53 protein-coding genes, 3 pseudogenes and 4 riboswitches (2 of these 60 cut by a window edge) are annotated in these 57,671 nt (G+C 43.3%); of the genes and pseudogenes, 10 read left to right on the forward strand and 46 right to left on the reverse strand.

Going from position 1 to position 57,671, the window contains the following annotated elements; all coding sequences use genetic code 11:
- From sufB to J9317_RS16955, 14 genes are all read right to left on the reverse strand, one after another.
- On the reverse strand, positions 1 to 1,195 hold the 5' portion of the coding sequence (gene sufB / locus J9317_RS16890; RefSeq protein ID WP_211560673.1) for a Fe-S cluster assembly protein SufB. It extends 203 nt beyond the left edge of the window; only the first 1,195 of its 1,398 coding nucleotides appear in the window; its start codon is at positions 1,193 to 1,195; its stop codon lies beyond the left edge, outside the window.
- 37 nt (positions 1,196 to 1,232) lie between these two features.
- On the reverse strand, positions 1,233 to 1,670 hold the full coding sequence (gene sufU, locus J9317_RS16895) for a Fe-S cluster assembly sulfur transfer protein SufU (RefSeq protein WP_035410259.1): 438 nt from the start codon (positions 1,668 to 1,670) through the stop codon (positions 1,233 to 1,235).
- A complete protein-coding gene (locus tag J9317_RS16900) occupies positions 1,660 to 2,880 on the reverse strand; it encodes a cysteine desulfurase (protein WP_211560676.1) in 1,221 nt (406 codons plus the stop codon). The genes sufU and J9317_RS16900 overlap by 11 nt, the downstream gene beginning before the upstream one ends.
- Positions 2,880 to 4,178, reverse strand: a complete 1,299-nt coding sequence (gene sufD / locus J9317_RS16905) for a Fe-S cluster assembly protein SufD (RefSeq protein WP_211560679.1) — start codon at positions 4,176 to 4,178, stop codon at positions 2,880 to 2,882. Before sufD ends, J9317_RS16900 begins: the two co-directional genes overlap by 1 nt.
- Before the next feature lie 18 nt (positions 4,179 to 4,196).
- Positions 4,197 to 4,982 carry a Fe-S cluster assembly ATPase SufC gene (sufC, locus tag J9317_RS16910; RefSeq protein ID WP_211560682.1) on the reverse strand — a complete coding sequence of 262 codons (786 nt, stop codon included), beginning with the start codon at positions 4,980 to 4,982 and terminating at the stop codon, positions 4,197 to 4,199.
- Between the two features lie 493 nt (positions 4,983 to 5,475).
- Positions 5,476 to 5,628 carry a YuzK family famiily protein gene (locus tag J9317_RS16915; protein WP_211560694.1) on the reverse strand — a complete coding sequence of 51 codons (153 nt, stop codon included), beginning with the start codon at positions 5,626 to 5,628 and terminating at the stop codon, positions 5,476 to 5,478.
- Between the two features lie 251 nt (positions 5,629 to 5,879).
- On the reverse strand, positions 5,880 to 6,248 hold the full coding sequence (locus tag J9317_RS16920) for a carboxymuconolactone decarboxylase family protein (RefSeq protein WP_035413804.1): 369 nt from the start codon (positions 6,246 to 6,248) through the stop codon (positions 5,880 to 5,882).
- A 64-nt stretch (positions 6,249 to 6,312) separates the two neighbouring features.
- Positions 6,313 to 7,572: a dicarboxylate/amino acid:cation symporter gene (locus J9317_RS16925; protein ID WP_211560697.1), complete on the reverse strand. Its 1,260-nt coding sequence runs from the start codon at positions 7,570 to 7,572 to the stop codon at positions 6,313 to 6,315.
- 162 nt (positions 7,573 to 7,734) lie between these two features.
- On the reverse strand, positions 7,735 to 8,565 hold the full coding sequence (locus J9317_RS16930; protein ID WP_211560700.1) for a MetQ/NlpA family ABC transporter substrate-binding protein: 831 nt from the start codon (positions 8,563 to 8,565) through the stop codon (positions 7,735 to 7,737).
- Between the two features lie 11 nt (positions 8,566 to 8,576).
- Positions 8,577 to 9,245, reverse strand: a complete 669-nt coding sequence (locus tag J9317_RS16935; RefSeq protein WP_211560703.1) for a methionine ABC transporter permease — start codon at positions 9,243 to 9,245, stop codon at positions 8,577 to 8,579.
- Positions 9,238 to 10,263 (reverse strand): methionine ABC transporter ATP-binding protein, encoded by a 1,026-nt coding sequence (locus tag J9317_RS16940; RefSeq protein ID WP_211560706.1) that lies wholly within the window; start codon positions 10,261 to 10,263, stop codon positions 9,238 to 9,240. Before J9317_RS16940 ends, J9317_RS16935 begins: the two co-directional genes overlap by 8 nt.
- A 93-nt stretch (positions 10,264 to 10,356) precedes the next feature.
- Positions 10,357 to 10,469, reverse strand: a riboswitch (SAM riboswitch).
- Positions 10,470 to 10,575: 106 nt separating this feature from the next.
- The gene (locus J9317_RS16945) at positions 10,576 to 11,889 is read right to left on the reverse strand and encodes an O-acetylhomoserine aminocarboxypropyltransferase/cysteine synthase family protein (RefSeq protein WP_211560709.1); all 1,314 of its coding nucleotides are present in this window, start codon (positions 11,887 to 11,889) and stop codon (positions 10,576 to 10,578) included.
- A gap of 60 nt (positions 11,890 to 11,949) precedes the next feature.
- A riboswitch (SAM riboswitch) is annotated at positions 11,950 to 12,056 on the reverse strand.
- Between the two features lie 334 nt (positions 12,057 to 12,390).
- Positions 12,391 to 12,699, reverse strand: coding sequence for a thioredoxin family protein (locus J9317_RS16950; RefSeq protein WP_211560712.1), 309 nt, complete (start codon positions 12,697 to 12,699; stop codon positions 12,391 to 12,393).
- A gap of 20 nt (positions 12,700 to 12,719) precedes the next feature.
- Positions 12,720 to 13,061 (reverse strand): toprim domain-containing protein, encoded by a 342-nt coding sequence (locus tag J9317_RS16955; RefSeq protein WP_249292215.1) that lies wholly within the window; start codon positions 13,059 to 13,061, stop codon positions 12,720 to 12,722.
- Between J9317_RS16955 and J9317_RS16960 the strand changes: the two genes are divergently transcribed.
- A complete protein-coding gene (locus J9317_RS16960) occupies positions 13,060 to 13,197 on the forward strand; it encodes a hypothetical protein (protein WP_211560716.1) in 138 nt (45 codons plus the stop codon). The two genes, J9317_RS16955 and J9317_RS16960, sit on opposite strands and share 2 nt — an antisense overlap.
- Here the strand turns inward: J9317_RS16960 and J9317_RS16965 are convergent.
- The 6 genes from J9317_RS16965 to J9317_RS16990 form a co-directional block, all read right to left on the reverse strand.
- Positions 13,194 to 13,442: a YusG family protein gene (locus tag J9317_RS16965; protein ID WP_211560719.1), complete on the reverse strand. Its 249-nt coding sequence runs from the start codon at positions 13,440 to 13,442 to the stop codon at positions 13,194 to 13,196. The genes J9317_RS16960 and J9317_RS16965 overlap by 4 nt on opposite strands.
- A 58-nt stretch (positions 13,443 to 13,500) precedes the next feature.
- A complete protein-coding gene (gcvH, locus tag J9317_RS16970; protein WP_035413819.1) occupies positions 13,501 to 13,884 on the reverse strand; it encodes a glycine cleavage system protein GcvH in 384 nt (127 codons plus the stop codon).
- 49 nt (positions 13,885 to 13,933) lie between these two features.
- Entirely contained in the window at positions 13,934 to 14,290 is a 357-nt protein-coding gene (locus tag J9317_RS16975; protein WP_211562460.1) for an arsenate reductase family protein, read from the reverse strand.
- Between the two features lie 352 nt (positions 14,291 to 14,642).
- The gene (locus J9317_RS16980; RefSeq protein WP_211560722.1) at positions 14,643 to 16,427 is read right to left on the reverse strand and encodes an acyl-CoA dehydrogenase FadE; all 1,785 of its coding nucleotides are present in this window, start codon (positions 16,425 to 16,427) and stop codon (positions 14,643 to 14,645) included.
- A gap of 27 nt (positions 16,428 to 16,454) precedes the next feature.
- Positions 16,455 to 17,630, reverse strand: coding sequence for an acetyl-CoA C-acetyltransferase (locus tag J9317_RS16985; RefSeq protein ID WP_211560725.1), 1,176 nt, complete (start codon positions 17,628 to 17,630; stop codon positions 16,455 to 16,457).
- A 13-nt stretch (positions 17,631 to 17,643) separates the two neighbouring features.
- Positions 17,644 to 20,025, reverse strand: a complete 2,382-nt coding sequence (locus tag J9317_RS16990; RefSeq protein WP_211560727.1) for a 3-hydroxyacyl-CoA dehydrogenase/enoyl-CoA hydratase family protein — start codon at positions 20,023 to 20,025, stop codon at positions 17,644 to 17,646.
- A gap of 179 nt (positions 20,026 to 20,204) precedes the next feature.
- Between J9317_RS16990 and J9317_RS16995 the strand changes: the two genes are divergently transcribed.
- Positions 20,205 to 20,354 carry a YuzL family protein gene (locus J9317_RS16995; protein ID WP_211560730.1) on the forward strand — a complete coding sequence of 50 codons (150 nt, stop codon included), beginning with the start codon at positions 20,205 to 20,207 and terminating at the stop codon, positions 20,352 to 20,354.
- Between the two features lie 42 nt (positions 20,355 to 20,396).
- On the opposite strand, the gene J9317_RS17000 is transcribed toward J9317_RS16995, so the two are convergent.
- Positions 20,397 to 21,314: a proline dehydrogenase family protein gene (locus J9317_RS17000; protein ID WP_211560733.1), complete on the reverse strand. Its 918-nt coding sequence runs from the start codon at positions 21,312 to 21,314 to the stop codon at positions 20,397 to 20,399.
- Positions 21,315 to 21,544: 230 nt separating this feature from the next.
- On the opposite strand from J9317_RS17000, the gene J9317_RS17005 reads away from it, so the two are divergent.
- Both J9317_RS17005 and J9317_RS17010 read left to right on the forward strand, forming a co-directional pair.
- Entirely contained in the window at positions 21,545 to 21,811 is a 267-nt protein-coding gene (locus J9317_RS17005; RefSeq protein ID WP_211560735.1) for a hypothetical protein, read from the forward strand.
- A 25-nt stretch (positions 21,812 to 21,836) separates the two neighbouring features.
- A complete protein-coding gene (locus J9317_RS17010) occupies positions 21,837 to 22,190 on the forward strand; it encodes a spore coat protein (RefSeq protein ID WP_211560738.1) in 354 nt (117 codons plus the stop codon).
- A 928-nt stretch (positions 22,191 to 23,118) separates the two neighbouring features.
- On the opposite strand, the gene J9317_RS17015 is transcribed toward J9317_RS17010, so the two are convergent.
- From J9317_RS17015 to J9317_RS17035, 5 genes and pseudogenes are all read right to left on the reverse strand, one after another.
- A complete protein-coding gene (locus tag J9317_RS17015; RefSeq protein WP_211560741.1) occupies positions 23,119 to 23,382 on the reverse strand; it encodes a DUF2573 family protein in 264 nt (87 codons plus the stop codon).
- 2 nt (positions 23,383 to 23,384) lie between these two features.
- Complete coding sequence (locus tag J9317_RS17020) at positions 23,385 to 24,167, reverse strand: IucA/IucC family C-terminal-domain containing protein (protein WP_211560743.1); 783 nt, start codon at positions 24,165 to 24,167, stop codon at positions 23,385 to 23,387.
- Positions 24,160 to 24,978 carry an ABC transporter ATP-binding protein gene (locus tag J9317_RS17025; RefSeq protein ID WP_211560746.1) on the reverse strand — a complete coding sequence of 273 codons (819 nt, stop codon included), beginning with the start codon at positions 24,976 to 24,978 and terminating at the stop codon, positions 24,160 to 24,162. The genes J9317_RS17020 and J9317_RS17025 overlap by 8 nt, the downstream gene beginning before the upstream one ends.
- Positions 24,979 to 25,019: 41 nt before the next feature.
- Positions 25,020 to 26,071 (reverse strand): annotated as a pseudogene (locus tag J9317_RS17030) (FecCD family ABC transporter permease).
- Positions 26,068 to 27,072: a FecCD family ABC transporter permease gene (locus J9317_RS17035; protein ID WP_211560749.1), complete on the reverse strand. Its 1,005-nt coding sequence runs from the start codon at positions 27,070 to 27,072 to the stop codon at positions 26,068 to 26,070. The pseudogene J9317_RS17030 and the gene J9317_RS17035 overlap by 4 nt, the downstream one beginning before the upstream one ends.
- A gap of 171 nt (positions 27,073 to 27,243) precedes the next feature.
- Between J9317_RS17035 and J9317_RS17040 the strand changes: the two genes are divergently transcribed.
- Both J9317_RS17040 and J9317_RS17045 read left to right on the forward strand, forming a co-directional pair.
- On the forward strand, positions 27,244 to 28,230 hold the full coding sequence (locus tag J9317_RS17040) for an ABC transporter substrate-binding protein (protein ID WP_211560752.1): 987 nt from the start codon (positions 27,244 to 27,246) through the stop codon (positions 28,228 to 28,230).
- A gap of 114 nt (positions 28,231 to 28,344) precedes the next feature.
- Positions 28,345 to 29,070, forward strand: a complete 726-nt coding sequence (locus tag J9317_RS17045) for a ZIP family metal transporter (protein WP_211560755.1) — start codon at positions 28,345 to 28,347, stop codon at positions 29,068 to 29,070.
- A 69-nt stretch (positions 29,071 to 29,139) separates the two neighbouring features.
- Here the strand turns inward: J9317_RS17045 and J9317_RS17050 are convergent, their stop codons facing one another.
- From J9317_RS17050 to tatA, 4 genes and pseudogenes are all read right to left on the reverse strand, one after another.
- A complete protein-coding gene (locus J9317_RS17050; protein WP_431190693.1) occupies positions 29,140 to 30,474 on the reverse strand; it encodes a TrkH family potassium uptake protein in 1,335 nt (444 codons plus the stop codon).
- Between the two features lie 595 nt (positions 30,475 to 31,069).
- Positions 31,070 to 31,666 carry an undecaprenyl phosphate transporter UptA gene (uptA, locus tag J9317_RS17055; protein WP_211560758.1) on the reverse strand — a complete coding sequence of 199 codons (597 nt, stop codon included), beginning with the start codon at positions 31,664 to 31,666 and terminating at the stop codon, positions 31,070 to 31,072.
- Between the two features lie 133 nt (positions 31,667 to 31,799).
- A pseudogene (locus J9317_RS17060) lies at positions 31,800 to 33,046 on the reverse strand (dicarboxylate/amino acid:cation symporter).
- A gap of 153 nt (positions 33,047 to 33,199) precedes the next feature.
- A riboswitch (cyclic di-AMP (ydaO/yuaA leader) is annotated at positions 33,200 to 33,341 on the reverse strand.
- Between the two features lie 28 nt (positions 33,342 to 33,369).
- Complete coding sequence (gene tatA, locus J9317_RS17065; protein WP_035413458.1) at positions 33,370 to 33,567, reverse strand: twin-arginine translocase TatA/TatE family subunit; 198 nt, start codon at positions 33,565 to 33,567, stop codon at positions 33,370 to 33,372.
- Between the two features lie 213 nt (positions 33,568 to 33,780).
- Positions 33,781 to 33,957: riboswitch (Lysine riboswitch) on the forward strand.
- 121 nt (positions 33,958 to 34,078) lie between these two features.
- Here tatA and J9317_RS17070 point away from each other — a divergent pair.
- Entirely contained in the window at positions 34,079 to 35,512 is a 1,434-nt protein-coding gene (locus J9317_RS17070) for an amino acid permease (protein ID WP_211560761.1), read from the forward strand.
- 118 nt (positions 35,513 to 35,630) lie between these two features.
- On the opposite strand, the gene J9317_RS17075 is transcribed toward J9317_RS17070, so the two are convergent.
- The 6 genes from J9317_RS17075 to J9317_RS17100 all read right to left on the reverse strand — a co-directional run bounded on the left by J9317_RS17075 (position 35,631) and on the right by J9317_RS17100 (position 42,351).
- A complete protein-coding gene (locus J9317_RS17075) occupies positions 35,631 to 36,884 on the reverse strand; it encodes a cation:dicarboxylate symporter family transporter (protein ID WP_211560773.1) in 1,254 nt (417 codons plus the stop codon).
- Positions 36,885 to 37,139: 255 nt separating this feature from the next.
- Complete coding sequence (locus tag J9317_RS17080) at positions 37,140 to 38,315, reverse strand: D-alanyl-D-alanine carboxypeptidase family protein (RefSeq protein WP_211560776.1); 1,176 nt, start codon at positions 38,313 to 38,315, stop codon at positions 37,140 to 37,142.
- A gap of 206 nt (positions 38,316 to 38,521) precedes the next feature.
- Complete coding sequence (locus J9317_RS17085; protein ID WP_211560780.1) at positions 38,522 to 40,009, reverse strand: UDP-N-acetylmuramoyl-L-alanyl-D-glutamate--2,6-diaminopimelate ligase; 1,488 nt, start codon at positions 40,007 to 40,009, stop codon at positions 38,522 to 38,524.
- A 187-nt stretch (positions 40,010 to 40,196) separates the two neighbouring features.
- Entirely contained in the window at positions 40,197 to 41,576 is a 1,380-nt protein-coding gene (gene fumC / locus J9317_RS17090) for a class II fumarate hydratase (protein ID WP_211560790.1), read from the reverse strand.
- A 47-nt stretch (positions 41,577 to 41,623) separates the two neighbouring features.
- Entirely contained in the window at positions 41,624 to 42,163 is a 540-nt protein-coding gene (locus tag J9317_RS17095) for a GNAT family N-acetyltransferase (protein ID WP_211560793.1), read from the reverse strand.
- 2 nt (positions 42,164 to 42,165) lie between these two features.
- A complete protein-coding gene (locus J9317_RS17100; RefSeq protein WP_211560796.1) occupies positions 42,166 to 42,351 on the reverse strand; it encodes a YvzF family protein in 186 nt (61 codons plus the stop codon).
- 169 nt (positions 42,352 to 42,520) lie between these two features.
- Between J9317_RS17100 and J9317_RS17105 the strand changes: the two are divergent.
- The 3 genes and pseudogenes from J9317_RS17105 to J9317_RS17115 all read left to right on the forward strand — a co-directional run.
- Positions 42,521 to 43,327 (forward strand): annotated as a pseudogene (locus J9317_RS17105) (EcsC family protein); the annotation flags it as partial.
- A 188-nt stretch (positions 43,328 to 43,515) separates the two neighbouring features.
- Complete coding sequence (locus J9317_RS17110) at positions 43,516 to 43,845, forward strand: DUF3243 domain-containing protein (RefSeq protein ID WP_211560803.1); 330 nt, start codon at positions 43,516 to 43,518, stop codon at positions 43,843 to 43,845.
- A 24-nt stretch (positions 43,846 to 43,869) separates the two neighbouring features.
- Positions 43,870 to 44,619 (forward strand): SDR family NAD(P)-dependent oxidoreductase, encoded by a 750-nt coding sequence (locus J9317_RS17115; RefSeq protein ID WP_211560806.1) that lies wholly within the window; start codon positions 43,870 to 43,872, stop codon positions 44,617 to 44,619.
- Positions 44,620 to 44,718: 99 nt separating this feature from the next.
- On the opposite strand, the gene brnQ is transcribed toward J9317_RS17115, so the two are convergent.
- The 10 genes from brnQ to J9317_RS17165 all read right to left on the reverse strand — a co-directional run.
- Positions 44,719 to 46,044 carry a branched-chain amino acid transport system II carrier protein gene (gene brnQ / locus J9317_RS17120; RefSeq protein ID WP_249292220.1) on the reverse strand — a complete coding sequence of 442 codons (1,326 nt, stop codon included), beginning with the start codon at positions 46,042 to 46,044 and terminating at the stop codon, positions 44,719 to 44,721.
- Positions 46,045 to 46,775: 731 nt separating this feature from the next.
- A complete protein-coding gene (locus J9317_RS17125) occupies positions 46,776 to 49,082 on the reverse strand; it encodes an immune inhibitor A domain-containing protein (protein ID WP_211562472.1) in 2,307 nt (768 codons plus the stop codon).
- A 394-nt stretch (positions 49,083 to 49,476) separates the two neighbouring features.
- A complete protein-coding gene (locus tag J9317_RS17130; protein WP_211560809.1) occupies positions 49,477 to 49,710 on the reverse strand; it encodes a hypothetical protein in 234 nt (77 codons plus the stop codon).
- 18 nt (positions 49,711 to 49,728) lie between these two features.
- Positions 49,729 to 51,321, reverse strand: coding sequence for a gamma-glutamyltransferase family protein (locus J9317_RS17135; protein WP_211560812.1), 1,593 nt, complete (start codon positions 51,319 to 51,321; stop codon positions 49,729 to 49,731).
- A gap of 16 nt (positions 51,322 to 51,337) precedes the next feature.
- A complete protein-coding gene (locus J9317_RS17140; RefSeq protein ID WP_211560815.1) occupies positions 51,338 to 52,495 on the reverse strand; it encodes a CapA family protein in 1,158 nt (385 codons plus the stop codon).
- Positions 52,496 to 52,510: 15 nt separating this feature from the next.
- Positions 52,511 to 52,960 (reverse strand): poly-gamma-glutamate biosynthesis protein PgsC, encoded by a 450-nt coding sequence (pgsC, locus tag J9317_RS17145; RefSeq protein ID WP_211560818.1) that lies wholly within the window; start codon positions 52,958 to 52,960, stop codon positions 52,511 to 52,513.
- Positions 52,961 to 52,972: 12 nt separating this feature from the next.
- Complete coding sequence (gene pgsB, locus J9317_RS17150; protein WP_211560821.1) at positions 52,973 to 54,154, reverse strand: poly-gamma-glutamate synthase PgsB; 1,182 nt, start codon at positions 54,152 to 54,154, stop codon at positions 52,973 to 52,975.
- A gap of 844 nt (positions 54,155 to 54,998) precedes the next feature.
- A complete protein-coding gene (locus J9317_RS17155) occupies positions 54,999 to 55,526 on the reverse strand; it encodes a GNAT family N-acetyltransferase (RefSeq protein WP_211560824.1) in 528 nt (175 codons plus the stop codon).
- A 32-nt stretch (positions 55,527 to 55,558) separates the two neighbouring features.
- Positions 55,559 to 56,554, reverse strand: coding sequence for a class I SAM-dependent methyltransferase (locus J9317_RS17160; RefSeq protein ID WP_211560826.1), 996 nt, complete (start codon positions 56,552 to 56,554; stop codon positions 55,559 to 55,561).
- On the reverse strand, positions 56,544 to 57,671 hold the 3' portion of the coding sequence (locus J9317_RS17165) for an FAD-dependent oxidoreductase (protein ID WP_211560828.1). Its footprint extends 201 nt past the window's final position; the window shows 1,128 of its 1,329 coding nt (coding positions 202-1,329); the start codon falls outside the window, past its right edge; its stop codon occupies positions 56,544 to 56,546. The genes J9317_RS17160 and J9317_RS17165 overlap by 11 nt, the downstream gene beginning before the upstream one ends.

Genomic DNA, 57,671 nt, shown 5'->3' on the forward strand with positions numbered 1-57,671 from the left:
TGTTGTCGTTTAAGATCTCATTGTATGGAATCGTATCGGAAGTGGATTTGTTATCCATGATGAGTGTATCACACTCGATGTTGGAACGTGCGCCTTCAGCTTTACGGCCGAAGTGAACGATTCCGCGGTACGTTACTTTACCGCCTTGCTTGGAAATAGACTTCGACACGATTGTGGAAGACGTATTCGGTGCAAGGTGGATCATTTTCGCACCTGCATCCTGGTGCTGGCCTTTTCCTGCAAGTGCAATGGAAAGAGTCATTCCGCGAGCGCCTTCGCCTTTTAGAACAACTGCCGGGTATTTCATCGTCAGCTTGGAGCCGATATTCCCGTCAATCCACTCCATTGTAGCCTGTGCTTCACATACCGCACGCTTCGTTACAAGGTTGAATACGTTGTTCGCCCAGTTTTGAATCGTTGTATAACGGCAGTAGCCGCCTTTTTTAATGATGATTTCAACAACGGCACTGTGAAGAGAGTTCGTTGTATAAACCGGTGCTGTACATCCTTCTACGTAATGTACATGTGCGCCTTCATCCACGATAATCAATGTACGCTCGAATTGACCCATGTTTTCAGAGTTAATCCGGAAGTACGCTTGAAGCGGAGTATCCACTTTCACACCTTTTGGTACATAGATGAAGGATCCGCCGGACCAAACCGCAGAGTTCAGCGCTGCAAATTTGTTGTCCGTTGGAGGAATCACTTTACCCCAGTGCTCGCGGAAAATGTCTTCATTTTCGCGAAGTGCGCTGTCCGTGTCCTTAAACACGATTCCCATGTCTTCAAGGTCTTCCTTCATGTTGTGGTAAACCACTTCGGATTCGTATTGTGCAGAAACACCGGCAAGGTATTTTTGCTCCGCTTCCGGAATTCCAAGTTTGTCAAACGTGCGTTTGATTTCTTCAGGAACCTCATCCCATGAACGCTCGGATTTCTCAGATGGTTTTACGTAGTACGTAATTTCATCAAAGTTAAGAGCATTCAGATCTCCGCCCCATTGAGGCATTGGCATATTGTAAAAGTGCTCAAGTGATTTCAAACGGAAGTCGAGCATCCACTGAGGCTCATTTTTCATGCGCGAAATTTCTTCAACGATTTCTTTTGTTAATCCGCGCTTTGAACGGAATATGGAGACGTCTTTATCAGAAAAGCCATACTTGTAATCCCCAATATCAGGCATTTTTTTAGCCATCCGTCTTCACTCCTTCTTTCAGATTTTATATTGATTGTCACTGCCCTTGGCTGTGCACACCTTTTTCCATCGCTTTCCAGGATAACGTGGCACATTTAATCCGTGCCGGAAACTTTGATACTCCTTGAAGGGCTTCGATATCCCCTAAGTCTATCGTATCATCGTATTCTTTTCCTTGCATCATATCTGAAAAGATTTCTGATAATTTAAGGGCCGTTTCTACGTCGTGCCCTTTAATTGCCTGAGTCATCATAGAGGCGGACGCCATGGAAATGGAACATCCCTCTCCATCAAACTTGGCATCAGCTACTTTTCCGTCTTCGATCTTCAATGTCAGATGGATCCGGTCCCCGCAAGTAGGATTGTTCATATCAACCGTCAGGCTGTCTTCCAAAGACCCTTTATTGCGGGGATTTTTATAATGATCCATGATGACCTGCCGATAAAGTGTGTCAAGATTATTATTAAAAGACATTTGAGAAGTACTCCTTCGTTTTGACTAGCCCGGATACGAGCTGATCAATGTCTTCCTCAGTATTATAGAGATAGAAGCTCGCACGTGCTGTCGCTGATACATTCAGCCATTTCATTAAAGGCTGTGCACAGTGATGGCCTGCACGGACTGCAATTCCCTCTGCATCAAGAACGGTTGCTACATCATGAGGATGAACATCCTCAATATTAAAGGTAACTAGACCCGCTCTTTCTTTAGGCCCGTAAATGGTTAACCCATCAATTTCGGACATTTTATCCATCGCGTAAGCAGCAAGCTTATGCTCGTGCTCAAGGATGTTATCAAGCCCGACTTCCTCAAGAAAATCAATGGCCGCTCCAAGTCCGATGGCACCTGCAATGATTGGAGTGCCAGCTTCAAATTTCCACGGAAGCTCTTTCCATGTAGATTCGTATAAGCCGACAAAATCGATCATTTCGCCGCCGAACTCCGCAGGCTCCATGTTTTCCAGAAGAGCTTTCTTCCCATAAAGTACGCCCGTACCTGTAGGACCGCACATTTTATGGGCTGAAAAGGCAAAGAAATCACAGTCAAGATCCTGAACGTCTACTCTCATATGAGGAGTGCTTTGTGCACCATCCACGACCATAACCGCTCCATGTCTATGGGCAATTGAAGCAATTTCCTTAACAGGGTTTATCGTGCCAAGCACATTTGACACCTGCATAACCGCAACAATTTTAGTCTGGTCTGTAATGGTATCCTCTGCATCCTGCAGTGAAATCGTTCCATCCTCTTGAAGAGGAATGTATTTAAGCTGGGCTCCGGTGGCTTTAGCAGCCTGCTGCCATGGAATAATATTTGCATGATGCTCCATGTGAGTGATGACGATTTCATCACCCGGCTGAAGATTAGCCCGCGCATAGCTTAACGCTACCACATTCAAGGCGGTTGTAGCTCCTCTTGTAAAAATGACTTCTTCCGTTGAGGAAGCATTGATAAACCTGCGAACCTTCTCGCGCGCTCCTTCATAACCGTCTGTTGCCATCGTTCCAAGAGTATGAACACCGCGGTGAACATTGGAATTGTATTCGCGGTAGTATTTAGACAATGCTTCAATCACAGCCAAAGGCTTTTGAGAGGTTGCAGCGCTGTCCAGATAAACAAGATCCTTTCCGTTGACTTTCTGGTCAAGAATCGGAAACTGCTTTTGGATATATTTCATATCCATTATCTAACTTTCCTCTCGATAACTTCCACAAGCTGTTTCTTAACGCCTTCTATTGGCATTTTCTTTACCACCGGGTTAAGGAAGCCGTAAATAACAAGTCTTTCAGCCTCAGCCTGTGAAATCCCTCTGCTCATAAGATAAAACAGCTGAAGCGGATCTACACGTCCAACTGATGCAGCATGGCCTGCTGTTACATCATCTTCGTCAATCAGGAGAATCGGATTTGCATCTCCGCGTGCTTTTTCGCTCAGCATGAGCACTCTGGATTCCTGCTCAGCGTTGGATTTTGAAGCACCCAGCTCAATTTTTCCGATTCCGTTGAAGATGGAAGTAGCGCTGTCCTTCATTACACCATGCTTCAGGATGTATCCTTCAGAGTGTTTACCAAAATGAACAACTTTCGTCGTAAAGTTCTGGGTTTGCTCTCCGCGTCCTACAACCACTGTTTTGGTGTCTCCATAAGACCCGTCGCCGACAAGGTTCGTTACATTTTCAGAAACCGTATTTCCGTCATTCATCATTCCAAGCGCCCACTCAATGCGCGCATCACGCCCTGCAACACCGCGGCGGTTCACGTATGAAGTCACTTCTTTAGAAAGAGTGTCTACCGCTCCGTAGGTTACTCGTGCGTTCGTGTTCGCAAACACTTCTGTCACGATGTTGAAGATTGCTTCTTCGCTGTTAACAGAAATATAGTTCTCTACATAAGTAACGGAACTATTGTCTTCTGCAACAACCAATACGTGATTAAAGACCGCTTTTGCTTTTTCATGAACGAAAACAGCTTGAAGCGGTGCTTCCAATTCAACATTCTTCGGAACATAAACAAATGTTCCTCCGTTCATAAGCGCTGCGTGAAGAGCTGTAAGCTTATGTTCATCTGTTTTAACGCCATCCTGCATGAAGTACTTTTGAACAAGATCTCCGTGCTCTTTAACAGCAGTGAAAATATCTGTCATAATCACACCTTTAGACTTCGCCTCTTCTGATAAAGAAACGTATGCCGGTGTATGATCACGCTGAATGTATAGGGTCTGATCTTGATTTTCAGCATCCACTAAAATCTTAACGGAATCATCAAGGTCATGAAGAGATGTATATCCTTGGCTCTCAACGGTATGCTGGTCAAAATCCGTTAAGTTCCAATTCTTTATGTTTGTTTTATCCGGTCTTGGCATAGGAAGCTCTTCGGATTTCTCCAACGCCTGCAAGCGAAGGTCCTTTAGCCAATCCGGTTCGCCGTGCTTACTAGAGAAGCCGGCTACATAATCTTTATCAAATTTGATTTGCGTTTCCAAATTGAGCCCTCCTAACGCTTACGCTTCTTGTCCGACAGTTTCGTCTTCAATCCCTAGCTCTTGCTTAATCCAATCATAGCCTTCAGCTTCAAGACGCTGAGCAAGCTCAGGTCCGCCGGATTTTACAATACGTCCCTGCATCATGACATGAATGTGATCAGGTGTGATGTAGTTAAGAAGACGCTGATAGTGAGTGATGATCAGGCAGCCGAAATCGTCGCTGCGCATTTGATTGATTCCTTTAGAAACGACTTTAAGTGCATCAATATCAAGACCGGAGTCAATCTCATCAAGAATCGCAATCTTCGGCTTAATCATCATAAGCTGAAGAATTTCATTGCGTTTTTTCTCCCCGCCTGAGAAACCTTCGTTTAGATAGCGCTGTGCCATATCAGGATCCATTTCAAGGAACTCCATGTTTTCATCCATTTGGCGGATGAATTTCATCAGCGAGATTTCTTGTCCTTCTTCACGGCGTGCATTGATAGAAGAGCGAAGGAAGTCTGCGTTTGTTACCCCGCTGATTTCACTCGGATACTGCATAGCAAGGAAAAGCCCTGCACGACCGCGCTCATCTACTTCCATTTCCAGAACATCTTCACCGTCGAATGTGATGCTGCCCTTTGTTACTTCATATTTAGGATGCCCCATAATTGCTGAAGAAAGAGTAGATTTACCCGTTCCGTTCGGTCCCATAATCGCATGGAACTCACCGCTTTTTATTTCAAGGTTAACACCTTTTAAAATCTCTTTCCCGTCGATCTCAACGTGTAAATCCTTAATAGTTAAAGTTGAACCTGACATGTTACTACCTCCATCAATAACGGATTTTATGCGTAAAGAATAGCTTGAAGCCTCATATTGTGCCTGTTCTGCAAAAAAACAAAAAGACAGAGCCGGCTATGGCAGCACAAGAGGTCTTAGCTCTTCTTTCCTGCGATTTAAAAACAAATGATTCTCATTTTATTCTCATTCTAATCTTATAACAAATGAAATCTGAATACAACCGTTACACAGCTTCATCGTTCTGCATGGTATTTAAATTGCCTGAACCCTTATAATACCACTAATTTCTCTATCCTTAAAATACGCATTCTTTCTTAATTTAATAGCTCTGTTACATTCAGCTGCAGCTGATCCTTGTGTTTCCTCCTGGCATAGCCGCTGCGGGGCCCCACCTGCCACGCTAAGTCTCCTATCCACCGGTACTAAAAATCAGTACCACGCTTTAACAAAGACAATTAAATAGGAAGACAAAAAAAAAGACCGCGTTACACGGCCCTTTTTCACGTACTATTTACTGATGTGCTTTTCGCTGGTGAGCAGCTGCCATTCTCATGCTCTCACGATAGCTTTTTTCACGTTTTTCTTCTACTTCAAGACGATTATCAAGTTTACGGCCATACTCTGCATAGCTCATTCCATGAGATTTCTGCATGGCTTTTTCCATTTCTGCCGTATGCTCCAGTACCAGCTTTTGCTGCGTAAGAATAATGAATCATCCTTTCAGTTTTTTCAACAGCTTAATCGTATCAAACTGTTGACTTTTTTTAAAACAGGCTAAGGGACGGTAATTTCTCTTCAGTTATGAGTTAGCCTGATTTCGCTAATCGTAAACCTTCATTGGCAGTTTTACTCCAAAAAGCTTGTGTTTCTTTCCATATTGAAAAGAGAACCTGGGAAAACAGGCTCTCTTTCCTATTATTGCTTAAGCTGATTTAATTCAGTCATGCATTCCTGGACAAGGGTAACGGCCTGGCTCATGGCTGCTCCGCCTCCAAAGGCTGCGGTCACACCAACAGCTTCTAAAATTTCCTGTTCTGTCGCCCCTTGGTCAAGGCACCCTTTTGTATGGTAGATAATGCAATACTCATCCTGTGAATAAAGACTAATTCCGAGGGCGATCAGCTGTTTGTCTTTTTGAGACAGCTCGCCTGCCTGAAAACATGCTTCCGTAAACGCATTGAACTGATGAGCGAATTCCGGCATTTTTTGAGTAAAGGCTCCAAGACCCATCTTATACTGATGCAAGGCAGCTTCTGTTGAATTACGAGGCTCCATATGATCCATTATTCCCACTCCCATTTGTAAAAGTCGGAATTAGTATGCCACCATAAAAACCCAGTCATGCACTTTAAGCATCGAAATTAGCCTTTCTGTCTGATGAAACAGATGGAGGATGAAACTCATTTTCATTTTTGGAAATAACAACGGTTGCTACTCCATTTCCGATCAGGTTGGTAATCGCCCTCGCTTCCGACATAAAACGGTCTACCCCGATCAAAAGAGCGATCCCTTCAACGGGAATAATAGGAAAAGCAGCAACAGTTGCAGCCAGTGTTATAAATCCTGACCCCGTGACTCCTGCAGCTCCTTTAGAGGTCAGCATCAAAATCCCCAATAGCGTAAGCTCCTGCCATATCGTCAGATCGATTCCATATGCCTGGGCAATAAAGATGGCTGCCATCGATAAATAGATCGATGTGCCATCAAGGTTGAAGGAATATCCGGTTGGGATTACCAAGCCGACTACAGATTTAGAACAGCCATACCTCTCCAGTTTCTCCATCATTTTAGGCAGAGCTGATTCTGAGGATGAAGTTCCAAGAACGAGCAGGATTTCCTCTTTAATATAGGCAATGAATTTGAAGATGCTGAATCCAAAGTATTTGGCTATGCTCCCCAGAACTAAAATAATAAATAAGAACATCGTCAGATAGACAGAAGCCATCAGCTTGCCAAGGTTCGCAAGCGATTCAACCCCGAATTCACCAATCGTAAAAGCCATTGCACCAAAGGCGGCGATTGGCGAGACCTTCATGATCATGTTAACAATCCCGAAGAAAATATCAGTAAACCGTTCAAAAAGCTGGATTACTGGCTTGGACTTTTCCCCAAGACTAGCAGCGGCCACGCCGAATAGAACAGCAAAAAACAGAATAGGAAGCAATTCGCCTTCCGCCATGGCCCCGATCGCATTTTCAGGGACAATATCTGTTATGAACCCAACTATTCCGTGATCTGTATCTTTCGCCTGTTCTTCGTATGTACTTACTGCATCACTGCTTGCTCCTTCTTTGTTTACGCCGGCACCAGGCTGAACAAGATTCACAACAAGAATCCCTATAGCAAGCGCAAAGGTTGTCACAATTTCAAAATAAATTAATGCTTTGCCCCCGATCCGTCCTACCTTCTTAAGGTCTCCCATTCCGCCAATTCCAATGACGATAGTCAAGAAAATAATCGGTGCAATCACCATCTTAATCATCTTTATAAAGATGTCAGCGAGTATTTTTAATTTTACGGCGAACTCTGGGAAAAGAGACCCTACAATGATCCCAAGGATAATCCCTATCACCACTTGTACTGTTAAATTGCGAAAATTAATTCTCATCCAATTCACCCCAGCCCCTCTGTTTGTGATCGCTTACAATACAATTGTAACGAAATATTCTGATAAAATTAATCCGTTATTTGACACAAATCAACGGGCTTAGTGTTTTTCAACAAGAAAAAAAGCCCCAAAAGGCAGCCTTTCGGGACTTTTTCTTCATGCTTATTTGTCTACAGGTACAACCGCACCCTCGTATTTTTCATCAATGAATTTTTTGATTTCATCAGAGTGAAGCACTTCAACAAGTGCTTTTACTTCTTTTTTATTTTCATCGCCTTTGCGGACAGCAATGATGTTTACATACGGAGAATCAGAACCTTCTAACGCAATCGCATCTTTTTGTGGATTAAGTCCTGCATCAATCGCGTAATTTGTGTTGATTAGCACTGCATCGCCCTCATCATTGTTGTAGATTTGCGGAAGAAGACTTGCTTCTACATCAGCTTTGAATTTAATATCCTTTTTATTCTCCTCAATATCTTCAACCGTAGCTTTCGTTTTGTCTACACCTTCTTTAAGCTTAATCAGGCCTTCACTCTCAAGCATAGTCAGAATTCGTCCGTGGTCTGCAACCGAGTTGCTCATGATGATTTCAGCTCCCTTAGGAAGCTTATCAAGTGATTTGTATTTCTTTGAATACACTCCAATTGGCTCGATATGAATTCCACCGGCATTCACAAAATCATAATTTTTATTTTCAGCCATCTGAGACTCAAGGTACGGAATGTGCTGGAAGTAGTTAGCATCAATTTCTTTGTCAGCAAGTGTTTTATTCGGAAGAATATAGTCCTGGAACGTTTTAATTTCCAGTTCTACTCCTTTTTTCTCTAAAAGAGGCTTAGCTTCTTCAAGAATTTCGGCGTGAGGAACGTTGGATGCACCTACAACCAATTTCCCTTTTTCTTCACTGCCTGAGCCTGAATCGGATGTCCCGCACGCCGATAATGCCAGCGCGGATACCGCAAATACTGTACTTAATAATAATTTCTTCATTTCTTTTCCCCCTAGCGTTTGTCTAGTTTTCTTGTAATGAGATCTCCAATGATTTGGAGAATAAACACAATAATTAAGATAAGAATGGTAGCTACTAACGTCACTTCATTGTTGCTGCGCTGGAAGCCTTCCAAATAAGCAAGATTCCCAAGTCCGCCGGCACCGATGACACCTGCCATAGCCGAGTATCCGACTAGAGCAATAGCGGTAACGGTAATACCTGATGCAAGGGCTGGCATCGATTCCGGCAAGAGGACCTTCCAGATGATCGTAAAGGTGGAAGCACCCATTGATCTTGCTGCTTCAATAACCCCTTTATCAATTTCCCTTAAACCGATTTCAACCATTCTTGCGTAAAAAGGCGCTGCGCCGATGATTAAAGCGGGAAGTGCAGCTTCTGCACCGAGCATAGACCCAACGAGCGCTTTTGTGAATGGAATCAAAAGGATGATTAAAATAATGAAAGGTATGGAACGAAAAACGTTCACGAAAGCTGAAATAATAATGTTTACAATCCGATTTTCCCAGACGTTTCCTTTTGATGTAAGGAATAATAGCAATCCAAGGAGAATTCCAAGAATAAAAGTTGCCAGCACCGAAACGCCGGTCATATAAATCGTTTCAGCTGCAGCCGTCCAAACCTTATCCCAATTCACTTCTGGAAATAATTGCTCAAGCATGGGCAACCACCTCCACTTCTACCTGATGATCTGATAAGAATTGTAAAGCCCGGTCCATTTCTGTTTCTTCCCCGTCAATATAAAGGAACAGTGCACCATAAGCCCCGCTTTGGGTCTGAGATATTTTACCCTGCAGGATATTCACCTTTACATCGTAGTTTTTAATTAAGCTGGTCACAACCGGCTGCTCGGTAGAATCGCCTACGAAGGTCAGCTGGACGATTCGTCCTGATGGATAAGAATCAATCAGATGGGCAATGGTTTCCTTTGTCTCTTCAGGCTCAGTAACCTGCTGGACAAATCGTTTCGTAATAGGAGCTTTAGGTTTTCTGAATACATTCAGCACCTCTCCTTCCTCAACAATTTTCCCATCTTCCATGACCGCTACCTTGTGGCAGATTTTGCGGATGACGTGCATCTCATGGGTAATGAGAACAATTGTCAGGCCCAGACGCTGGTTAATATCTACAAGCAGTTCCAGAATAGAATCCGTTGTCTGAGGGTCAAGCGCTGAGGTTGCTTCGTCACACAGCAGCACTTTCGGGTTATTAGCAAGGGCTCTTGCAATACCGACCCGCTGCTTTTGACCTCCGCTCAGCTGTGATGGATAAGCACTCTCTCTGCCTTCCAATCCGACAAGACGGACTAATTCCTTCACCCGCTCCTTTCTTTCAGAAGCAGGGATTCCTGCAATTTCAAGCGGGAATGCAATGTTGTCAGCGACTGTGCGGGACCACAGGAGATTAAAATGCTGGAAGATCATACTGATTTCCTGTCTGGCCTTCCGAAGCTTGCTTCCTTTTATCTCACCTATGCGGTTGCCTGCGACCTCAATTGTTCCCGATGTCGGAGTCTCGAGACCATTCAAAAGCCTGATCAAAGAACTCTTGCCTGCTCCGCTGTAGCCGATGATCCCAAAGATTTCCCCTTTTTGAACTTCAAGGTTTACATCATCCACGGCTGTGATACTCCCTGATTTTACAGAGTATACTTTTGAAACATTATTTAGTGTAATCACTGCACTCACCTTCTTTCTGATACGATCTGAAAAGAATAAAAAATGCCCTTCTGCATAAGTGAGCAGAAAGGCATTAAAATATAGGATACCTTTCTCTCATCTTTCAAAATGCCTCGGCATTTTGAGTGAATTGGCACCATTTCAGTCACATGACTGATGGTTGCCGGGCTTCATAGGGCACGTCCCTCCACCTCTCTTAATAAGAGAACAATTTATTATTCAGTTGGGATAGTTTGAAATTTTAAAAATATTTCAGATCTGAAAGTGAGTTTATCATGCAAAAATAAAGTTGTCAACACATAATGTATGCAACTAATTGCTTATGACAGTTAACGATCGTTTTCCCGTAGCTGCGAAAATAGCTGACTCCAGATCTTCAATGAGATCGTCTGAATGTTCAATTCCTACAGACAATCTGATCAGATCCTCGGAAACCCCGGCCTCTGACAGCTCTTCCTTGCCAAGCTGCTGATGTGTCGTGCTTGCCGGATGAATAATCAAGCTTTTGGCATCCCCGACATTCGCTACATGAGACCATAATTTCGTATGATTGATCACGGCTTTCCCTTCCTCCAAGCCCCTATCTATTCCAAAGACAATAACAGCACCCGCTCCTTTAGGCAAATATCGATCAGCAAGGCTTTTTGATGGATGGCCTTCAAGCTCCGGATACAGAACCCACTTTATGGCAGGATGGTTTTGAAGGTAGGAAACGATTTTCCTCGTATTCGCAATATGTTCCTTCATCCTGACATGCAGCGTCTCTAAACCGAGCGTGAATTGAAAGGCATTGTACGGACTTAGTGCCGGACCTAAATCCCTCAGAAGCTGAACCCTTGCCTTTACGATATAAGCGAGTTCACCGAGGGCTTCGGCAAAAACGATATTGTGGTAGCTTGGATCAGGAGTAACGAAGGCTGGAAATTTGCCTGTAGACCAGTCAAACTTGCCGCCATCTACAATAATTCCTCCAAGCGTTGTTCCATTCCCAAGCAGCCATTTTGTTGCCGAATGAACCACAATGTCCGCTCCATGGTCAATGGGTCTGAAAAGGTATGGTGTAGCAAAGGTATTATCAATGATTAAAGGGATCCCCGCTTCATGAGCAATTTCAGATACCGATGCAACATCAAGAACCTGAAGACTGGGATTTCCGATTATTTCTCCGAAAATTGCCTTCGTTTTTTGAGTGATTGCCTTCTTAAAATTCTCAGGATCTGATGCATCGGCAAAAACTGTTTTGATTCCGTATCTCGGCAATGTGTTAGCAAATAAATTATAGGTTCCGCCGTAAAGATTGGAAGCTGCGACAATTTCATCTCCAGCTTCTGCAATATTTAGTATCGCGAGGGTAATGGCTGCCATTCCGCTCGAAACAGCAAGAGCACCTGCCCCGCCCTCAAGCTGCGCCACCCTCTCTTCTAGCACTGAAACGGTAGGATTATGTATCCTGGTATAGATGTACCCTGGCTCTTTTAAAGCAAAAAGATCGGCTGCATGATCCGTGTCCTTAAACAAATAGGCATTGGACTGATAAATAGGTACGGCTCTTGCTCCTGTAATCGGGTCCTCCTTAAGTCCTCCATGTACGGCCAGTGTTTCCTGTCTGAATCCATTCTCACTCATTTGATCTCCCCCTGATTTCAAAATAAAAACCCCTTCCGAAGAAGAGGTTTCTGTCCGCTCTTCTCATCTGCCAGAAGGTAACCTTCTGCTGGATTTAGCACCGTATCTTAATAGACCGGTTGCTGCGTTATTATCGGGCCAGTACCCTCCAACGCTCTTGATAAGATATTTGTTTGAATTTTCTTTATATTAACTCCTTTTTTATTAAATGGCAACTATTTACTATGAAAATTTGGCTATTGTCATAAAATTTGTTGTTTTAATAAATAGCCAGACGAGGTTGCTGGAGTCTTCAGGCAGCTGGCTTATCCTTAAACGGACCTTAAGCCACCCTCATACAACTGCGTCTTGTGGGTTTTACCAGTTCCGCTGCTCGCACATTCCCGGAAAAAATAAATAGAGTTTTAAAACTGATTTTATTTCCCGAGAAATATGAGGAATGAAGGAGAAACAAATAGAACTGACAAACAATATGTCATAACGAAAAATAAAAACGCCGCATTAAGCGCCGTCTTTTCGAAGAAGTGTATATAAAAATTCCACAGATTGAAATGCATATTGTTTCGTTTTTAGATGCCCATTTTCAAAAACCAGCAGGCATGGAACACTCTCGACTTCCCATTTTTCTGCATAACCCGGTAAATAATTAAGATTCGCCATATAAATGTCCGTTTCCGGCAATGCCTCATCCACTACTGTAAGCATACGCTTTGCAAGCTGGCAGGTTCCGCAAAAGGGCGTATAGAGATACAAAGTAAACCGTCCCTTATTCATCATCCCGGATATCTGCTTTTCATTTACTTCAATCATAATGAAACCAGAACTCCTTGCTATAAAAATTTCGCCTGGACATCAATATTCGCACCAAGCAATACAGAGGCGATATGATGTTCTGGAGCTGCAGCTACTTCCTTATACATTTTATCAATGTACAGATGCGAAGCTTCGGGGAACTCTCTGATGAACTGCTTTCGCAGCTTCTCTCCCGCTTCGTCTGTATCCACTAGCACATAGACATCATTTTCAAAGTACTCATCAATAAGTTCGTCCATTCTTGTAAGACTAATCGTACCATTCGTGCAAATAATCTTGACCGGCTCATTAATGACTTCCTGAATTTTAATCTTATCTGATCTGCCTTCAACAATAATGATTTTAGGAGCCTCTGACATGACCATCACATCACCTGTTCATTTTGTCTTTCTAAAGTTTATTCTCTTTTCAATCCAATGTTTCCTGCAGAACCAGCCTGGAACAAGTCTTGAAAAGCAGATAAGGCAGTGGACGGCTCCACTGCCTTATCATTAACACCAGCCGTTTTCGTCGTCACAATCAACATACTTTTCATCTGGTTTAACCGGCACGTCAGCCATCTGATAAAAACGGTCTTCATTGGCTTCAAATCCGTTTTTTAATTCAAATTTGCTGCCGCCTTCTACTCCATAAATCATTGTCCCGATTGGCTGGTTGTCCAAATAAAGATTCATTTGCCCATCAGCAAACTTGCCCGTTACTTTATCAGTAACATCGATGCGTTGTTTTTTTAGCGTCAAGTCAAGCCCTCCCTTTTCCTTAGGATGGCCCAACTTAATTTATGAAATGCTGGTTAAATTAGTCTTCGTTGGTCATTTCTGTGTATTGTTCTGCCGTCATCAAGTTTTCAATTTCACTTGAATCAGAAGGCTCGATTACGATCATCCATGCTTTTTCATATGGAGATTCGTTAACATATTCAGGATTATCATCCAAGTCTTCATTCACTTCTACTACCTTACCGCTGATTGGTGCATAAAGCTCAGAAACGGTTTTAACAGATTCAACAGAACCAAAGGGCTCGTCTGCTTTAATTTCCGTACCTGCTTCAGGAAGCTCAACGAAAACAATATCTCCAAGCTCTGATTGTGCAAAATGTGTAATCCCTACTCGTACTTTATCGCCTTCTACTTTTACCCACTCATGTTCTTCAGAATAACGAAGTTCGTTTGGTGTATTCATTTTATTCCCTCCAAAGTTCTATTGTTTATGGAAAAGACAAAGTCTCTTCTTATGTCCACATTTGCTCAAATTCATCTTCTTTAAAACCGACAGTGACCTTGCTTCCGTTCGCTGTAATCGGTCTTTTAATGAGCATTCCATCTGAAGATAAAACGGTTAGCATTTCGTCTTCAGACATGCTGCTCAATCGGTCTTTCAAACCCAACTCACGGTATTTCTGTCCGCTCGTATTAAAAAACTTCTTCAGCTCCAAGCCGCTCCTGGAGTAAAGATCTTTTAGTGTCTCTTTACTCGGCGGATTTTCCGCAATATGTATAGTATTTAGTTCGTGGCCATGCTCTTCCAGCCATTTCTTAGCTTTCCGGCATGTACCGCACTTAGGATACCAGTAAAAGTCCAACATAATCCTCCTTATTGTACCATGCAGCCTGCCAAATATGTTGAAATAAACGCTCATCACAAATTAGGCGGACTAAAAAGTTATAGCCCTATTTTACTCACCTTTAAGGTCTATTTGCAAGAAGGAGCATTTTTGACAGAGAAAGCTCTTTTAAACATGCCTGTTCATTTTTCTGTATGCATTTATCTTTCAAGAATGGTTCGAGAGCCTTTCCGGCGCTTTGCGTCTGCGGAGCTCCCTTTAGCTGGCATTTCCCGCAGCCGTCCAGTTCCTCCTGCTTCTGCATTCAGATTCATCAGAGCCTGAAAAAAAGCATGCAAGCCGGCCCGGCTGCATGCTCTTCTCACTTAATGAACAATTAGTTTACATAGCGGTTTGCATCAATAATCGCAGCCGCGATTTCACGTTTCTTCGCAATAACGTTAATCGGAGTATGACGAGTGAATTTGCGCAAGGCAGAGACCATCATGCGGAGTGAATCACCCGTTTCAATAGCCACCAGGGATTCTTTAGCATGTGCTTCGATTTCGTTAAATGCCTCTTGGCAATATACTTGAGTATAAAGAAGCTTTTGGCTGTTTTTTGTTTCTCCAGAAGAAGCGATTGCTTTCTCTGTACGGAGGATTGCAGACTCCATTGCATAAATATTGCTTACAATATCAGCAATATTCACAAGAATCTCCTGCTCTTTTTGCAGTTCCTGCCCGTACTTCTGTGCAGCCAAACCAGCAATCATAATACCAATTTTTTTCGCATTTTTAAGCAAATGCTTCTCTTGCTCAAGCGTGCCTTCGCCCACTTCTTCCGGCATGAGCATCATTAACTCTTCTTGAAGAGCCTTCGCTTTCTGAAGCAGAGGAAGCTCACCTTTCATGGCTTTGCGCAGGAATGTTCCAGGCACAAGGAGGCGGTTAATTTCGTTTGTTCCTTCAAAAATCCGGTTAATACGGGAATCACGGTACGCTCTTTCCACTTCATACTCTTGCATGAACCCGTATCCGCCGTGAATTTGCACACCTTCATCTGCTACATAATCAAGTGTTTCAGATCCTAGAACCTTTCCTAGTGAGCACTCAATGGCATATTCAGCAATCGAGGCAGCGACGGCACGGCCATCCTTTGTCTCTTCTTCAGAAAGCAAGCCCATTCTTTCCTCAAAAAGGCCTACTGTACGGTATACAGAGCTTTCCATAGCATATGTTTTGGAAGCCATGTTCGCAAGCTTCTCTTGAATGAGCGAGAATTTTGAAATGGGTGTCTTAAACTGCTGGCGCTGGTTCGCATACTGTACGGAAACGTCGATGACCCGTTTGGAACCTCCAATTGTACCAACAGCAAGCTTGTAGCGGCCAATATTTAGAATGTTAAAGGCGATTACGTGGCCCTTTCCAAGTTCTCCAAGAAGGTTTTCCTTAGGCACCATGGCATCTTCAAGAATCAGTGTACGTGTAGAAGAACCTTTGATCCCCATTTTCTTCTCTTCAGGTCCAGTTGAAACTCCCGGAAATTCTTTTTCAACGATAAACGCCGAGAAGTGTTCGCCGTCAACTTTTGCATACACAACAAACACATCAGCAAAAGCGGAATTCGTAATCCATTGTTTCTCACCGTTCAATACATAATGAGTACCTTCTGCATTTAGCCTTGCAGTTGTTCTTGCTCCAAGTGCATCTGAACCTGAACCAGGCTCTGTCAAAGCATATGCAGCAAGTCTCTCACCAACTGCTAAATCGGGAAGATACTGCTTTTTCTGTTCTTCATTACCGAAAAGAACGATTGGCAGAGATCCGATTCCTACGTGAGCTCCGAAAGAAAGCGAGAAGCTTCCTGCACGGGAGAATTTCTCAGTAATAAGGGCTGAGCTGATCTTATCCAGACCAAGTCCGCCGTATTCTTCAGGAACGTCTGCACCAAGAAGTCCAAGCTCTCCCGCTTGCTTTAAAAGCTTAACGGATTTGTCGAATTCATGTTTTTCGATGGCTTCAAGCTGCGGAAGAACATCATTTACGACAAAGTCTTCCGTCGTTTTAGCAATCATTTTATGTTCTTCTGTAAAATCCTCGGGTGTAAATACGCGGTCAAAGGATGCATCCTCAATTAAAAAGCTTCCGCCTTTTGTTACAGTTTCTAATGATTTAGCCATTTTAAACCCTCCGTTTTTTTTATTCTATTAAACTAGTTCAAATACTCCTGCAGCACCCATACCGCCGCCGATGCACATTGTTACGACCCCAAACTGCTCATTTCTGCGTTTCATTTCGTGAATAAGCGATAGCGTAAGCTTTGCTCCCGTACATCCAAGCGGATGACCAATTGCAATTGCTCCACCATTCACATTGACTTTTTCTTCATCTAGTCCAAGCTCGCGGATAACCTGAAGTGACTGGGAAGCAAAGGCTTCATTTAATTCAAATAATCCCACATCTCCAACAGTCAAACCGGCAAGCTTCAGTGCTTTCGGAATAGCTGCAACCGGACCGATTCCCATTACTTCCGGAGGTACACCCGCAACAGCAAAGGATCTGAATTTCACCATAGGCGCTAAACCAAGCGCCTCCGCCTTTTCACGATCCATGACCATAACAGCAGCAGCACCATCACTCGTTTGAGAGGAATTCCCCGCGGTTACGGAACCTTTTACATTAAATACAGGACGGAGTTTAGCAAGGACATCCTGTGTTGTACCAGCGCGTACTCCTTCATCTCTGGAAAATAAAATGGACTTTTCTTTCAGCTTGTTGTCAGCTCCGACAGAACGAAGCGTAACCTCGACCGGTACAATTTCATCATCAAATCTCCCTGCTTCTATAGCAGCTGCAGCTCTCTGATGGCTTCTTACTGCAAATGCATCCTGATCCTCACGGCTGACTCCGTATTTCTGGGCCACTTGTTCGGCTGTATGTCCCATTCCCATGTAATATTCAGGCGCTTCTTCTGCAAGCCTTGCATTTGGACGAAGTGTATGTCCCATCATTGGCACGAGGCTCATAGATTCCGCTCCGCCTGCTATAATCGTATCGGAATGTCCAAGCATAATTTTTTCTGCAGCATAGGCAATCGTCTGAAGACCGGAAGAACAGTAACGATTGATCGTAACCGCAGGAACAGTATGCGGCAAACCTGCCAATGCTCCAATATTTCTTGCCATATTCAATCCCTGTTCAGCTTCTGGCATTGCACAGCCGATGATCAGATCATCAATATTGCCTTCATAATTACCCGCACGCTTCAACGTTTCTTTTACAGCAAGTGCTCCCAAATCATCAGGGCGAACGGTTGCCAAAGTTCCTTTTTTCGCTCTTCCTATAGGTGTTCTTGCACCTGCAACAATGACCGCTTCTCTCATCTGGTACCCCTCCTTAGTTACGTAACGGTTTTCCTTTAACAAGCATGTGCTGCATTCGCTGCTGTGATTTACCCTCTGAGACGAGACTCAAGAATGCTTCTCTTTCAAGATCAAGCAAATATTGTTCATCGACTTTTGTGCCAAATGGAACTTTTCCGCCGGCAATTACAAAAGCGAGTTTCTTGGCGATTTTTAAATCATGCTCCGAGATGAAGCCGGACAGCTGCATCGTTTGAGCTGCAAGAAGCAGAGTAGCATAGCCTGTTTCCCCTACAACCGGAATCTTTTCTTTCACAGGAGGACGGTAGCCGTTCTCATGAAGCTGAAGCACGACCCGCTTCGCATCATACAGCAGGTGGTCAGCGTTAATGCTGATTCCATCCAGGGCATCCAGGAATTGAGAATCTCTTGCTTCAGCTGCAGAAGTGGAAACCTTCGCCATCGCGACTGATTCAAAAACCTTGTTTGCTACATTTTGAAGGTCGAAGTCCAAACCTTTAGGAATGCTGTTTAAATGTTTGATATAAAGCTCCTTATTGCCTCCGCCGCCAGGAATCAGTCCGACACCTGCTTCTACAAGTCCCATGTACGTTTCGCTGGATGCCTGGATTCTCGCAGCAGGCAGGCAGATTTCCGCTCCGCCGCCGAGCGTCATGCCAAATGGCGCAGCCACAACCGGCTTTGGACTGTATTTAATTTTTTGCATCGCTTGCTGGAAGTGGCGGATGACCATGTCAATTTCATAGAAGTTATCATCCTGAGCTTCCATCAAAATCATCGCCAGGTTGGCGCCGACACAGAAGTTTTTCCCCTGGTTTCCTATTACGAGCCCTTTAAAGTTAAGTGCTACATCATCAATGGCGTAATTAATCATCTGGATAATATCCATGCCGATTGCATTGCTTTGTGAATGGAACTCAAGAAGAGCTACTCCATCTCCAAGATCAATCAGGCTTGCGCCGCTGTTTTTCTTAATAACACCTTTTGTTTCTTTTAAAGACTTAAGATTGATGGCTTTCTCGCTTGTTTGCAGACGGCGGTACTCCCCATTGCTGTAAAAGAATCGAACTCCATTTTCTTCTATATAGAAGGATGTATGGCCTTTATCCAGCATTTGAGAAACCCAGACAGGAATGTCGTATCCCTCTTCTTTCAGTCTTTCAGCTGATTTTTCAAGGCCAATCGCATCCCAAAGCTCAAACGGTCCTTTGTCCCAGCCGAATCCCCATTTCATTGCCTGATCAATAGATACAATGTCATCGGCAATTTCACCAAGAAGTTTTGCAGAATAGAGAAGTGTTGGAGCTGTTATTCCCCAAAGCAGCTCTCCAGCGCGGTCATTTGCATAGATAAGCGCTTTCAATTTAGATGAGCCTTTTGCCTGTTTTGCCATTTCTATGGATGGAGCGCTTAATTTCTGTCTGCTTCGATATTCCATTGCGGACGGATCAAGTTCAAGAATTTCCTTGCCGTCTTTCTTGAAAAATCCCTGTCCTGCCTTCGCGCCAAGCCATCCGTTTTCAAGCATCTGTTTCATAAATGAAGGAACGTTAAAGACTTCTTTTTCCTGTTCTTCAACATTTTCATATACGTTGTTGGCCACGTGGACAAATGTATCCAAACCAACAACATCCAGTGTACGAAATGTTGCACTTTTCGGCCGTCCGATTAATGGGCCGGTAACTGAGTCGACTTCTCCTACGCTGTAGCCCTTCTCGAGCATCTCTCTTAAGGTTACAAGAAGACCATATGTTCCAATCCGATTTCCAATAAAGTTAGGAGTGTCCTTGGCAGTAACGACTCCCTTGCCAAGCACGTCTTCACCGAATGTTTTCATAAAGTGAAGAACCTTTTCATCTGTATCTTTCGTCGGAATAATCTCCAATAGTTTTAAATAGCGCGGCGGATTAAAAAAGTGAGTTCCTAGGAAATGCTTTCTGAATTCCTCTGAACACTCGGATACCATGGCTTCAACAGAGATACCGGATGTATTGGAACTTACAATGCTCCCCTTCTTCCGGTACTTTTCAACTTGCGCAAACACCTTTTTCTTTACATCCAGATTTTCTACTACGACCTCTATAATCCAATCAGCCCCGGATAAACGCTCCATATCATCTTCAAAATTCCCTGCTTCAATGAGAGCAAGATTCTTTTTGGATGTTAGCGGAGCCGGTTTTTGTTTTAGCAGTTTTTGAATGGAAGTTGATGATAACCGATTTCTTACGGCCGGATCTTCCAGGGTCAGCCCTTTTTTCTGCTCATCCCCTGTGAGCTCTTTAGGCACGATATCCAATAGCAAAACAGGGATCCCGATGTTTGCTAAATGTGCCGCAATTCCCGAACCCATAACGCCGGATCCTAGCACCGCAGCTTTATTAATTTGCTGGACCATAAGTTTTCCCCCTTGTTTGAATGAATGCTCATTCATTTTTTGCTCAAAAAAAATGTCTTCCCATTTCCTTCTCATTACTAATATAAAAGATTTTGAAAATTTCTTCAATACATTTGATGGAATTAATATGATTTTTCTTTTAATTGAGAGGAACGCTACAACAGTGGAGGTGAAGAAAGATGGCAAAATTGAAAAAAAATCCATCAAAAGCAGGCGTCAGTGCTGCGAGTGTTAAAGGAAACGCAGGTCCTGTCAACGAGCAGGATGGCGGAGGCAAACGTACAAGCACCAATCAGCAATACAAGAAGCATAATATGGACGAATCATAATAATTGGATCCTCCTGCTTATTGGCACGAGGATCCTCTTTGCTTATTTCTTCATGACTCCCTTAAGGACGAACGCTACATTCGCAGGCCGCTCAGCAAGTCTTCTCATGAAGTAGCCATACCAGTCGTTTCCATAAGGTACATATACACGCATTTTATATCCTTCATTTACAAGCTCCAGCTGCCTCTCCGGACGGATGCCGAAAAGCATCTGAAATTCGAATTGGTCAAGCGGAATATTATGCTCCTCTACAAGCTGCTTTGTATATTCAATAATGGCGTCATCATGAGTGGCAACAGCTGTATAGTTTCCATTCAGCAGATGCATCTTGATGATCTTTTTGAAATTTTCATCTACATCTTTTTTCTCAGGGAAGGCTACTTGAGGGGATTCTTTGTAAGCGCCCTTAACTAATCTTAAATTCGGACTGTATTTGTTCAAATCCTCGATGTCTTCTTCAGTCCGGTATAAGTATGCCTGAATAACAGTTCCGATATTGTCATACTCTTCTCTGAGTTTCTTGAAAATCTCTATGGTTTTGCCGCACCGGCTGTAATCCTCCATATCGATCGTAACGAAAACATCATTTTTCTTCGCTGCTTCAAGAATTCTGCGCATATTGTTCATCACCAGCGCATCAGAAATATCGAGACCCATGGAAGTCATTTTTAAAGAGAGCTGAGACTGGAGCCTTTCTCTGCCGATTGCTTCTATTGCCTTAATGGAATTGTCCGCCATCTCATTCGCTTCGGCCGCATTATCTACAAATTCCCCAAGATAGTCAATGGTGACATCAAGACCCTTATTGTTAAGCTGCCGAATGGCTTCTGAAGCCAGTTCAATTGTTTCGCCAGCAACAAATCGGGCAGCACCGAATTTAAGTCCATACCTTTTGGCGACTTTTGTAAGCCCTCTATTTTTGGACAAAAACAAGAAAAAATTGCGCATTACTGTTTCCATATTCATTCCTCCTGTAACCGCATACATTATATCTGAAAACTAAATTTCGGAATATCTCCTAACAATATCCTCTATATATAAAGAGCCTTCAATTATAAATATTTTATCATCTTTCTGACTATTTGAATATCATTTTTTATCCAAAGGTGTCGTTTCATGTCAAATGAATAGAAACATTCATACTGGAGGAAGGATAGGAATGATACGTTTTAATTTAAGGAGGAATTAACATGCAGCAGCAGCCAATGCAAAATCAATCTAACGTAATGCCGCAGCCGCCAAATATCATTTCAACGAAAGACCATCTTTATCTTCAAGATATGCTCTCATGGAACCTTTTGGCCATGAAAAAAGCTCACTTTTTTGCAGAGCAATGCCAAAACCAGGAACTGAAAATGGAATTGGAAAAAGCGGGGCAAATGCACAACCGTCACTACCAAACAGTACTAAGCCATCTTCAGCCCCAGCAGGCCCAATCACAGCAGCCGCTTCAATAAATTATATCGAAAGGAGATTCACACTATGAACCAAAACCAAAATCAGCAATCCGGAAAAATAGGCAACCAGGAAACACAGGTACCCAAAACACCGCAAATGAACGAACGTGACTTTGTAAATGATCTGCTCGCCACTGAAAAATACATGACAGACGCCTATTGTACAGCAATGAATGAAATGAGCCACGAAAGTTTATACAAAGATATACAGTCCATCTTCAACGAAACCCAGGACTGCCAGAGACACCTCTATAATTTAATGTTCAAAAACGGCTGGTACAAAGTCGAAGCCGAGCAAGCCCAAAAAATGCAGCAAACCCATCAGCAATTCTCCGGCTACGCCCAGCAGCAATCACCGTATGGGGGTTTGATGCAATAACGAAAAGCGGAGGGCGCTTGCTCAGCGCTGAGAGACGGTGGAGCTGGAACTGACAAAGTCGCTTTTTGACTTTGACAGGGCCAGCGAAGCGGCCGAAGCGCTAGCGCCCGCAGCTGGACACCACGAAAAGCGGAGGGCGCTTGCTCAGCGCTGAGAGACGGTGGAGCTGGAACTGACAAAGTCGCTTTTTGACTTTGACAGGGCCAGCGAAGCGGCCGAAGCGCTAGCGCCCGCAGCTGGACACCACGAAAAGCGGAGGGCGCTTGCTCAGCGCTGAGAGACGGTGGAGCTGGAACTGACAAAGTCGCTTTTTGACTTTGACAGGGCCAGCGAAGCGGCCGAAGCGCTAGCGCCCGGAGCTGGACGCTACGAAAAGCGGAGGGGATTTGCTCAGCGCTGAGAGACGGTGGAGCTGGACTGACAAAGTCGCTTTTTGACTTTGACAGGGCCAGCGAAGCGGCCGAAGCGCTAGCCACAAAAACTAGGTACGATACGGAGCTTGATCATGTATCACCAGGCGCTCATTCCTTACAACTTGTAATGATAAATCTGCCGGCTCATCCTGGTTAAGCCTCGTGAGCCGGTTTCAGCATAAAATTCAAAATTTCATCATATATTTAAAAAATTCATCATAACCAAGGTAGAATTCATCATAAACTGAAAAATTTCATCATAAACTATAAAAAATTCATCATAAAACGGCAGATCACTCTTTTTCGTCCTAGTTCATCAGCTAACTGAATGTTATTCATCGGATTTTGCTGAAATCTTGAATAGTTGAGGCGCTAATCATCTTTACCGCCTTCTTATCCTGTTACGATCCTTCAGGAATCCCCCCTACTATCTACACTCCAACAGTAACTCCACCAGTAATCATTTCTAGAGTATATACGAACAAAAAAGCACCGGGCTTAAATTCGGCCGGTGCTTAGTCGTCTTTTTTCTTTTGGTTGTTTTCACGGTGCTTTTCATTCATTTCTTTGACATCGGTGCTCACTTGTTTCATAGCAAGTTTAAATTCGGGGTATTCTGCGTTCCAGTGCCGCACCAGATTCGGCATGGTTTTGGCCATGTGGGTATAGAGTGCCCACATCTCCACTTTCTCCTGCTCGTCATTAGCCGAAGCGCCGATTAGGAGCTCGCAGTATTTTTCAAACAGGCCGTCGAATTGGTCTTTAAACGTTTTGTCCATCGTTATCCCCCGTATCCTTTAGGTGGTTTTACACATTTAACTGGACAAGTTTTGCAGCGGGCTCCGCGGTCTGAAGTTAAATAAAACAGACAGCATGTGCGTCTCATTCTGATTTCCTGGCCTGTTTCAGGCTGGATAGTTATCTGCCCGTCATATCGTTTCAACGGATTCTGGTGGAAATCTCCAAAGAGGGAGCCTTCTGCTTGTGCTACTGTAAAATTAAAGTCGCTTTCTACCTTCTCGCGGCTGATCCCCTCAGGAACAGAAGCCATAAGCGTTTCGAACATCCACCTTACATAGATGGAGACATTTTCCCAAAGGATCCATTTGGAAATACTCGTATTTCTGCTTGCTGTTTTTATCAGAGGATGAATGTTTTCTGCAAAAAGCTGCCGAATAACCGAGCTTCTCCATTCTTCCCTGCTTTCATTATTTCCCGGAACGATTGCTTCCATGTTATGAAAATGGAAGGACGGAAGCCATAGCGGATCCTGATCATCCGTTTCCAAGGATAAATTTTCCGGTCTTAGGATTGGAGCTTTATTAAAGACAGTCATGGAATACAGTGTTAGAGCCGCTAAAAATCCATAACGCTTCAAAAGCATGGATACCGCAGTTTTTCGGTCAGGGGCTTCAATCTTCGGTTTTACTTTGTCCAAATACGTTTTTAAAGATTCAGGGTCAAGGAGATCTTTTACTTCAACAGAAAGGCTGGAAGACCACCGCTTCCTTCCCAAACGGAATTTTTCCAGTTCCGCAAGCTCCGTTTCTATAAATTCAGCCATTTTGCATACTCACTTCTTTCAAAATACAGCGGCCCCGTCCGTGCGGAATACATAACGGTGTTCCGAAAAGGGGATCCACAGTAACCTCGCAGTTCATTTGAAATACATCTTGAACAAGGCTGCAGCTTATGACATCTTCCGGTTTACCCTGATCATGGATCTTCCTGTCTTTAATAGCTACAAGATGATGCGCATACCGGCAAGCTAAGTTTAAGTCATGCAGCACCATGACGATTGTGCGGTTTTCACGTTCGTTCAGCTCAAACAGCAAATCTAGAACTTCAATTTGATGGGTCATATCAAGATAGGTCGTCGGTTCATCCAGGAGAATAATATCTGTGTCCTGTGCGAGCGTCATTGCAATCCAGGCGCGCTGGCGCTGTCCTCCTGATAGTGAGTCGACAGCACGGTCGGCAAAATCAAGCATTCTTGTAGATTCAAGTGCTTTATAAACGGCATCCTCATCCTCTTTTGACCACTGGCTCAGCCAGTTTTGGTAGGGATAACGCCCTTGTTTAACAAGCTGAAGAACGGTAAGTCCTTCCGGAGCTGCCGGTCCTTGAGGAAGAATAGCCAGCTTTTTGGCAACATCCTTTGTCGGAAGCTTTGCGATGGACCCTCCTTCTAAAAGGACGGAACCGTGGCTCGGCTTTAAAAGTCTTGCCAGGGAACGGAGCAATGTTGATTTTCCGCAGCCATTGCTTCCGATAAAAACCGTAATTTCGCCTTTCGGAAGTGTCAGATCCAGTTCATCTATAATAATGGAATCCCCGTAAGATAAGGTAAGGGATTTCGTTTCAATTGCACTCATGTTATCTCGCCCCTTTACAAATTCGAGCCCATAGCTAAGTATTACGTATTTCTTGTTTTATATAGCAGGTAAATAAAATAAGGAGCTCCTATAGCTGCGGTGAACACTCCTGCCGGTACTTCGAGCGGTGAAAATACAGTCCTCCCAATCAGGTCGGCAATCATGACCAGAAAGGCTCCTGCTATTGCCGATACAGGGAGCATGGCTCCGTAGGATGACCCTACAAGTCTCCTGGCTATATGCGGCGCCATCAATCCGACGAATCCGATTCCTCCGGCGAATGCTACAGCTGTTCCAGTCAATGCTGTGCTGAGCAGCAGAAGCAGCAGTCTATTTCGCTGCACCGCACTTCCTGCGCCTGTTCCAAGTTCATCACCCAGCCCTTGAAGGTTGATGAGACGAATCACGATAATTGTAAGGAAAAGAAGCAAGAGCGTCAGCGGCAGCATGATTTTCACCTGCTGCCAAGTGGCTCCATATACGGTGCCTGTTATCCATGTATTTGCCTGTGAAGCCCTATAGATCGGGCCTTTAATCATCATAAGAGTGGTCATCGACTGAGCGAGCAGGGAAAAGCCAATCCCTACAAGCACAAGTCTAAAGGATGATGATCCGCCTTTCCAGGAAAGCGCATATACGATAAAACCAACTGTAACAGCACCGATAAAGGATGCAACAGGCATCCATTGAATGCTAACGGTCAGTGCGTTGTTTTTATCACTGAAAAGCGCCAAAAATGTTACGACTGCGAATGATGCTCCCCCGGTAATGCCGATGATATCCGGTGATGCAAGAGGATTTCGAATAATCCCCTGCAAAATCCCCCCGCTACAGCAAGGCATACACCAACTAATATCGCAATCAGTATCCTTGGCATCCTGAATGATGAAATGATGAGCATATTCATTTCAGAGCCGAAGCCGGTCAGTGTTTTAATGACTTCCAGCGGGCTCATCATGACCTCTCCCGCACCTGTGCTAACGAAAAAACCAGCCAGCAGAACGGCAGCCATAATCATGGAAACCTTAAATGCTTTTTTATCGATAAGGAAAGAAATAGATTTTCCTATCCGAACAGTCCAATGCGTATTCATGCCCGATCAAACCCCTTTCTTGCGATGTAGATAAAGAAAGGTGTTCCAATAAGCGCGGTCATAACTCCGACCGGCACTTCCTCAGGCATAACCACATAACGGGCTGCAATATCCGAAACAGTGAGGAGAATTCCTCCAAGCACTGCAGAATAAGGCAAAATCCAGCGGTGATCGTTTCCGACAAAATAACGGGCCAAATGCGGGATGACAATTCCCACAAAGCTAATCGGACCCGATATGGATACGGCCCCGCCTGCCAGAAAAATAACGGCAATGGCGGCAAAAATTTTCACAGTCCCTGTTTTCTGTCCAAGCCCCTTTGCTACATCTTCGCCCATTGTAAGGACATTGATTTTCGGGCCAAGGAAGCCGCATATGACAAATGCCGCAGTCATATACGGGAGTACTGCAATAAGAGATTCAAGCTTTCTTCCTTGAATGGATCCTGCCAGCCAAAACAGAACCTGATCCAGAGCTGCTTCATTTACAACCAGCAAGCCCTGTGTTAGAGAACTAAAGAGCGCAGCCATTGCAGCTCCCGCAAGCGTCAATTTTACAGGCGTCAGTCCCTCCCTGCCCATCGATCCAATAAAATAGACCGTTAAAGCAGCGGCGGCAGCGCCAAGGAAAGAAAGCCACGTAAATGCCTGAAGGGATGAAACATGAAAAATGGAAACGGCAGCGACTACAAAGAATCCTGCCCCTGCATTGATTCCAAAAACCCCTGGTGATGCAAGCGGATTTTTCGTCAGCGCCTGCATGATCGCTCCTGCCATGGCAAGACTTGCCCCCACCAGTGCGGCAATTAAAGCACGCGGAAGTCTGACTGATGTAATGATAATATGTTCATTAGAGCCGGCAAAATCGGTAAATGCCTGGAAGGCAGTTGTCCAATTCGTCCGGGCATACCCGTACACGATACTTGCGCACATAGCAGCAGCAAGGATCAAGAACAGTCCTAATAATAGAATGAATTTTTGTGAGTAAGACTTAACCAGCATATTTTTTCTCCGTATTTTAATCATCAAGTTTTGACTTTTTCCAGTCTACGGTTATTGTAACAAATGAGAATGAATTTGAAAATCATTTTCAATTACGTGTTGACATCGCATACAAAAGCGACTTATTATTTTAATTGTAAATGAAAATCATTATCATATGGGGGTTTATAGATGAGTCGTACATACAGAAAGTCCTGGTTAAGCATCACCGCATTAATTCTTAGTCTTACCCTGTTGCTGGCAGCCTGCGGCGGCAATACGGAAAGCAAAAAGGAAGAAGCCAGTCCAGAAGAAACGTATCAAGTAAAGCATGCAATGGGTGAAGCTAAGATCCCGAAAAAGCCTGAACGTGTCGTTGTTTTAACAAATGAGGGTACTGAAGCTGCGCTGGCCATGGGGGTCAAGCCTGTTGGAGCGGTTCAATCCTGGCTTGGAAATCCTTGGTATGATCATATTAAGAATGATATGAAGGATGTAAAAGTAGTAGGAACAGAAAGCGAAGTAAATGTAGAAGCCATTGCTGCCTTAAAGCCTGACTTGATTATCGGCAACAAAATGCGTCAGGAAGCAGTTTATGAAAAGTTAAGTGCCATCGCGCCAACTGTATTCGCTGAAACACTTCGCGGAGATTGGAAGGAAAACTTCTCTCTTTATTCCAAGGCTTTAGATCGTGAAGAAGAAGGAAAGAAAGTTATTGCAGATTTCGATGCACGTATTGATTCCATTAAAGAAGAAAGCGGAGATAAACTTTCCCAAAAGGTTTCAGTCGTTCGCTTTATGGCCGGCAAAACCCGTGTTTACTACAAGGACACGTTCTCAGGAGTTATCTTTGATCAGCTTGGAATTAAGTACCCTGAAGCAACGGATAAGCTGTTTGCTGACAATCAGGAAGATTTGTTTGTAAGAGAAGTTGGCAAGGAAGCCATTCCGCAGATGGATGGAGATTTGCTCTTCTATTTCACTTATGCTCCCGAAGGGGATAAAGAAGCGGTTAAAACTGAAGAAGAATTCACAAAGGATCCTCTTTGGCAAAACCTTAATGCTGTGAAAAACGGTAAAGCTTACAAAGTAGATGATGCCATTTGGAATACAGCAGGCGGTGTTATGGCTGCAAACAAAATGCTGGATGAAATCGAACAATACATCATTCAAAAATAATACGAAAAGCTGAAGGGAATCTCTCCTTCAGCTTTTTTGATATCAGAAAGGAATACAGTTTTTCTCCTTAGGGTAAGGATAGAATAGAAACTCACGTAAAAGGCTGGTGAAAATATGGGGCAAGCAGCATTATGGGGCGCTTTTGCGGGATCGTCGATTTTAATCGGTGCGCTTTTGGGAATGCTGAAACGAATCCCTCCGCGCATGGTTGGATGGATCATGGCATTTGGAACAGGAGTCCTGATTGGAGCTGCTTCCTTTGATTTGTTAGAGGAGTCTTTGGATGGAGGGGGAATCACTTCCACCACGATCGGCTTCATTGGAGGAGCTCTGCTTTTCACGGTAAGCGAGCTCATCATCGCCAACAAAGGCGGACATCAGAGGAAGAGATCCAAGGAAAACCCTGAAAATCATTCTGGCGTCTCGATTTTTATAGGAACGATTATTGACGCCGTGCCTGAATCCGTCATTATTGGTGTAAGCATCCTTCAGCAGGGCTCTGTTAGTATTTTGATGGTTATTGCTGTTTTCATCAGTAATTTCCCAGAAGGATTGTCAAGTACAACCGGTTTGATTAAAGATGGTTATTCAAGAAAGAAGATTTTATTTATGTGGGTAATTGTCGTTTTGCTGGCTACGGTCAGTTCTTTGCTCGGTTATTCTCTTCTGCAAAATGCTTCACCTGTTTTCACGGCTTCAATTGGAGCCTTTGCTGCTGGAGGCATCATTGCAATGGTCGCTTCCACCATGATGCCGGAAGCATATGAGGAAGGCGGTCCAATTGTAGGAATGATCACTTCTTTAGGTGTTTTATGCTCGATGATTTTATCTCAGCTATAAGCATATTAAAAGCCCGCTCATCAATAGAAGCGGGCTTTGTTTATTCCATTTGCAGCGTGCACAATCTCATCATCCAGTCAGGATATCCTCTTTCGGGTATCTCACTAGCTCTTTTCCGGAAGGTGTGGCGAGAGAATAAATAAGGGTTAGCGGTCCAACTTTCCCAAGAAACATGATAAAGACGAGAACAATTTTTCCGAAATCCGTAAAGTTGGCTGTTACTCCCATCGAGAGCCCGACGGTACCAAATGCTGAGACTACTTCAAACGCAATCTCCAGGAAGGATTCATTTTCTGTAATCGTCATGAGGAAGATCGCAGCGACGATAAAAAGAATAGATATGATGGTAATGGATAATGCTCTTACAATGTAACCCCCATCAAGTGCACGCTTGCCAACGGTAATTTCCTTTCTCCCCTTTAAAAAAGTCAGGGTAGCCAAAAAAATAACGATGGCCGTGGTCAGTTTAATTCCGCCTCCTGTTGAGGCACTTCCTGCTCCAATAAACATCAGAATCATGATGAAAAAGATGGATGCTTCATGCATAGCTCCTATATCAAGTGTATTGAATCCGGCAGTTCTTGGTGAAACTGCCTGAAACCAGGATGCCCACAGCTTATCTGCAAGTGAGAGCCCTCCCAGTGTACCCGGATTTCCGTATTCAAGAACAAAAAGAAGCAGCATCGACATCAGATTTATAACAAGCGTGGCTATCAGCATAATTTTTGTATGAAGGCTGAATTTCTTAAACCGCTTATTCTGCCACATATCCACCAATACGGTAAAGCCTATTCCACCTACAATGAAAAGAGCACTAATGACGATATTGATAATGGGATTCCCGACATAATTAATTAGATTATTAGAGAAAAGACCAAATCCTGCATTATTAAACGCGGAAATCGCGTGGAAAAACCCATAAAAAACACCTTTTCTCCAGCCTAATTCAGGGACCCACACAATCGATAAGAAAATCATTGCGACAAACTCAATGGCAAAAGCAAATATGAACATGTACTTCACCAGGCGGATGACACCGCCGATATTTGTCTGATTTAATGCCTGCTGCATCACCATTCGATCTTGAATACCGACTTTTCTTCCAAGCATCATGTAGATCAGCACGGCAAATGACATAATTCCAAGTCCGCCAAGCTGAATCAGGAAAGCGATTACTGTTTGTCCAAACATTGTAAATGCTGTGCTTGGATCCACGGAAGAAAGACCTGTTACGGTCATAGCAGATGTTGTCACAAACAAAGCATCTACCCATGAAATTCCTTGGGTAGTGGACAATGGGAGCTTTAGCAGGCAGGTGCCTGCCGCAATACCTATAGCAAATGTTAAAACAAGCAATTGAGATGGTTTCAGTTTAATGACTTTCGGCATCTTCATCCGCTGCATTCCTTCCTCCTCAAAACGGGCTATATGTTCATTTTTTCAAATAACAAGCAGGATATCTCCTTTTCCTGCTTGTTCTTATGCAGGGGAACTTCATTTCTCTATATCCTAACCATATTGCAGGAAAACCCGGCTCGAATATTCAAATCGTTTAGGGATTGTTGATTTATTTTATCTGCTGCGACTAAATCCGCCATGCATCTGCCTCTCCAAACACTTACGAGGTTAGCTGTCGGATTGGCCATAAAGGAGGAGCTTTCACCGCCATACAGTTACGGCTTCCACGCTCCAATAGATACAGAGCTAAACATAAGTGAAACCTATCGTTTGAATGGTACGAAAGTATCTTACCTTTGATTGATGGGATAGTAAAGGGTAAAAAAGTATACAAAACAAAACTGTTCTATTCTTTTTATAGAATATTAGCACCTGATGATCGGTGCGGAAGGCGTGAGACTCCGGCGGGAGCAGCGGGACAGATGAGGTCCCGATGGTGTAAAGCGGCATGGAGGCGCAAGGATAAGCAAACGCCTGCAGAAAATCAGCAGCCAAGATAAACAGAGCTAAATGTAAAAAAACTCTGCGAAATTTGCAGAGTTTAAATGGTTTTGCTTTTTCTTGAACTTTTAGCAAAGAGATACACGGCTATAATCAAGATGAAAATGATAACAATCGGAATAACAAATGGCTGGGCATATTCCTTGATATGCATCCAATTGCTTCCTAGCTGTATGCCTAAAAACAGAAAGAGAATCGTCCATGGGATAATGGCAGCTACTGTATAAAGAGTAAACTTCCATACAGGCATTTTAGCGATCCCCGCCGGAATGGAAATAGCATGTCTTACAACCGGAATAAATCTTGCTGAAAAAATAACGCCTGTTCCATATTTTTCGAACCATTCTTCTGACATATCAAGGTGCTTCCTTTTTATGAGAAGATATTTACCGTACTTTTCAAGAATAGGCCGCCCTCCAAAATACCCAAGCCAATAAAGGAAAAGCTGAGCAAACGTACCGCCGATAACACCGGCAACAACCGCTCCAAACATTTCTATTCTTCCAAGGGAAATCAGATAGCCCCCGTATCCGAGGACAATTTCACTCGGTATAATTTCAATCATCAGTCCAATGGCGATTCCTGCATACCCTAAATCCGCTAACATTTCTAAAATTCCAAAAATGAATTCTTTCATTTGCCGCTCCTTTGCTTCTCAAAAATTCTATATTCTACTATACGCCCTAAGCAGACAAGTATTCAACCTAATATTTATTGGTGAAGCATGAAAAGACCTGCAGCAAAATCGCTGCAGGTCTTTTCCCTTACTATTACATGCTCTCCGCTATTTTTTTGTCGGGAGGCATACTTCCGTTTTTCTTCTCTGATTCGGCTACAATTACCGCACATGCTGCATCTCCAGTGATGTTAACTGTAGTACGGGCCATATCCAATAGACGGTCAATTCCAAGAATAAGGGCAATCCCTTCTACAGGAAGATTAACCGAATTTAGTACCAGTGCAAGCATAATCAGTCCGACTCCAGGGACTCCAGCTGTACCGATACTTGCAAGCACTGCTGTAAGAACGACGGTTAAGAGCTGTGTAATCGTTAGATCCTGTCCATATACCTGTGCAATAAATACAGTGGCAACCCCCTGCATAATCGCCGTACCATCCATATTAATAGTGGCACCGAGAGGCTGAACAAAGCCGCTGATTTGTTTAGGAACACCCAGATTTTTTTGCGCCGTTTCCATGGATACCGGCAGCGTTGCGTTACTGCTGGATGTGCTGAACCCAACTGTCATCGCTGGAGCAAAGCCTTTAAAGAACCAAATCGGGCTCTTTTTCGCCAATAACATGATGCTTGAACCATAAGTCAGGAAGGCATGAATGACAAGGGCCAGTACAACAACGATAAAATAAAGCCCCATTGCCTTAATGGCATCAAAACCCTGACTCCCTACTGCTGTCGCAATCAATCCGAACGTACCGTATGGGGCAAATTTCATGACAATCCCAACCAGATACATCATTAAATCATTTCCCTGTTCAAGAATCTTTTTTACTGCAGCCGTTTTTTCCCCAAGCATCGCAATACCAAAGCCGATGAAAACAGAGAAGGCAATGATTTGCAGCATATCACCGCTTGCCATTGCTTCAATTGGATTTTTGGGGAAGATGTTTAATAGCGTATCAGAAACAGAAGGTGCTTCCTCTGCTTTATATTCCGTATTTTTCGTGTCAAACTCTCCTGCATTTCCAGGCTGAATAACTAAAGCAAGGACAAGGCCAATGATAATGGCAATCGCAGTAGTCGATAGAAAATAGACGATTGTTTTCCCTCCAATTCTTCCTAGTTTTTTTGGATCTCCCAGCCCTGCAACCCCTAATGTTATAGAAAAAAAGACAATGGGAACTACGAGCATATTGATTAAATTAAGAAAAATCTTACCTAAAGGAGTAAATAGAAAGGTATCGAGCTGCTTAAATAGGTCAGGGGAAGTAATATTCAAGATAATTCCGACAATTCCCCTGCAATCAAACCGATAATGATTTTTGTGGCTAATTTCATAGACTACCTCCTGTTGTTAAACTATTCAAAAAACTATAGCTCACTAGTTTTTCCCAAAACAAGCTGTTGCTAAACATATAAAGCACGCATAAAAAGCCGCGAGAAGAGATCTCACGGCTTTTACAGTCAAATTAAACGATCTTTCCTGCTTAACATTCCAATTTAAAGGATCTCTTAGCTGTCGGATTCGGACGAAGAGAAATGTCCTTCCTTCTATTAAATGGATTCACCCCAAGTGCCCTTGCACTTGTTTTGGTTCCCCCTCTCCCTTATTGGAACGAAGACAAAATAAAAACAGCCTGCCTAAGCAAGCTGTAAGTTCATTATGGGCGTGCCTGTTCTTCTGTCTTTTTAGCCGCTGCCTTATCGTCGTCTTCTTCCATCATTCCGCGTGTAGCATTTTTAAATTCACGAAGCGTTCTGCCCGCCGCTTTTCCAAGCTCCGGCAGCTTTTTCGGTCCAAATAACAGCAATGCTACGACTAAAATCAATAAAATTTCTCCAAACCCCAAACTGCCCATCTATTTAACCCCTTTGTGTTACAGTTTGTCACTCTTGCCTAAATTATAGGGGATACCGGCAAGAATTCCAAGTGAATTCTGGGAATAATCTGAGCTGCCACGTGATGAAAGGAATTTTAAGGAATTCTTCTTTACCTGTTGACGGTATTAAGAAAATCATTTATTATACTCAAGAATCGCAATTAAATACGTCAAAATCCTCACTCTATATCTCGGTGAGGTAGAGGTTGCACCGATTATGAGTAATCAGTCAGAAGCCGTTGGGGCTAGTGATGACTGCTGAAAGGAAAAGGTGCCGAAGCAATCTGAACCAACAATCAGATTTGCTGGGCCTGTATTAAATAAGTACAGGACTGCCGCAATCTTCATCCGCGGAGCGCTATCAGGAGATAGGTTGAGGCGACTATGTATACAAAACGCATGGATTGCTCCATGCGTTTTTATTTATGTACATAATCTCATCCGTCTTCCTTAAGATAAGTAATAGAAAGAAATAGGGAGGATTTATAATATGGAACAAAAAAAATGGGGCTTCTGGCTTCTCTCCGCATTTGTTATCGGAAATATGGTCGGATCCGGTATCTTTATGCTTCCAAGTACGCTTGCGCAAATGGCAAGCCCGATGGGGGCAGCCTCTGCCTGGCTGGTGACGGGTCTTGGGGTATTAATGATCGCTTTCGTATTTGGAAATCTTTCCATGAGAAAACCTGAATTGACGGGCGGACCGCAAAGCTACGCTAAGGCGATGTTCAAATCTGAAAAAACCGGGAAAGTAGCGGGTTTCAGTATGGTTTGGGGCTATTGGGTTGCGAACTGGATCAGCAACGTTGCCATTATTACAAGCTTTGCAGGTTATTTATCAACGTTTCTTCCTGTAATGAAGGATCCTGCCGTTCTTTTCACCATTGGATCACAGGATTTTGAAAAAGGCAGACTTCTTACGTTTGCTGTTTGTACGATTTTGCTGTGGGGCACTCATACCATATTGGTGAATAATTTAAATGCTGCCGGCCGGTTAAATTTTGCCGCAACGGCTTCAAAAGTAATTGGATTCATGCTTTTCATCGGAGCTGCTTTGTTTGCATTCCAGGGTGCTTCTACAGGTGAATGGTATTTCGATGTACAATCTGCTGCAGGAGAACCGCAGGGACTTTTCAAACAAGTTCAGCTTGCTGCTGTTTCCACACTATGGGCTTTTGTTGGAATTGAATCCGCCGTGATCCTCTCGGGACGGGCCCGTTCACAGGCAGATGTTAAAAAAGCAACCATCTTCGGACTGTTTGTAGCATTGACTATTTATATGATTACAACGTTGCTGACCATGGGGGTTATCCCAAGAGAAGAACTTATGCAGTCAGATAAACCTTTTGTGGATGTATTATCTCTATTCATTGGAGACGGCGGCGGAATCGCGATGGCTGTGCTTGCCTTAATCTCTTTGTTCGGATCTACTCTTGGATGGATCCTAATGAGTTCAGAAGTGGCTTATCAGGCAGCTAAATCAGGTATTTTTCCTGCTGCATTTGGTAAGAACAACAAAAAAGGAAGTCCTGTTGTTTCCCTTACGATTACAAACATTATGTCCCAGCTGTTTATTTTCTCTGTTATTTCAGGAACAATCAGCGAGGCTTATACGTTCCTCACTACTTCTGCCACACTCGCCTACTTGATTCCGTACCTTGTTTCATCTATTTATTATTTGAAGCTGGTCATCAATGGCGAGACGTTTAACGAAATTAAAGGTTCAAGATTAAGAGAAGGAACCATTGCTTCTTTGGCCCTATTGTACAGCGTGTATGTCATCATCTCAGGCACATCTGATTTAAAAACTTTTTTCCTCGGAATAGGGTTGTTTCTAGTCGGGTTTATCGTATATCCGCTGCTTAATCGAAATAAAAAATCTGAAGGCAGGAAGCTTGAGACAGACACGGAAACATTAAAATAAAACTTGGCAGCCAGCAGGCGCTCGCTTTCCACTCCGTTAAAAATCAATACAAGGCTTTAACAATTATCAGCTGAAAAAAGCCATAAAAAAGAAGCTGGCACGATGCCAGCTTCTTTTTTTACGCTGTTTTTCTTGCTTCCTCTAAAGGTACAGGCTTAAATTCGCCTTCCCATTTCGAGATAACAACGGCTGCTAAAGAGTTTCCTACGATATTTACTACCGTACGGCCCATATCAAGCAGACGGTCGATTCCTGCTATGAAAGCAAGACCTTCAACCGGGATTCCGACAGTTCCCAATGTTGCAAGCAGAACAACGAAAGAAACCCCAGGCACACCCGCAATCCCTTTAGATGTAACCATAAGCACAAGCATAAGAGTCAGCTGCTCTGCAATCGACAAATCAATGCCGTACATTTGGGCAATGAAAATGGCAGCAAGAGCCTGATAAAGTGTTGATCCATCCAGATTAAAGGAATACCCGGTCGGGATAACAAAGGAAGTGATGGCTTTCGGACAGCCAAACCGTTCCATTTTCTCCATAATCCTTGGAAGCACCGTTTCTGAACTGGATGTAGAGAATCCGAGGATCAATTCATCCTTCAGAAGCTTAATAATATGAAAAATGTTTACTCCAACGATTTTCGCAGTAAGCCCAAGTACGACAACAACGAAGAAAATCATGGTAGCATATACTAAAATCATCAGCTTGCCAAGAGGTATTAAAGAATCAAGTCCGAACTTTGAAACAGTAATTCCAATTAGAGCAAATACACCAAATGGTGCGAACTTCATGACTTGATTTGTTACATAAAACATGGTGTCTGCTGTTCCCTGGAAGAAAGCGAGCACCGGCTTTCCGCGTTCACCAATTGCTGCTACTCCTAAACCGAACATAACAGAGAAGAAGATAATGGCGAGCATGTCCCCTTCTACAAATGATTGGAAGATGTTTGAAGGTACAATATGAACGAATGTATCGGCAATCCCGTGGCTTTCTACACCTTCAGCCGTATCCACATAGCTTGAAATATCGGTTTTTTCCAATCCATCCTTATCAACTCCTGCACCCGGCTGAAAAATATTAGCCGAAAGCAAACCGATGACAATCGCGATTGTTGTAATGATTTCAAAGTAAATAATGGTTTTGCCACCAAGTTTTCCGAGCTTTTTGGTATCACCCACACTCGCAACTCCGACAATAATACTGGAAATGACGATTGGAATAACAATCATCTTAATTAATCGTAAAAAGATATCTCCAACGGGCTGGAGGTAGCTAACGACAGTCGGGTTACCATAAAAAATAGCCCCTACCGCGATACCAAGCCCAAGACCTATCAATATTTGCCATGCTAAACTGATTTTCTTCACATAGAACAACCCCTTTACTGTAATGAATAATCCAAAAAAAGAAGAAATTGGGAACTAAGGGTTTAGATTACGCCTTTTACTCTGTGCACGCTGATAGTTCAATATCTTATCTGATATTTAACTTTTTTACAATACAATTTTCGACATAATTTTCACAATTCAGAAATGAGTATTCTCGAATTAGTATTATGGCAATATATTCAGGACTATCGTCTGCCTTTATATCAAAATAATTCTTTAATGGCAAAAAGAGCTTCAATATCTTCTGGTCTGATAATAAAGCACTCCTCCAACTCCAATAACTAACAGAGAAGCCATTACAACCGCCAATAAAAAATGGGCGTGGAAAAAACTATTTTTTCCAGAATGGGCGTGTTCGATGGATGGACTTATTCCCTGTCCTTCAGGAACAGCTGATTCCAAAGGGGCTTCTGCCAGATTTCTGCCGTCTTCTCCCTTTACAATTAGCTGATTTGATTTGCTGATTTGAGTTGTTACTTTTTCTCCATCATACTTCGTATAAAACAATGGATGTGTTAATTGAAGCGGTTCTTGCTGTTCGTTTTTCAGAGATGCCGTAGGAGCTATATTTTCTGTTTCAAAATGAGTGAATCCATAATCAAGCAGCTTCTTGGTATCATCATAGGTCCCTTGATCGTCCCGGGATTTGAGGGTAACTGCGATGAGGCTCAGTCCATTTCTTTCTGCTGAAGTAACCAGCGTATAGCCTGCTTGGGAAACAAATCCGTTCTTTCCACCTGTTACACCGTTATAGGGCTGCTGCTTTAGCATTTTGTGGTGGGTAAAAATAGTCGTATTCCATGACTTCCCTTCCCATTTCAGGGCTTTTGTACCGAAAATCCTTGAGAATTCTTCATTCTTTTTTGCATATTGTGTTATTTTAGCCATATCCGCTGCTGTTGTTTGATGCTGCGGATCAAAGAGTCCATTTGGATTAACGAAATGCGTTTGGGTAACACCTATTTCCGTCTGCATGTATTGATTTAGATCTTCAGAAAATTCGCTGACGCTGCCGCTTAAATGCTCCGCAATCGCTACTGCTGCATCATTTCCTGAATTTATAAGCATACCCTGAATGAGCCGCTCTAAAGAAACCCGTTCTCCCTCTTCAAGAAAAACCTTTGTTCCTTCTGCATTTCTAGCGTTTTTGCTTACGGTGACCTCTTCATCTAAGTCTCCATGCTCAATTGCATAAATAGCTGTAGCAATTTTTGTAATGCTTGCTGGATACATGGACGTATGTCCGTTCTTTTCATATAGGATTTGACCCGTCTTAGCATCCATGATTAATGCAGCATCACTGGCAAGAAGAAGCTTCTTATCTCTTTCTTCTTTCCCTTCTGCTTTAGCAGGATGCACAAAAATGGATAGGGTAAAAATTGCAATCATTAGATGCAGAATCTGCTTCATTAACTCATTCTCCTTATCTATATCCTGCTATAATCCTTTCTTAGAATATCAACTTCATTCTTTTATAACAATGTAAAAAAATTGAATGACCTGTATATCCTTTCATCCCATATAAATATTTGGAAATAACTTAAGTGAACGAAATAGGAACCTGGTTACATTTGACCCAGGCTCCTAAAAAATGAAATACTAATCCTATTCATTATTTATTCAGCTTTTTTCGCTTGCGCCGCAGCTGTTCTTTGCAAATAGCTTATCGTTTCCCCATCAGAAGCGGCCGGCAATTCAAATGCCTGCTGATAGGGTTCTGCACCTTTTCCGGTTACAACAATCCAATCCCCCGGCGAAGCATGCATAAACATATATTGAATAGCCATGGTTCTGTCTGAGATGATCCTGCCTTTTTCATTGCCGAATGCGGTCTGCAATTTTTCTAGCTCATATAAAATTTCGTGCTCTGGTAGACCATTTAAATCATCCTGTGTAAGAACATACCCATCGCTTAAATCTGAAGATAGTTTAATCATCTCACCGCGCTTCGATTCATCCCTTCCGCCTCTGAACCCAAATACATGATACACCTTTTCCGCCCCGCACTCTTTAGCGGTCTTCAGACAATGATAAAGAGCCTCCGAGGTGTGGGCATAATCCACCATAAGAGTAGGCTGACTGTCTTCTTTGTACACTTCATTTCTGCCGGGCACACCTGGAAATTTCATAAGCGCTTCTGATATCACCCGTTCCTCAATTCCCATTTTCTTAAGAGTCAAAAAGGCTAGTCCCGCATTATAAATATTATGAAGACCTGGTACGGCGAGCTGAATAAAATGTCCTCTGTTTTCTGTTTCATTCAAAATAGCAGCCGGAAACTTACTCGTTTTCCATTCTGATAAGCGTAAATCATTTCCCATGTTTTCCCCGAAAGTGTATAGCTCTTTTCCTTCCGATCTTAGATTTTCCGCAAGCTTTCCCCCCCATATGCTGTCCGTGTTAATGAAAGCTTTACCGGAAAGGGACAGCTGCTGAAAAAGCTTGGATTTCACTGCAAAGTATTCTTCCATTGTATGATGGTAATCCAGATGATCCTGATCCAGATTTGTAAACAAGGCGTAATCAAATTCCACACCTTCAACTCTGTGCTGACTAATACCGTGAGAAGAGACTTCCATAACCACATATTCATCATCACTTCTATAAAGCAGTTCCTGAAGCTGAAGACTGTCAGGAGTCGTGTTGGAGGCGCGGTACCATTTTCCATTTATGTAATTGGCAATAGATCCGAAAAGAGAGCAGCTCAATCCGGCTGTTTCAAGAATATGTTTAATCATAAAAGCAGTCGTGGTTTTCCCGTTAGTGCCTGTGATTCCAACCATTTTATGTTTCTTTTGAGGCATTCCGTAGAATGCAATCCCAAGCAGAGCCATTTGCTTTCTGCCGTCCTCAAGCTGAATATAAGGAACAGGAAGAGCTTCCTGCAATACTTTTTCTCCAGCCACAGCTGCAGCCCCTGCTTTGATCGCGGCTTCAATATACTGATGTCCATCTTGCTGAAATCCGCTGATGGCAATAAACAAATCGCCGGGTTTTACATTTCTGGAATCTGAGGTGATACCGGTTATTTCAATTCCGTGCCAGTCTCTTAAAGCAGACTCAGGCCATATGGAGGAAGTTAAAAGCAGCTGATGTAAATTCATAGGTGACAAACTCCTTAAATTCTCTATTTCACAAATGGTTCGAAACCCGTCTTCTTTTTCTATCCTTTTGGCACTGAACCCTTTTTTAACATTATTGTTTGCTGAACAAACTACTTTTAATTCCGTTATAATATGGAAAACAAAAAAAAACGCGCCTGTTCATCATCGGCGCGCCATGGTAAGTTTTTTATGTAGATTGTGTCATATTTTCCGGAACTACATATTGATCGAATTGTTCCTCCGTCAGCAGATTTAAGCTTACCGCCGCTTCTTTAAGAGTCAACCCTTCTTTATGGGCATGCTTGGCAATTTTCGCTGCATTCTCATATCCGATATGAGGATTTAACGCGGTTACAAGCATGAGTGATTCATTTAAGTATTTTTCAATCACTTCATAATTTGGCTCAATCCCTTTGGCACAGTGCACATTGAATGAATTGATCGCATCCCCAAGCAGCCGGACTGACTGAAGGAAATTATACAGAATTACTGGCTTATAAACATTCAACTCGAAATTCCCCTGGCTTGCGGCAAAACCGATGGCTGCATCATTCCCCATCACCTGTACCGCTGTCATCGTCAGTGCTTCACTTTGTGTAGGATTGACTTTCCCCGGCATAATCGAGCTTCCAGGCTCGTTTTCCGGAATGGTTAGTTCCCCGATTCCGCATCTGGGACCGCTTGCTAAAAAGCGGACATCATTTGCAATTTTCATCGCATCTGCTGCAAGGCCTTTAATTGCACCATGTGCATACACGATTTCATCATGTGATGTTAACGCGTGAAATTTATTAGCGGATGATACAAATGGCATCCCCGTATATTTGGCAATTTCAGCAGCCGTCCTGCCGCCGAATTCAGGATGTGCATTGATTCCGGTACCGACAGCCGTTCCGCCAACGGCAAGATTGAGAAGGTGTGATGCTCCTTCCTCAATCATCCCTTTCGATCTTTCCAGCATATACGACCAGCCGCTTATTTCCTGTCCTAATGTAATAGGTGTCGCATCCTGGAGATGGGTTCGGCCGATTTTTACGAGGTCCCTGAATTTATCCGACTTCTCGTTCAGCGTGATCCGAAGCTGTTCTGCAGCTGGAATGAGACGCTCTTTCACCGCTTTCAATGCAGCAATATGCATAGCGGTTGGAAACGTATCATTCGAGCTTTGGCCCATGTTCACATCATCATTCGGGTGAATACGGATTTCTTCCTTTTCAAGCAATTCGTTTGCTCTCCGGGCTACGACCTCATTCACATTCATATTGCTTTGTGTACCGCTTCCGGTTTGCCACACGACAAGAGGAAATTGATCATCCCATTTCCCATCAAGAATTTCATCGCACGCCTTTACGATCGCTTGTGATTTTTCACTCGAAAGCTTGCCCAGCTGCTCATTGGCAATGGCTGCGCTGCGTTTCAGGACAGCAAAAGCATAGATTACTTCAAGCGGCATTTTCTCCGTGCCGATTTTAAAGTTTTCTTTGCTCCGCTGTGTTTGCGCTCCCCATAGTTTATCCGCAGGTACTTCAATTTGACCCATTGTATCCCTTTCAATTCTTGTCTCCATCATTCATCCCTCCCCTGATTTCTTTCCCCTTTGCACTTAGCCGCTAATCAAAAATTGAACGGAAATTCCTCTTTTAACAAGGAAAAAAGCATGACATCCTCATACTGCCCATTCATACGCTCATATTTACGCAACCGACCTTCATGCTGAAATTGGAGTTTTTCCAAGAGGTGAATAGACGGCTTGTTTTCAGGAACCACCTTTGCTTCAATCCGGTTTGCCCCCATAACGGTGAAGGCATGATCAAAAAGAAGGATAAGGGCCTCTTCCATATAGCCCTTTCCCCAATACTGCCTGCCAAGCTCATAACCGATCTCACCCCGTGCATTCTCCTCGTCCCAGTCATTAAATCCGCAGGTCCCCAGAATTTCTTCTGTATTCAGGTCAAGAATCGCCCATCTGTATGCTTTTTTCTTCCCAGCCAGAGAGCGGAGAATGTAGATCATAGACCTCACTTCTGTAATGGTCGCAGCAGCCTGCATATTTAAATAGCGGACAACCTCAGGATCAGACCAAATGGGGAAAAGTTTCTCTGCATCCCTTTCTTCCAGCTCCCGAAGCCGGATTCTTGCTCCTTCTTTACTCATCTCTACTCCCCTAACGGCTGGCTCTTTAATTTAAGATCCAGATAGATGCGCTGATCTTTGGAATACTTGTACTTAGGATTGGTTCTTCCATATTCTTTTGATGTATATGTAACCGTATAATTTTTTTCAAAAGACTGTATGATTGCATCCAATTCTTCTTTATTACCCATTATCCGTATTTGTGCCACTTAAATCTTCCTTTTCCGTATGATTTCATCATCTTACCGGGTACAAATTGGAATGTCCAGAGGAAGATTCTTTCTAACTCCGCTCCTTCTCTCTATAATGAAAGAGAATGAAACTTCCTTAATAGATAAGACGTATTATCAATAAAATACAAGAAGAGGAGACATAACCATGGATACGAAAGAAACACTGCAGCACTCCTTATCCGAAGTCGAGAAATGGGAAAAAGATCAGCAGGGGTTATGGTTTTGGGAAAAGATCACCCGCCTTCCGTTTAAGCTTCTGGACAAAATAACTCCCGCCTTCATACAAAAGAAAATTGGTGTCCTTCTTGATGAAATCGGAAATTACGTTCAAACAGGCGGAAAATATTTGACACAGGAAAAAATGATGCTTAAAAAGCTTGCAGAACAAACAGGAAACGATATCGAAACCATTGAAGATGCTGCAAAAGCTTCTGTTGAGGATATGAAAAAAGTATGTCTTGACATACGGGAATCCCGCGGCAACATCGCAACCGTTCAAGGTGCTTCCACTGGTTTCGGAGGAATGTTCACGCTGGCCATCGATATCCCTGTCCTTTTAGGACTGTCCCTTAAAACCCTCCAGGAAATAGCGATTGCACATGGATACGACCCAAGCAAAAAAGAAGAACGGATTTTCATTGTAAAATGCCTGCAGTTCGCATCTGCTGACATTGTCGGGAAGCAGGCGGTGTTAAACGAGCTATCCGGCTATCACACAAAAACTCATTCCTCTGAAGTCTTCTCCCAGCTCCAAGGATGGCGGGAAGTCATGTATTCATACAGGGATACATACGGAGTAAAAAAACTGCTGCAAATGATCCCGGTTGCAGGCATGGTTTTCGGAGCTCTAACCAACCGTTCCATGATTAAGGAGCTTGCAGAGACAGGCACGATGCTTTATCAGAAAAGAAGAATTTTGGCAAAGCTGGATGAATTGGAAAAAGAAGCGCAGGAACCCGCATCCATTGAGGACAGCGAAACACCAGCTCTTCCATCAGGCGAATATCCGGTACGCCAGCCGGGGTCCTTTGTTTTTGTTTTGGACATTTTGCCATCAGCAGCACATCCAAGACTGTAAATTCGTTTACTTCTCCAGCACGAAGGCTATTACAATACTAATCTTTCAGGAGGAGGATAAAAATGGCTTTCGAAAAAGATACAGCGATTCACGATGAAAAGATAGAAGGTAAAATGGATCAGATGAGCAAGGAAGAAATGGACAGCATTTTGGATAACTTTGAGCATTTCAAATCTTACCTGCACGATAAAGTGAGTAAGGGTGAAAAACTTGGATTGAGTGAAGACGTTTTGGCGAAAGCTGCAAAAACAGCAGCGGAATATTTAGCAAATAATGTTGAACCAAAAAACCGCGAGGAGTATTTGCTGAAGGAACTGTGGAAATCAGGAAATGATGAACAGCGGACACATCTATCCCATATCCTTGTGAAATTAGCTAAAAACGAAGCATAATAACTGGCCGAAAGGATGTTTTGCATGCAAAACAAAGTTGTTATTATTTCAGGAGCCACCTCAGGGATTGGAATGGCAGCAGCTCTCACATTTGCGGAAAAAGGCGCTAGCGTGTATGCACTTGGCAGGAATGAAGAATGCGGCAGGAAGCTTGAATCAAAAGCAGAAAACCTCGAAGGCACGATTACCTTTTCAAAGACAGATGTCGGTCGGGAAGAGAGCGTTAAGGAGTTTTTTGAAAGACTTGGGGAAGAACAGGACGGATTCCATGTTCTTTTCAACAATGCGGGAATAGGCAATACAGCAATCGGACCGCTTAGCAGAATTGATGAGGAAGATTGGGAGAAGCTTTTTAATACGAATTTAAAGTCCCAGTACTTTATGCTTAAGCATGCTGAGAAATACTTTTCAAAAAATGAGCCTGTCAGCATCATCAACAACGCGGCCATTGTCGGAAGCGAGAAATTTCCGCCTGCCCTCCCAGCATACAGTGCAAGTAAAGCAGGAGTTATTGCCATGACAAAATCGCTCGCCTCCCGCTTCGTGAAACGAAATGTCCGGGTAAACGCCATTTCGCCGGGTCCAGTTGATACTAAACTTGCCAGAGGTCTTTATCCAAATGAAGAATCCTATGAACAGGCAGAAAAAAATCATCCGCGAGGCAAATTCGGCAGTCCCGAAGAAATTGCAAAAGCTGTCTTCTTTCTGGCAAGTCCAGATTCCAGTTATATCAATGGGCATAACCTGATTATAGATGGGGGTTATTCTCTTTAAGTAATTATTTAGGCTGATTTAATCAGCAGGCGCGGGACTCACGCGGTTCATAGGAGCAAAATTTGACCACGAAAAAGAGGCCTTAAAACGGCCTCTTTTTTACTGCTCTGCTGGTACTTTATTTTTTCTGAAGCTGCTTATTGCATAGCCTGCCGCAGCACCGGCAAATGCCGGAAGCAGCCAGCCAATCCCCTGTGCGGAAAGAGGAACGGCAGAGATCATGCTGTCCAGGCTTCCTTTTAATAGAGATGTATTTAAAAATTCAGCAGCGCTGTATATTCCTGTGAATAATACGGCCATATAATAGACAGGCTGATGATTTTTAAATATTTTTTCCATTAATCCGATTGTCACCAGTACGACAAGGATAGGATAAATCATGCTCAAAATTGGAACGGAGATGCTTAATATCTGATCCAATCCAAGGTTCGCAATCAGCATGCTGGCAAGTGTGAAAATGCCTGTCCACATTCGATAGGAGATCGAAGGAAGCAGTTTATAAAAATACTGGCTGCAGGCAATAACAAGACCGATTGATACACTTAGGCACGCTAGGGTAAATAATACGCCCAGTATGATTACACCTGAATCTCCAAATAGATTGCTCGTTAAGAGAGTCAGTACGCCCGCCCCATTCGCAGCTTTGCCATAGCCCGCTGATGAAGCGCCCAGGTAAGCAAGAATGCTGTAAACGACAGTGAGTAAAATTCCGGCGCCTATTCCGACTGTAATCATACTGCGGGAAACTTGCCTTTCTGTTTTCATTCCTCTGGCACGTACGGTGTTCGTAATAAGAACACCAAACGCCATTGCACCAAGAGCATCCATCGTTAAATAGCCGTCAAGAAACCCCTGAAAAAAAGAATTGTCCTGATAAATTTTTTTCGGAGCTCCAAACGGTGCTTGGGGAGTAAAGAGATTTCTGATAAATAAAACAGAAATAATGGTGAGGGTTATAGGAGCTAACACTTTCCCAAGCCGATCTATAAGTTTAGAAGGAGAAAGACTCAGCCAAAGCACCAATCCAAAAAACACAAGCGTGTAAAGCCCTAACGCCATCGGCTGAGCTGCTGTGCCTGTTTGGATAAACGGCTTCATTCCCATTTCATAAGCAATTGTAGCCGCCCGCGGAATCGCAAGCCCAGGCCCGATACAAAGATAAATAACAATTGGAAAAATAAGAGCAAAATAAGGGTGAACCTTCTCATTTAAGTTCTCTGCTGTGCCATGGATCGCAATGGCTATGACAACCATAACAGGAAGTCCAACAGCTGTTGCGACAAACCCGGCCAGTGATAATAAAGTATGGGTCCCAGCCGAATATCCCAGGAATGTGGGGAAAATAAGATTTCCCGCTCCGAAAAACATTGAAAATAGCATGACACTGATCAGAACCTGATCCTTCCTGCTAAGTTTATCCATCATCCTCTCCTCCTCTTCAATTAAAAGATAATTATGAAGTATAACAACTTGAAAAAGATTTGGCTATAGATTTCGAAAAATACTAAAATTTTAAATAAATTTGTAAGGGTATTCAGGATTTTCCCTATTGGATCCCTTTTTCAGCCGATGCCGGACTTTATCCTGCCGAACTCTGGTTTCCGGCTGAACCTCGGTTCTTTTCAGTGGAATCATGCTCTTTTTTTCCGGCGGGATCACGCTCATTTCCAGCACGCCGGATCTCTCTTCCAGCCGGCCGAACTCTGGTTTTCGGCCGAACCATGCCTTATTCCAGCTCAATCACCAACTTTGCCAAGCCAGCCGGTTTCTTTTTCCAGTTTACGGCGTATTTCCGCATGGATTAATTCAGTATTAAGCGATACGGGTGAGGAATTGCTGACTAATGCTGGTTAATTGCGGACTTTTTTGGATTAATTGCTGACTTTTTAAAATAGTTGCTGACTTTAGGAGGTTAATTGCGGACTTTTTTTAAATAATTGCTGACTCCATAATTTTTTGCCAAAATGGGCAGAAATGGGGTGTTAAATCACGGCCCCGGTTTATCAATCACTTCATACTCTATCATTCACTTAGAGGCAGTTAATATTCACTTCCACCGTGACAAACCGGGACTGCCCAACACTCCGCAGTATGGACTTCTGCCCAAAACAAAAAGCAGGCCGCTGATTCCAGCGGCCTGCTTTCCTGCTTTATTATTATTTGCGGATCCAAACCATTCCAGCAGAGTTGTCTTTCGCCTCGCCCATGACTTGAACTTTCAAGCCGTTGCGAGGGAGGATTTTTCCTGCGTCAGGAAGATCGTAGTCGATGTAAGTTTGAGAGTCATCAAACAATGTGTTTCCAAGCATTCCTTTGAACGTGTAATCTCCGCGTGTAGGAGAAGATACGAAGAATTCAGGTGTTTTGTCCCATGAGAACGCTGCATCTGCTACTTGGTAACGTGTGCTGTTGAACGCTGTTTTCTGGCCGTTTAATGTTCCAAATACTGTTTCAGGATGCGAATCTACTACTCCGATAAATCCGTAGCCTGGGTGGTATCCTGGTCCGGTCCAGTTATCCAGGTAGCTTTCATCTCCATACCATACGACCATTCCAGTGTTGTATTTCGCGCCTCTGGAGAATGCTAGAGCTTTATCAGATCCTGCATAGTTTCTCCACTCAAGGTAGTAGTAGTTATCCTTATAGTAGTTGCCATCGGAAACGATGAAGCCGTTCAGCGTCATTTTTGGTGTGCCTTCTGCATCATCAGAAAGAACAACTTTTCCGTCAACTGTCAGCGTTGCATTATCAAGCGCGAATCCATCAAGTGCCAATCCGCCGTCTGTTACGTAGTTGAATTCCAATTTGATTTTGCTGCCTTTAAATTGGCTTAGGTCATAAGACTTGTCCACCCATTGGCCTAATGAAGATTCGGAAGTCGCATCGCCTTTCGTATCATCATTTCCGATCGTATCAACAAGAACTTTCGTGCCATCTTCCTTTACAGCATTTACATACAGGTAGTCATACTCAAACTCGACATCGAAGTATGCTTTGTAATCAAACTTAGCTGTTGCAGCTGCCGTTAAATCGAATACCGGGGTGCTCATAGATGTATTCAGATCGTCACCCTTTGTACTGTAATAATATTTGTTTCCAAATGCAGGAGCAATTCCTTTTACTGCTTTTTTCGGAAGGTTGATTTTTACGATACCAGGATTTTTCGACTTCGTTACACTTTGGTCGATAACAGTTGAATAACCAAATGCATTAAGATCGTTGTAATCAATTTCTGTAATGTTCGCCCAGTTTCCGCCCATTCCTTTTTGGAAGAACTCTTTGTTCATTGGAGAGAAGCTTGTCGGCTCTGTGCCGGCAATGTTTCCGTTCCAGCTTCCGCCGCTCATGATGGACCATGAAGCAACCGGCTCGCCAGCTCCAGTGTACTGAGTGTCATATTCATCCGGAAGACCAAGGTCATGTCCGAATTCATGTGCGAATACGCCTACTGCGCCATCTTCAGGTTGAACAGTGTAATCAAATGCTGCCATTTTTCCGCCCCAGTATGGTACGGAAGCAGTTGTATTTTCAATTTTGTACGGCTGTGTGCCGATTGTCCATCTATGAGACCAGATTGCGTCATTGCCAAGACGTCCGCCGCCAGCTTCCTGACCTGTGCCTGCATGGATGATCATCAAGTGATCCACTAGTCCGTCCGGCTCGTTTTGGTTACCGTCGCCATCTAAATCGTATTGATCAAAATGATCATATTCAGATAGGTTGATGCCCGCTGCTACCGCAGAATTTAATGCATCTTTTACAAGGTCGCGTGCTCCTTTAGGATTTTGGTTATCATGTCCGCCATTCGGATTATCATCGCCATATTCTCTCGCTTTTCCTGGAACCGTCAGCCAGTCAGAGACTACGCCATTAACCGTGTAGCTTCCGCCTGATTGCTCTTCGTAATATTGCTTGAACGTTTTGATTTTTTCTCCGTTAAACATCGTGAACTCTTCATTGCCGAACATTAGCTTCTGGTAATGTTCTTTATTGAAATCGTTGGAAAACATGTAACCAGGCTCCTGGTCTACATTATTATGTTTGAAATCGGAGAATTCCGTCAGCAAGACAAGAACTTTATCTTCACGGACAGCACCATTGTAAGCTGTTCCTTTTGCTGGATCGACTTTCACTAATCCATTCGGCTTGCCCTTTGTTGCTTTGTTTTTACCGAATTGATTTTTGATTTTCTCTTTTTGCTTATTCATGAAATCTTTTACTTTCGTATCCATGGCATGTCCGTTTGAATCTGCCGCTACTGAGGGCTTTTGTCCTTCTTTTTTCTGAATATAGGATTTTACCGCTTTATTAATCTCTGTTTGGGTAGCAGATTTGGAAATCACACCTTGTTCTTTTAATGCTTCTGCCAATCTTTCTTCAGGAATTGTGTTGTAATCAATTGGTGCTGATTCAATTACTGTGCTCGTTTCTGCAGCAGTTGCTTGTCCTGCAGCAGGAAGCATTGTTCCAAGCAGCAATCCGCTGGCTACTGCCGTACCAATCGCTGCTTTTTGCAGACGCTGGCTGTTTCTTTTGACTGATCTTTTTAATTTCCTCAACCCAAGACCCCCTGTAATCACAAAAAAATGAGTAAAATTAGACATTTTTTCATGAAAATGAAATTTTTTCATTACAAAACTATTATAATTCTAATCTGAATAGAATAAATAGTCCGAATTTTCTATTTTATAAAAATTCCTTTTTAGGTCTTTGTCACTATGTTTTTCGTCATATTATGATCTTCTGTTACATCAAATCCCAATATGTGGATGTTAGTCTGAAAAGATAGACAGATTTCGCTCATTCTGCAGAAATAATAAAAAGCCCGGGGAAAAGCCCCCGGGCATAGAGATTATATTATTCTGCACTTGTATTGGCAGGCTTTTGAGCTACTTGCTTGGCTGCTGCAGGGTCTTTAGCAGCCGCTGCCTGTTTCGCTTCAGCCTGTGCTTGAGCACTTACCTTCTTCATCTCATCGGCGATGGCAGTCTTTTCAGCCGGATCCATTACCTCTGTATGTTTAAAACCGATCATCACCGCTAAAATTCCCGCCAATGCAAAAGTAGACCAAATACCTTTAATAATTTTCATGACGATTCCTCCCGATTTTTATTTAGATGAGCTCCATGTTCCTGTTCTTCTGGGATCTGCTGCTCCGGAAACTTTTTTAGTTTCTTTATCTATGGTCAAGGCCATCACGCCTCCATAATAGAAAGGTGACTCTTTCACCCGGACGTCATAGCCGCGATTTTCAAGTTTGTCTCTCACGTTTTCAGGATAGCCCGGCTCCATTGTAATCTTGTTGTCTTCGATATAAAAACGCCGCTGGTTAATAGCTGCCTGCCAAGATGACCCGAAGAATTCTCTCTGCACAAGAACCTGCGCCAGAACGGTCGGAATTCGCTTGCCGCCTGGTGTTCCAATCCCGGTAATTTCTTTATCATTTTCCAGAATGGCAGGAGATGTATAATTGTTCGGTCTTTTTCCCGGCTCCATTCGATTAGCCGATTCATGGTCTTCACTGAAATTACTGAGGGCATTGTTCATAAATACGCCGTTGACCTGTTCTTTGGATCCGAAAAATTCTCCAAGCGTGTTTGTTACTGAGATAATCGTCCCCTCCTTGTCCTTAATGACAAAGTGGGTGGTATTATCGTGGTCCTCTTCATCCGCTTCAGAATTGTTGACCTCTATGTCAAAAGATGCCTTATCAAAATCCATATCCTCTGCCATATTCTTCAAATGCTTATCTGAAAGAAGTCGCTCCGTGTCTACCTCGCCAAAGGCAGGATCCTGAATTTCAGATATACGCTCGTGATAAACATGCTTTGTAAACTCACCCATTAAATGAGTGGAATTCGTTACTTCTTTAGACTTGAACTCCCCTTTATACATATCTGCCAGCTTTAAGATTTGCAGGAGGGAGATTCCGCCTGCGGAAGGAGGGGCTGTCATCACTGTATATTCGCCGAATTTGCCTTCAATCGGCTTTTCTTCTTTCACTTCGTATTTTTTCAGGTCATCAAGATTGACACGATCCAGTTCTTTTGCCAGTGAATCTCCCATTGGCCCTGAATAAAACCCTTTGCTTCCCTGCTTCTGAATAGCTTTAAGCGTTTTAGCCAGCTCCGGCTGTTTGATTACTTCATTGCGTTTTACCGGTTTGCCATCCGGATAAAACGGTTCTGGCAGCTTGCCTTTAAATTGATCCTGCGCTTCCGCAAGGCGCTGTGAAATAAATGAGTCGGCTTTGTAGCCTTTGCTTGCATAATGTATAGCCGGTTCAATCAGTTCGGACATTTTCATTTTTCCCTGCTCCTCATGAGCAAGCTCAAGACCTTTCACAAAGCCCGGAACGGCAATCTGATCTTTTGATCCCTCTCCGTTCTGAGGTGCAGAATCTTTATAATCGTATACTTTTTTAATCTTTTTATCCGGGTTGTAAACCACCATCAGTCCCCCGCCGCCCGGGCCAGATCCATACGGTTCGGTAACACCTAATACATAGGAAACTGCTACAGCGGCATCCATTGCATTGCCTCCGCTGTTCAGGACCTTCATCCCTGCCTGAACAGCAAGAGGATGGTTCGCACTGACGGCAGCTTCCCCTTCAGCCGGCCGATTGAGTATTCCGGATTGTGCGACGAGCAAAATGACAATGAGAAGGATTGCCAGTGCTGTCCAAAGACGTTTCTTTCTCATTTACATCCCTGCTTTTTTAATCGAGTTTTTTTGAGAAGTCCTTTTCAAAAATGAGCTTCCCGTTCTCTTCCTTCCAATCCAGGTTCTCTGAATTTTTAGTCAGCTGCTGAATCATTTTCTTTTTCTGCAGTTCATTCATTTCCCTGATTGGTGCAGGCTGACCTTCTTTGATTTCGAGCGGGGTCAGCTCAAATCTTGCTTTTCCATCTGCCATTAGCCTCATTTGGGCAAGGGCGCTTTCCCGTGTTCTGCTCCAGCCCTGATCAAAAACAAAATTCCCAAGACTGTAGAAAATGACACTGTCTTTATAAACTTCAACAGGTGACAGCACATGGGGGTGATGACCGATTATCACATCTGCTCCGGCATCAGCCAGCGCCTTAGCTAGATCTTTCTGACGTGGATGAGGGGTTGTATCATACTCCTGTCCCCAATGAGCATTAACGAACACAAAATCCGCATTTTTTTTAGCTTCCGCTATCATTGGAACGAAGTTTTTCGGTTCCATCGCCAGAACCCCGCTGTTGTATTCAGTCGCTTTTGTTCCCTCTGCGTACACATCCGTGAAGGCAAGGGTTGCCACTTTTATACCATTATAATTTTGATAAGAAATGGAGTTTTTCGCATCCTTCAGATTGCTTCCCGCTCCAACCGGATCGATTCCATGCTCTTTCAACGTCTTTCTCGTATCATTTAACCCCTGCACGTTATAATCCATCGCATGGGTATTTGCGAGACTGACAGCTGAGAAGTTGAGATTTTGAAGTGTCTGAGCTGATTGTTTATCCGTTCTCAGCTGAATGCTTTTCGATTCATTCTTTGGTGCTGATTCATCCAGTGTAATTGGGTGGTCAAAATTCGCTGTAATATAATCAGAGTTTTGAAGCAGCGGCTTAACATGCTGAAACAAATAATCCTGTCCTTTAATGTCTGTTACCTTCTCTACATCCCGGCCCATCATGATGTCACCCATGAAGGCAGCAGTGAACACCTCGTTTTTATATTGGGTTACGGTTGGGGCCGGAGGTCTGTCAGCAAAGGAAAAACCGAACATAATTCCTGCAGTGGCGATTAGACCTATTACTGCATGAGTTTTTGAATTCCGCCGGTTTCTTTTAACAAACCGCAGGATCTTCTCTTCAAAATTAAGCTCTTTTCCATGTGGATGGCTCACGTTTTTCTCCTCCCCTTAAAAAATATAGTAAAGCGTCATAAGCAGGAAGGTAGCTCCGCTTAGCAAAAGCGTACTGCCGATCGTAAGCGCCATTCCCTGTTTTTGCATCGTATTTGCAATTAAGCCAGGGACGATGATTCCGATTCCCCTAAATTCAAAAATCTCAAAGGGCAGGATTGGATACGTAAAATCAAACGCCAATTTCAGCAAAATTCCTACTGTAAGCATGGCAGCAAATTTTCTTCTTCCGTATAAAATGACGATTTTGGCTATTCCATAGGTAACGATTAAATATGTAAGCAAGCTGATGAAGAAAACAACAGCCAGGAAAACAGGCTGGTCAAACACAAGCGCCAAGTACCCCGGAACAATCAATCCAGCAGGGATGACCCCAGTTTTTTCAGTAAATAGCAAGCTTAGCAACACCCCGAGCACCAGGGCGATGTATAAATCAGATCCGAACAATGACTATTCCTCCTAACTGACAAATTGCTTAATTTTATAGTCTTCCAGTCTTTGAATTAACGGTGTAGCGGCACCATGGATATTTCCAACTCCATAAATCGCACGTCCGCTCATCATTGGCTCAAGAACGGCTAAAATTTCTTCAGTTGAATACCCTTCTAAATTGTGAAAATTGTCAGCAGGAATGTTTCCATCCTCATATGACTCAACGATTGGCTGTGTCGTATCGCCTATTATTACGACATCTCCAGCAGGAATATATGGCAGCACGTCATTTGCAAACTGAATGGTCCGGTCTACCCGGTCATGACGGCAGTTCATAATGACGACCGCATTATTTGTTGGATATCCAAGATCCTCTACCCTTTTCCAAATGTTTATAGTAGAAGAGGCATCATTTGCCGCAAATCCATTTACGAAATATCCTGGGTTTCCTGCATCAGCGAGCGGAAGGATTTTCATTGCGCCTGGATCCGGCGGAGCATTCAGCATTCCGCGAAAGGCTGTTTTTTCATCTATTCCTAATGCATCTGCTACAGCCAGGGCAAGAGATGCGTTATCCGGAAAGACCATATATTCAAAGCTTTTTAGAAATTGCTCGGAAATTCTTGTATTATCACAAACAATCAAAGTTGAATTGCGTTTTTCTGCTTCTTTCTGGTAATAGTCAATATATGGGCTTTCATTGACAATGACGTGCCCGTTATGAGGGATAGTAGCAACAAATGCCTCTGCTACCTCATCCAGAGTCGGCCCCATTACGTCCATATGGTCCTCTAGTACATTAACGATAATTCCGATGTTTGCCTGGAGCATGTCCTCCTGAAAGATAATTTGATAATCAGGATTTACGGCCATGCATTCGCTCACAAGCGCATTCGCATTCAATTCAGCTACCTCTTGAATCACACGTTTTTGCTCGCCGATATTTGGACCTTCCGGCCGTCTGACAATCGGTTTTTCTTCTTTCGTATTCCAGTACATCATCCTAGCATCCGTACCGGTTGTTTTTCCGACTGTTTTGTACCCGGCTTCCTTTACCACACCGTAAATAAGTCTTGTAACGGTTGATTTCCCTCGGATTCCATTAATGTTAATCCGAACCGGAATGGAATCGAGCCGCTTTTGGTGGCGCCGCTTTTCAATGATGCCCAGCAGCAAGACCAAAACAGCAGCCGCAAAAATGACCCACACGTAACCTCATCTCCTCAATTCGTTTTCATCAGCGTGTATTATTAAACCAATGTCTACTTTATGGATTTACCGCGCAGAATAATAGATGATAAAAGTTCGAAGTCCTATTTTGCCTATGCTTTCGCATGTATGTGGAACGGCTCATAAATTTAGACTTTTCAAACTTCTATTTCCGTCAGAATGAAGCGAATTCCTTGCTTAACCTTGCTTTAAAAGGTTTTTGTCAGAAAATCTCTCCGATTATTTTTTTCCATAATTTCTTCCTGCTGATAGTTAAAGGATATCTCTAGGATGATTCTCACATTGTAAAGGAATGTAAAAGTTTAGGAAGGGTACGAATTGAGGAGTTATTCATGTAAGGGTTTACATTAAATGGATTCTGAACAAAACAAGTGACTATTGGCGGCAGCACGTAAACCAAAGGTCACGAGCCACTCAAATACAGGGGAGTCTTTCCTCCTCCTTGTTGTAAATTGCATGCAAAGGAGCTGCTGAGACTCTGCTTTTGCAGAAAGCTGAAAAAGACAGCAATTGGCTGTCTAAAAAGCCCTGCTGAGAATAAAAGAGAAACCCGGGCGCTGGCAGAGCATTCCCGGGTTTCTCTTTTCCGTTCCTGGTTTATGGGTTTTTAACTGTGTGTTTTAACCATAATGGGTTAAGTTGATTGGAGCGGAAGGTACGAGATTCCAGCGGGACAGATGAGATCCCGCAGGCGTTTTGCTGCTTTAGGAGGCTCACCGCCTGCCCAAGGATGAGGGAGCATCCAGCGGAAATCAGCCAAAACCAATTACATTTCAAGCGGCAAAAGTAACTTGACTAACTACTTTATGGACAGCGCCTGGAGTTACAATGTTTTTTCATATTTGCAAAACCCATTTATGCATCCTTTAAGGAGGTATTCGGCAGATTGATAGAAGGAGTTCAGTGATGAATTGGTCTCAATACAATCCAGTCTGATCCGGTCCTTCCCATCAAATTCTATGCCTTGCTCTGCCCAGGTCAGGATTTTCATTCCTAAGCCAGACCCTTTAAAAGAATTGGCTGTTACGAGCTTATGCAAATAGATGGAATGGCTTTGCTGATCATCGCCCCAAAGACTGCGATCCCAATCTCCTGGTTGAGCAAGAAGCATCACCATTCCGGCCGCCGACCCTTCTTTTTCAAATAAGAATACTTCTTCCTTTTCAATTGAAGAAGCGAGTCCGTTCATTCCGCTGCTATCCAGCAGCTCGCTCCATTGTGTTGAGCCCTTTGATTGAAGCCAGCCAGCGGCTTCTTTAAGAAGCATGCTGATCGTTTGGATATCTGCTGACTCAGCCTGTTTAACGGTAAATCCGTCTGATATTGAATTCTGCCTGATACGAAAATTCATATGCTCACCTCAACGATTATTCAATTCCGTATCTAATTGTACTGTTTTTCCAAGTAGACCGCGAACCATCCTCCTTCTTTAACAACGGGACGAATGGAAGAAACCTTTAGTCCCGCCTCCTCTGCTATAGCTTTCATCTCTTTCTCCGATGGGATCGGGTGAAGATTATCAAATGCAGAAAAGAAGCTATTAAAAACACTTGAAAATTGTTTCCCGTATTTGGCATGGCGCATTGGGGTTATAATGGCCATTCCGCCTCCCTGCCCGAGCCAGCTCCCAGCCTTTTTGAGGAGGTCTCCGCGCCGTTCCTGAGGTACATAGTGAAGAAGATTATTAATTAAAACTAAATCCCAGCTTTCAGGACTCTCCCATTCAAATGCATCCCCGCACTCGATTTTGAGATCAGGGTACTCTTGGCACCTCAATCTTGCTTCACTTGCCACTCCATCATTTAGCTCAATTCCTGTTAAAAGAAGATCGGGAAAATCCTTTGCTAATCTCTTCAAATATCCGGCATGGCCGCAGCCTGCATCCAGCACGCTTTTGGCCTTCGTTTTTTTCACAAGCTGATGGATAACCGGATAGGCGACCTGCTCAAGGATCGAAGAGGTTTGAGCCACCACTTCCCCGTGCTGCTCGTGATCAAAAATCTGCTTGTTTTCTGTTGTCATAATAGCCGGATAACTAAGCAGAGCAGGTATGTGAAGTTCCATCATTTCCTTTAGAATAACACCGGTCGATTGAGGGTTTTTCTTTCCGGATGGCAGCATAAAGCTTCGTGAAGTACGAAACCGGCCTCTTGATGCCTTTTTCATATACCTGATTGAAAGCCCTACATCCATCCACCGCTCCAATAAATCTTTTTTAAGGGAATTTTGCTGTGCTACCTCTGTTATCGTTTTGGGCTTCCGGAATGATTCATATAAATCAAGCTCATACCCCACGTAGGCATGCCACGTATAAAGAAACGGCAGATTTTTCTTCATCCAGCCTTTCGCCTTCAGCACTCTTACATACTCATTCAGCAAGATACTTCCCTCCTTCTGTTTTCCATGGATAATCTGAAGCTGCCGTGAACATGAACTTTTTTTGCACTTGCATAAGATCAGAGGCACTGCGTACGGGAAAAAGCCCTAGTTGGATAAGCCGGTCATAGATGGACTCCTTCCATATCCCAAGCCCTGACACATTCAGCATTTGCTTCGTATGCAGCTTGTCATCCCGTGTTGTTTGCAAAATGCCATTCTTTCTAAAACTAGGAAAATAAGCAAAGGGCTTGGAATAAGTTAAGGCAGAAAGATGGCTGAGATTCAAGACATGGCGGGTTCTAGGCTTCCGTACGCGTTCATACCATTCCAGCAGCCGAGGAGATGTGTTCCCATTTGCATACATCCAGCACAGTAATTCCCCGAGGATATCCCCATCCTGTATAGCAAGGTTCATTCCTTCGCCCGCCATTGGATGGACACTGTGAGCGGCATCTCCAACAAGGGCCTTATTTCCATCCACATATTTGCTTGCATGATATCTGACAGGAATCATAAGCTGAATTTCCCTCCAGCTTTTAATTTCATCGACATATCCGTCTAGGTCCGGACAGAGCTCTTTGTAACAGCGATGAAAGTAAGAAATTCCTTTTTCTTTCATATTCTTATATTCTCCCGCCGGAATGAGATAGACCGTCCGAACACGGTTGTCAGGAAGCGGAAAAAGTCCCAGAAATGTATAAGGAGTTGAAATCATTTTGCCTTCTTTCATAGAAGCCGGCCTGCTAAAGGAAACTGTTAAAAAATGATGATCGTATTGACGCTCTTTAATAGCAGAGTTCATAGATTCCCTCGTCTTGGATTTCCTTCCTTCCGCTCCGATTACGTAATCTGCCTCAATCGACAAATCTTCTCCCTGAAAATGAATGATTGCTTGATTATGATTAAATTCTTTAAACCTTGCCGGCTGGAAATAATGGAAGGATGGATAATCTTTCGCTGCATTTAAAATGATATTTTTCAGGCCTTCATGAGGAATCATCAGAGAATAGGAATATGGACTGTTGATCATTCTGTAATCCATGCTTGCCTTGCCGGTTTCATGATAGGTTTGATCTCTTTTCTTCATTTCATGGATATCGATATGATGGATGCGATG

It is taken from the genome of Metabacillus flavus, from assembly GCF_018283675.1.
In the GTDB taxonomy this organism is placed as follows: Bacteria; Bacillota; Bacilli; order Bacillales; family Bacillaceae; genus Metabacillus_B; species Metabacillus_B flavus.

Coding starts and splice junctions, on each gene's coding strand:
- sufU (WP_035410259.1), bottom strand. CDS start 1,670: ATGTCTTTTAATAATAATCTTGACACACTTTATCGGCAGGTCATCATG.
- J9317_RS16900 (WP_211560676.1), bottom strand. CDS start 2,880: ATGGATATGAAATATATCCAAAAGCAGTTTCCGATTCTTGACCAGAAA.
- sufC (WP_211560682.1), bottom strand. CDS start 4,982: ATGTCAGGTTCAACTTTAACTATTAAGGATTTACACGTTGAGATCGAC.
- J9317_RS16915 (WP_211560694.1), bottom strand. CDS start 5,628: ATGGAAAAAGCCATGCAGAAATCTCATGGAATGAGCTATGCAGAGTAT.
- J9317_RS16920 (WP_035413804.1), bottom strand. CDS start 6,248: ATGGATCATATGGAGCCTCGTAATTCAACAGAAGCTGCCTTGCATCAG.
- J9317_RS16925 (WP_211560697.1), bottom strand. CDS start 7,572: ATGAGAATTAATTTTCGCAATTTAACAGTACAAGTGGTGATAGGGATT.
- J9317_RS16930 (WP_211560700.1), bottom strand. CDS start 8,565: ATGAAGAAATTATTATTAAGTACAGTATTTGCGGTATCCGCGCTGGCA.
- J9317_RS16935 (WP_211560703.1), bottom strand. CDS start 9,245: ATGCTTGAGCAATTATTTCCAGAAGTGAATTGGGATAAGGTTTGGACG.
- J9317_RS16945 (WP_211560709.1), bottom strand. CDS start 11,889: ATGAGTGAGAATGGATTCAGACAGGAAACACTGGCCGTACATGGAGGA.
- J9317_RS16950 (WP_211560712.1), bottom strand. CDS start 12,699: ATGATTGAAGTAAATGAAAAGCAGATATCCGGGATGATGAATAAGGGA.
- J9317_RS16960 (WP_211560716.1), top strand. CDS start 13,060: ATGACCATCACATCACCTGTTCATTTTGTCTTTCTAAAGTTTATTCTC.
- J9317_RS16955 (WP_249292215.1), bottom strand. CDS start 13,061: ATGTCAGAGGCTCCTAAAATCATTATTGTTGAAGGCAGATCAGATAAG.
- gcvH (WP_035413819.1), bottom strand. CDS start 13,884: ATGAATACACCAAACGAACTTCGTTATTCTGAAGAACATGAGTGGGTA.
- J9317_RS16980 (WP_211560722.1), bottom strand. CDS start 16,427: ATGGCTAAATCATTAGAAACTGTAACAAAAGGCGGAAGCTTTTTAATT.
- J9317_RS16985 (WP_211560725.1), bottom strand. CDS start 17,630: ATGAGAGAAGCGGTCATTGTTGCAGGTGCAAGAACACCTATAGGAAGA.
- J9317_RS16990 (WP_211560727.1), bottom strand. CDS start 20,025: ATGGTCCAGCAAATTAATAAAGCTGCGGTGCTAGGATCCGGCGTTATG.
- J9317_RS16995 (WP_211560730.1), top strand. CDS start 20,205: ATGGCAAAATTGAAAAAAAATCCATCAAAAGCAGGCGTCAGTGCTGCG.
- J9317_RS17000 (WP_211560733.1), bottom strand. CDS start 21,314: ATGGAAACAGTAATGCGCAATTTTTTCTTGTTTTTGTCCAAAAATAGA.
- J9317_RS17005 (WP_211560735.1), top strand. CDS start 21,545: ATGCAGCAGCAGCCAATGCAAAATCAATCTAACGTAATGCCGCAGCCG.
- J9317_RS17010 (WP_211560738.1), top strand. CDS start 21,837: ATGAACCAAAACCAAAATCAGCAATCCGGAAAAATAGGCAACCAGGAA.
- J9317_RS17015 (WP_211560741.1), bottom strand. CDS start 23,382: ATGGACAAAACGTTTAAAGACCAATTCGACGGCCTGTTTGAAAAATAC.
- J9317_RS17020 (WP_211560743.1), bottom strand. CDS start 24,167: ATGGCTGAATTTATAGAAACGGAGCTTGCGGAACTGGAAAAATTCCGT.
- J9317_RS17025 (WP_211560746.1), bottom strand. CDS start 24,978: ATGAGTGCAATTGAAACGAAATCCCTTACCTTATCTTACGGGGATTCC.
- J9317_RS17035 (WP_211560749.1), bottom strand. CDS start 27,072: ATGCTGGTTAAGTCTTACTCACAAAAATTCATTCTATTATTAGGACTG.
- J9317_RS17040 (WP_211560752.1), top strand. CDS start 27,244: ATGAGTCGTACATACAGAAAGTCCTGGTTAAGCATCACCGCATTAATT.
- J9317_RS17045 (WP_211560755.1), top strand. CDS start 28,345: ATGGGGCAAGCAGCATTATGGGGCGCTTTTGCGGGATCGTCGATTTTA.
- J9317_RS17050 (WP_431190693.1), bottom strand. CDS start 30,474: ATGCAGCGGATGAAGATGCCGAAAGTCATTAAACTGAAACCATCTCAA.
- uptA (WP_211560758.1), bottom strand. CDS start 31,666: ATGAAAGAATTCATTTTTGGAATTTTAGAAATGTTAGCGGATTTAGGG.
- tatA (WP_035413458.1), bottom strand. CDS start 33,567: ATGGGCAGTTTGGGGTTTGGAGAAATTTTATTGATTTTAGTCGTAGCA.
- J9317_RS17070 (WP_211560761.1), top strand. CDS start 34,079: ATGGAACAAAAAAAATGGGGCTTCTGGCTTCTCTCCGCATTTGTTATC.
- J9317_RS17080 (WP_211560776.1), bottom strand. CDS start 38,315: ATGAAGCAGATTCTGCATCTAATGATTGCAATTTTTACCCTATCCATT.
- J9317_RS17085 (WP_211560780.1), bottom strand. CDS start 40,009: ATGAATTTACATCAGCTGCTTTTAACTTCCTCCATATGGCCTGAGTCT.
- fumC (WP_211560790.1), bottom strand. CDS start 41,576: ATGGAGACAAGAATTGAAAGGGATACAATGGGTCAAATTGAAGTACCT.
- J9317_RS17095 (WP_211560793.1), bottom strand. CDS start 42,163: ATGAGTAAAGAAGGAGCAAGAATCCGGCTTCGGGAGCTGGAAGAAAGG.
- J9317_RS17110 (WP_211560803.1), top strand. CDS start 43,516: ATGGCTTTCGAAAAAGATACAGCGATTCACGATGAAAAGATAGAAGGT.
- J9317_RS17115 (WP_211560806.1), top strand. CDS start 43,870: ATGCAAAACAAAGTTGTTATTATTTCAGGAGCCACCTCAGGGATTGGA.
- brnQ (WP_249292220.1), bottom strand. CDS start 46,044: ATGATGGATAAACTTAGCAGGAAGGATCAGGTTCTGATCAGTGTCATG.
- J9317_RS17125 (WP_211562472.1), bottom strand. CDS start 49,082: ATGCTTCCTGCTGCAGGACAAGCAACTGCTGCAGAAACGAGCACAGTA.
- J9317_RS17130 (WP_211560809.1), bottom strand. CDS start 49,710: ATGAAAATTATTAAAGGTATTTGGTCTACTTTTGCATTGGCGGGAATT.
- J9317_RS17135 (WP_211560812.1), bottom strand. CDS start 51,321: ATGAGAAAGAAACGTCTTTGGACAGCACTGGCAATCCTTCTCATTGTC.
- J9317_RS17155 (WP_211560824.1), bottom strand. CDS start 55,526: ATGAATTTTCGTATCAGGCAGAATTCAATATCAGACGGATTTACCGTT.